The organism is Streptomyces hawaiiensis, assembly GCF_004803895.1.
GTDB lineage: Bacteria > Actinomycetota > Actinomycetes > Streptomycetales > Streptomycetaceae > Streptomyces > Streptomyces hawaiiensis.
In genome coordinates this window covers 2,164,567-2,221,621 of the sequence record NZ_CP021978.1, presented here as the reverse complement: position 1 = coordinate 2,221,621, position 57,055 = coordinate 2,164,567, and the positions used below count along the sequence as shown (strand labels likewise).

The window sequence follows — 57,055 nt, the reverse complement described above, 5'->3', positions numbered from 1 at the left end:
GTGGCGGACCCACGCTAGGGGGGTTCATGAGACGAAGAGCGAGATCGATCCTCGCCGTCGGCGCGCTCCTGATCGGCGGAGCGAGCTTCGCACCCATCGCCCAGGCACAACCGGGGCGTTCGACCGCGTCCGACCCGGACGAGGTCAAGGTCTTCCGCGCCGAGGTCACCCAGCAGCAGGTACCCCTGCTGCTGGCGGCCGGCCAGGACGGCCACGAACTGAGTGAGCGGGTGCCCGAGAAGGGCACCGCGACCGTCGAGGTCTATCTGACGGACCAGCAGGCGAAGAAGCTGGAGAAGCAGGGCGTCCGCCTCACCGAGCACGAGCTCTCCAGTCGGGCCGAGGCCCGGGCGAAGGCCGCCGCCCAGGGCGTGTTCCGCCCGTACAGCGGCAAGGGGGGCCTGCGGGAGGAGCTTCTGCGGACCGCGCGGGAGAACCCGGACCTCACCAAGGTCGTCTCCATCGGCAAGACCATCGAGGGCCAGGACATCCTCGCGCTGAAGCTCACCAAGGGCGCGAAGAAGACGAAGGACGGCTCCAAGCCCTCCGTTCTCTACATGTCCAACCAGCACGCGCGCGAGTGGATCACGCCGGAGATGACCCGGCGCCTGATGCACCACTACCTGGACGGCTACAAGAAGGACCGGCGCGTCAAGAAGATCGTCGACTCCACCGAACTGTGGTTCCTGCTGTCGGCCAACCCCGACGGCTACGACTTCACCTTCGCCGACCCCGACAACCGCCAGTGGCGCAAGAACCTGCGGGACGTCAACGGCGACGGCACCATCACCACCGGCGACGGCGTCGACCTCAACCGCAACTTCGCCTACAAGTGGGGCTACGACGACGAGGGCTCGTCCCCCAACCCCACCAGCCAGACCTACCGCGGCGCGGGCCCCAACTCCGAGCCCGAGACCCAGGCTCTGGACGCCTTCCAGAAGCGGATCGGTTTCACGTACGGCATCAACTACCACTCGGCCGCCGAGCTCCTCCTCTACGGAGTCGGCTGGCAGGTGGCCACACACACCCCGGACGACGTCCTGTACGAGGCGCTCGCCGGTACGCCCGAGAACTCCGCGGTCCCCGGCTACCACCCGCAGCTCTCCTCCGAGCTGTACACCACCAACGGTGAGGCGGACGGCCACGCGGCGAACGTCAACGGCCTGGCGATGTTCACCCCCGAGATGTCGACCTGCCAGAGCGCCTCGGACCTCGACCCGAACGACGAGTGGAAGGCGTCCGACTGCCAGTCGGTCTTCACCTTCCCGGACGACGAGAAGCTGATCCAGCAGGAGTTCACGAAGAACGTCCCGTTCGCGCTCTCCGTCGCCGAGTCCGCCGCCCACCCCGACCGGCCTTCCTCGTCGGTCGGCCTGAAGGCCGCGGACTTCACCCCGGCCGCGTTCGGCACGTCGTACTCCCGCGGCGCCGACCAGGAGGTCTCCGTCGTCGTACGGAAGGCGGTGCGCGACAAGGAACTCAAGTACCGCGTCAACGGCGGCCGCACCCTGGACATGGCGCTCAAGCCCTGGAAGGGCGGCGAGACCTACGGCGGTGAGGACAACCTCTACTTCGACGAGTACCGGGCCAAGGTCAAGGACGGCGAGCCGGGCGACAAGGTCGAGGTGTGGTTCACCGGCGAGACGAAGAACGGCAAGAAGGTCTCCAGCGAGCGCTTCACCTACACCGTCGCCGAGCGGCCCCGGGCGAACACCCTCGTGGTGGCCGAGGAGGGCGCTGCCGCCACACACGCGCAGACGTACGTCGACGCGCTCAAGGCGAGCGGCCGCAAGGCGGTCGTCTGGGACGTCGCCAAGCAGGGCGCGCCGGACGCGCTGGGCGTGCTGAGCCACTTCGACACCGTCGTCCACCACACGGGCGCGAGCATCCCGGGCGTGGCCACCCAGCTCCAGCTGCGGGCCTTCCTCAACGAGGGCGGCCGGCTCATCGAGGCCGGTGAGCAGGCCGGCGGCAACGTCGACCTCGGCGGCGGCGCGCTGTCGAACGACTTCAGCCAGTACTACCTGGGCGCCTACACCCGCACCGCCACCCCCGGGGCCACCGGCTTCACCGGCTCCGGCGAGCTGGGCGGCGTCACCAGCCCGCTGAGCGCGGCGCCCGGCAACCCGCTCGACAGGGCGGGCACCTACAGCGTCACCTCCGACGAACTGCCCGCCGACCGGTTCCCGCAGTTCGCCGGCAAGGGCGCCGGGCAGTTCGCCGGCACGGTCAACCCGTACGGCCCGTACGCGGGCTCCTCGATGGCCGCCGCCGTCCACACCGACGACGCCTACAAGCGCCTCACCCGCACCGTGGACCTCACCGGTACCGCGGCGGCCGACCAGCCCACCCTGCGCACCCAGCTGCTGTGGGACACGGAGTCCGGTTACGACCACGCCATCGTCGAGGCCCACACCACGGGCGCCGACGACTGGACGACCCTTCCCGAGGCGGGCGGCGCCACCAGGAACGCCGTGCCGACGGAGTGCCAGGGCGGGTTCTACGTCAACGGGCACCCCTGGCTGAAGCACTACCTGACCGTGGCGGACGACGGCTGCACCGCGACCGGCACCACCGGCACGTGGAACAGCCTCACCGGCGCATCCAACGGCTGGCAGCAGATGAACTTCGACCTGAGCGCCTACGCCGGCAAGACGGTCGAGGTCTCGATCAGCTACGTCACCGACCCGGGCAGCGGCGGGCACGGCGTCCTCGCCGACGACGCCTCGCTCGTCGTCGGCGGCACGGCGAAGGAGACCGAGGGCTTCGAGACCTCACTCGGCGCCTGGAAGGTCGCCGGACCACCCGGGGGCAGCCCGGCCGTCCTCAAGGACTGGGCACGCACCGGCGCCCTGTTCCAGACGTACGGCGCGGTCACCACGGACGACACCGTGCTGCTGGGCTTCGGTCTGGAGCACGTCACCGCGGCGGCCGACCGGGCCGCACTGATGAGGAAGGCACTCGCTTCCCTGGACGGGTGACATCCCTGGTCAACGGGGAACTCGCCCGGTAGCGAAATCGAATGATCCTTCTCTCGGCCGTGGGCGGTCCGTACCCCTACTGGCGGGTACGGACCGCCCTGCCGTGTATGGGGCATCTGGATGTCACCAGCGGTGCTTCAGAGAGGTAGGGTCGTAGGCGGTCGGGGACATCCCAAACAGAGCTCGCCGGCACCTCATGGCCGGCGTACCAACGAGGAGATCGGTTCGTGACGATCCGCGTAGGCATCAACGGCTTCGGTCGTATCGGTCGCAACTACTTCCGCGCGCTGCTGGAGCAGGGTGCAGACATCGAGATCGTGGCTGTCAACGACCTGGGTGACACCGCGACCACCGCCCACCTGCTGAAGTACGACACCATTCTGGGCCGCCTCAAGCAGGAGGTCACGCACACCGCCGACACGATCACGGTCGACGGCAAGACCATCAAGGTGCTCGCCGAGCGCAACCCCGCCGACATCCCGTGGGGCGAGCTGGGCGTCGACATCGTCATCGAGTCGACCGGCATCTTCACCAAGAAGGCCGACGCCGAGAAGCACATCGCCGGTGGCGCGAAGAAGGTCCTCATCTCGGCTCCGGCCAAGGACGAGGACGTCACCATCGTGATGGGCGTCAACCAGGACACGTACGACCCGGCGAGCCACCACGTCATCTCCAACGCCTCCTGCACCACCAACTGTGTGGCGCCGATGGCGAAGGTGCTCGACGAGAACTTCGGCATCGTCAAGGGCCTGATGACGACGGTCCACGCGTACACCAACGACCAGCGGATCCTGGACTTCCCGCACAAGGACCTGCGTCGCGCGCGTGCCGCCGCCGAGAACATCATTCCGACCACCACGGGCGCCGCCAAGGCCACCGCGCTGGTCCTGCCGCAGCTCAAGGGCAAGCTGGACGGCATGGCCATGCGCGTCCCGGTCCCGACCGGCTCCGTCACCGACCTGGTGATCGAGCTCTCCCGCGAGGTCACGAAGGAAGAGGTCAACGCCGCCTTCCAGAAGGCCGCCGAGGGCGAGCTCAAGGGCATCCTCGAGTACACCGAGGACCCGATCGTCTCCTCCGACATCGTGAACGCGCCGGCGTCCTGCACCTTCGACTCCTCCCTGACCATGGTCCAGGAGGGCAAGAGCGTGAAGGTCATCGGCTGGTACGACAACGAGTGGGGCTACTCCAACCGCCTCGTGGACCTTACGGTCTTCGTCGGCAACCAGCTCTGATCAACCGAGCAGGCACGTCCATGTGAGTGCAGGGCTCGGGCGGCGCGAGGACGCGCCGTCCGAGCCCTGACGCACGTACAGATCAGAGCTGTTCGATCACGAGCGCTTACGAGCGATCACGAGCTCTTTCAGGAGTCCCCTCATGAAGACGATCGACGAACTCCTCACCGAAGGGGTCGCGGGCAAGCGGGTCTTCGTCCGCGCCGACCTGAACGTGCCGCTGGACGGCACGCGCATCACCGACGACGGCCGCATCCGCGCGGTGCTGCCCACGGTCAAGGCCCTCGCCGACGCGGGCGCCCGGGTCGTCGTCGCCTCCCACCTCGGCCGCCCCAAGGGCGCCCCGGACCCGAATTTCTCCCTCGCCCCTGCCGCCGCGCGCCTCGGTGAACTCCTCGGCTCGGACGTGGCCTTCGCGACCGACACGGTCGACGAGTCCGCCCGCGCCACCGTCTCCGGCCTCGCCGACGGCCAGGTCGCGGTCGTCGAGAACCTGCGCTTCAACGCCGGTGAGACGAGCAAGGACGACGCCGAGCGCGGCGCCTTCGCCGACCGGCTCGCCGCCCTCGCGGACGTCTACGTCGGCGACGGTTTCGGCGCGGTGCACCGCAAGCACGCGTCCGTCTACGACCTCCCGGCCCGGCTGCCGCACTACGCCGGCCACCTCATCGCCACCGAGGTCGGCGTCCTGCGGAAGCTCACCGACGACGTCAAGCGGCCCTACGCCGTCGTCCTGGGCGGCGCCAAGGTGTCCGACAAGCTCGCCGTCATCGACCAGCTGCTCGCCAAGGCCGACCGTCTGCTCATCGGCGGCGGCATGGTCTTCACCTTCCTCAAGGCCAAGGGCCACGAGATCGGCACGTCCCTGGTCCAGGAAGACCAGCTCCCGGTCGTCCGGGAGTACATCGAGCGCGCCGAGAAGAACGGCGTCGAACTGGTCCTGCCCGTGGACGTCGTGGTCGCGCCGGAGTTCCCGGACCTCAAGACCAAGTCTCCGGCCCGGCCCACCACCGTCGCCGCGGACGCCATGCCGGCCGGCCAGATGGGGCTGGACATCGGCCCCGAATCCCGCAAGCTGTACGCCTCGAAGATCGTCGACGCCGCCACCGTCTTCTGGAACGGCCCCATGGGCGTCTTCGAGCACCCCGATTTCGCCGAGGGCACCAAGGCGGTCGCCCAGTCTCTCCTCGACTCCCAGGCCTTCACGGTGGTCGGCGGTGGCGACTCCGCCGCGGCCGTCCGCATCCTGGGCTTCGACGAGAACGCATTCGGCCACATCTCGACCGGTGGCGGCGCCTCCCTCGAATACCTCGAGGGCAAGACGCTCCCCGGCCTCGCCGCACTGGAGGACTGACCCCTTATGGCTCCATCCAATCTTTCCGGGCGCACGCCGCTGATGGCGGGCAACTGGAAGATGAACCTCAACCACCTCGAGGCCATCGCCCACGTGCAGAAGCTCGCCTTCGCCCTGGCCGACAAGGACTACGAGGCCGTCGAGGTCGCCGTCCTGCCGCCCTTTACCGACCTGCGCTCCGTGCAGACCCTGGTCGACGGCGACAAGCTCAAGATCAAGTACGGCGCCCAGGACATCTCCGCGCACGACAGCGGTGCCTTCACGGGCGAGATCTCCGGCCCCATGCTGGCCAAGCTGAAGTGCACGTACGTCGCCATCGGCCACAGCGAGCGCCGCCAGTACCACGCCGAGACCGACGAGCTGGTGAACGCGAAGGTCAAGGCCGCCTACAAGCACGGCCTGACCCCGATCCTGTGCGTCGGCGAGGAGCTGGAGGTCCGCGAGGCGGGCAACCACGTCTCCCACACCCTCGCCCAGGTCGAGGGCGGTCTGAAGGACCTCCCCGCCGAGCAGGCCGAGACCGTCGTGATCGCCTACGAGCCCGTCTGGGCCATCGGCACCGGCAAGGTCTGCGGCGCCGAGGACGCCCAGGAGGTCTGCGCGGCGATCCGCGGCAAGATCGCCGAGCTGTACTCGCAGGACCTGGCCGACAAGATCCGCATCCAGTACGGCGGCTCGGTCAAGGCCGGCAACGTAGCGGAGATCATGTCCCAGGCCGACATCGACGGGGCCCTGGTCGGCGGCGCCTCCCTGGACGCCGACGAGTTCGTCAAGATCGTGCGCTTCCGTGACCAGTGAGTAGGCCGTAGCGGCGATCCGTCGTACCCTTGCGGGGTCCAGCTCTGTGCTGGGCCCCGCGTCGTCCATCCGCATCCGAGGAAGTTGGTCCAGCCGTGGTTCTGGGGTTCTCCATCGCCCTGATCGTCTTCAGCCTGCTGCTGATGCTGCTGGTGCTGATGCACAAGGGGAAGGGCGGCGGTCTCTCCGACATGTTCGGTGGCGGCATGCAGTCCTCCGTCGGCGGCTCCTCGGTCGCCGAGCGCAACCTCGACCGGATCACCGTCGTGATCGGTCTGGGATGGTTCGCGTGCATCATCGTGCTCGGCATCCTGATGAAGGTGAACAACTGACCGAGCCGCAATCCGCACGGAACTCGTACGTAAGGCCCCATGTTCGGTACGCGCAGCTGAGCGCCGCCTATCATGGGGCTTGCGTCTAGGTGTGAGGGTTGTAACTCCAATCACTGGACGCGCGTTGGGCCTTACGTAGACTGAGGCGCTCGCAGCGAAGCGGAACGCCGACTCGCTTCGCGGCACCATCACGCAGGGAGTTACAACCGTGGCAAGTGGCAACGCGATCCGGGGAAGCCGGGTCGGGGCGGGGCCGATGGGCGAGGCCGAGCGCGGCGAGTCCGCGCCGCGGCTGCGCATCTCCTTCTGGTGCTCCAACGGACACGAGACCCAGCCGAGCTTCGCCAGCGACGCGCAGGTGCCCGATACCTGGGACTGTCCCCGCTGCGGATTCCCGGCCGGCCAGGACCGGGACAACCCCCCGGACCCGCCGCGCACCGAGCCCTACAAGACGCACCTGGCGTATGTACGGGAGCGGCGCAGCGACGCGGACGGCGAGGCGATCCTCGCCGAGGCGCTCGCCAAACTGCGGGGCGAGATCTAGAAGTCGAGACCGGCCGGGCACCAGCAGGTGCCCGGACGGAGCTGCTTTCCCGCCTTCGGCGCCGACCGGTTGTCAGTGGTGCCCTCTACGGTTTGTGCATCGGACGAACCATGAGGGGGAGCGGTGGCGACGGTCGAGGCGCTGAGCATGCGCGCGCCCTCGTGGCGCGGGGGCTTCGGGCGGCTGTGGAGCGCCGCCGTGCTGTCCAGCTTCGGCGACGCACTGCGGACTGCCGCGCTTCCCCTGCTGGCCGTCACCCTGACCGACGATCCGCTGCTCATCGCCTCCGTCACCGCCTGCGGCTATCTGCCCTGGATCGTCTTCGGCCTGCTCGGCGGGGCCGTCGCCGACCGCGTGGACCAGCGGCGGGCCATGTGGATGGTGGACGTATCACGTGCGCTGCTGGTCGCCGCCTTCGCGGTGGCCGTCGCGCTCGGACACGCCTCGATCGGCCTGCTCATCGTGCTCGCCGTCGCCCTCACCACCCTCCAGACCCTCTTCGACAACGCTGCCACGGCACTGCTGCCCGCCCTCGTCGAGCGGGACGCGCTCGGCAGCGCCAACGCCCGGCTGATGACCGGCCAGCGCATCGCCGGCGGCCTGCTCGGCGGCCCCGTTGTGCCGCTGCTGCTGGCAACCGGGACGGCCGTGCCGTTCGCGGCCGACGCCGTGACCTTCCTCGTGGCCGCCGTACTGATCGCCTCCCTGCCGGCCGCCGGGCCCGACCGGAAGCCGAGACCGGCGGGCAGCACATTGCGCCGGGAGATCGCGGAGGGACTGCGCACCCTGTGGCGCGACCGCGCCCTGCGCGCCCTGTGTGCCGCCACGGCCCTGTGCAACATCGGCATGGGCACCCAGCTCGCCATGCTGGTCGTCCTCGTCACCGACTGGCTCGGTGCGGGCCCCGCGGGATACGCGGCGGCGGGCACCGCCTTCACCCTGGGCAGCCTGGCCGGGGGAGTGGTGAACGGCCGGCTGGTGGCACGCCTCGGCCGGCTCCGGTCGGTGCTGCTCGCCGGTTCGGTGCAGACCGCGCTCCTGGTCGTCATGGGCACCGTACGCAGCCTGGCCGTGCTGGTGGGCGCGCTGGCCGTCTTCGGACTCATGGGCATGGTGTGGAACGTCAACACCACGACCCTCATGCAGGAGCGCAGCCCCGCCGGACTCCTGGGCCGGGTCAGTTCGGCCTTCCGGACCCTGGCCTTCGCCGGAGTGCCCCTCGGCGCCCTGCTGGGCGGCGCCGTCGCCGCCGCCTGGGGGCCGAACACCCCACCCCTGCTCACGGCCGCCTTCTTCGTCCTCGCCGTCATCGCGCTGATACCCGTGCTCACGGTGAACGTATCTGTGGTCGGGCCGCAGGACGGCGCCACGACAGCCGACGTCCCGCGCTGATCAACTAGGTTGGGACCGGCAGCGGGGCAAGGTACGCAGGCAGGACAGGAAAGAAGGTCGAAGTCCCAGATGAACGCAGACGGCCGTACCAGGCTCAACCAGAGGCCCGAGTGGACGGCACTGGCCAAGCACCGCGAGGAGCTGGGCGAAGTCCGGCTGCGCGAGCTGTTCGCCGCCGACTCCGGCCGCGGCACCGCGTACACCCTCCGGGTCGGCGATCTGTACGTCGACTACTCCAAGCACCTCGTCACCGACGACACCCTGCGGCTGCTGCGCGAACTGGCCGCCGCCACCGACGTCTTCGGGCTCCGGGACGCCATGTTCCGCGGCGAGAAGATCAACACCACCGAGAACCGGGCCGTGCTGCACAGCGCGCTGCGCGCCTCGCGGGACGCGGTGATCGAGGTCGACGGCGAGAACGTGGTGCCGGACGTGCACGCCGTGCTCGACAGGATGGCGGACTTCGCGGACCGTGTGCGTTCGGGCGCGTGGGCGGGCCACACCGGCAAGCGGATCCGGAACATCGTCAACGTCGGCATCGGCGGCTCCGACCTCGGCCCCGCGATGGCGTACGAGGTGCTGCGCGCCTTCACCGACCGCTCGCTGACGGTGCGTTTCGTGTCGAACGTGGACGGCGCCGACCTGCACGAGGCGATCCGGGACCTGGACCCGGCGGAGACGCTGTTCGTCATCGCCTCCAAGACCTTCACCACCATCGAGACGGTCACCAACGCCACGTCCGCGCGCTCCTGGCTGCTGGCCGCGCTCGGTGACGAGTCCGCCGTCGCCAAGCACTTCGTCGCGCTCTCGACCAACGCCGAGAAGGTCGCCGCGTTCGGCATCGACACGGCCAACATGTTCGAGTTCTGGGACTGGGTCGGCGGCCGCTACTCCTACGACTCCGCGATCGGCCTGGCCCTGATGATCGCCATCGGCCCGGACCGCTTCCGCGAGATGCTCGACGGGTTCCGCATCGTCGACGATCACTTCCGGACCGCGCCGGCCGAGTCCAACGTGCCGCTGCTCATGGGCCTGCTGGGCATCTGGTACGGCAACTTCCACGACGCCCAGTCGCACGCGGTGCTGCCCTACAGCCACTACCTGTCGAAGTTCACCGCCTACCTCCAGCAGCTCGACATGGAGTCCAACGGCAAGTCGGTGGACCGTGACGGGCACGGCGTGGAGTGGCAGACCGGGCCCGTCGTGTGGGGCACGCCGGGCACCAACGGGCAGCACGCCTACTACCAGCTCATCCACCAGGGCACGAAGCTCATCCCGGCGGACTTCATCGGCTTCGCGAGGCCGGTCGGCGAGCTGAGCGAGCAGCTGAAGGCGCAGCACGACCTGTTGATGGCCAACTTCTTCGCCCAGACGCAGGCGCTCGCCTTCGGCAAGACACCCGAGGAGGTGCGGGCCGAGGGCGTTCCGGAGGAACTGGTGCCGCACAAGACGTTCCAGGGCGACCACCCGACGACCACGATCCTCGCGCCCGAGCTGACACCGTCCGTCCTCGGTCAGCTGGTCGCCCTCTACGAGCACAAGGTGTTCGTGCAGGGTGCGGTGTGGAACATCGACTCCTTCGACCAGTGGGGCGTCGAACTCGGCAAGGTCCTCGCCAAGCGCGTCGAGCCCGCGCTGACCGAGGGCGCCGAGGTCGAGGGCCTGGACGCCTCCACCAAGGCGCTGGTCGCCACGTACCGGGAGCTGCGCGGCCGGCAGTGACGAGCGCCGGACGGGAAGCCGGGCGGGAAGGCGGGCGGCAGCGCACCGTCCGCTTCCCGTAGACTCCCGGTCGATCATCACGGCGAGTGCTCGGGGGAGCGCGAAGTGGCACGCACACGCGGAAGTTGGACCGGCGGCGCACTGACGGCCCGGTCGCTGCTCAAACCCCAGGACGTGGCGCGGGCGGTGTTCCACCCCGCGTGGATTCCGCAGCCGCTCGATCCGTCGGTGGAGCGGCTGAAGAGGTTCCGCGTCGTGGCCGGGGCGGTCGCGTCCCTCGGGGTCTACACCTTCATCGAGGGCGGCTTCGACTTCACAGAGCTGCTGGAGAACGCGATGACGGCCTCCGTCGTCCTGCTCTTCCTCACCCCGCTGACGGTCGGGGCGATGCTCTGGGTCTGGCGGCGCGGCGGCACCGTACGGCAGTTGCGGGTGCCGCTCCTCAACTCCCTCAAGCTGCTCCTGCTGTTCGTCGGCTGTGTCGCTGCGCTGCTGGTGCTGGTGCGGACGACGAACGCGGCCGGCAGCGTGGTGATGATCCTGGCGGTCGGCCTGACGATGATGTGGATGCTCATCTTCACGGCCTACGGAGCGGTGCGGGTCTCCGGCAACTTCTTCGGCACGGCCGCCGTGCACCGCGGTCTGCCGCCGCTGCTCGCCGTGGTGACCAGCTGGCTGATGGCCGTTCCGGACCTCGTCACCGGTGATCTGCACGGGCTCAGCCTCACCCTGGGGATCGTCTTCATCCTGGGAGCGCCGCTGACGGTCACCGCCCTCGCGCTGCTGGAGATGGGGCGGCTGAAGCGGCGGTACGGGATCCGGCTGAAGGCCCATCCGGCGACGCAGGCACCGGCACCCGGGCCGGTTCCGCCGATGCCTCCGGCGGGGGCGCCGTACCTGCCACCGCAGGGGAACCCGTACGGCCATCCCTACGCGCCGGGCGGGCAGCACCCGTACGCCCCGCACCCGCAGCACCCGTATGCCCCGCACCCGCAGCCGCCGTACCACCCGCAGGTCCCCAACGGCGGTTGATCGGCGTCGAGGTCAGGCCACCGCGCTCAGCGTGTCCGCGAGGCGCCGTCGGGCGGACCGGGCCGCGGGGACGGCCGCCAGCGCGGCGGCGCAGAGGACGGCTGCCGCCCCGAGCGGCACCATCAGGATGGCGGAGGGGCCCTGGGCGATGCCCGCGCCGACGCCGCTGGACCGACCCTGGGCGTCGATCAGCCAGTGGGCGAGCGGCAGCCCCAGGGCAGCGGCGGCGAGGACGGCCGCCAGCGCCGTGAGGCCGGTGGCCGTGACGGTGATCGCAGTGATCTGCCGGGGGGACAGGCCGATGGCCTTCAGGGCCAGCAGGTCCCGTTCGCTCTCGCGGACGGTGCCGCCGATCGCGGTCAGCAGCTCGATGAGCCCGATGAGGGCGAGCACGGCGATCAGCCCGGCCACGACCGCGCGCAGCGGGGACAGCCCGTCCGCCGGGTTGGCCACCGTGTGCACGTCCAGGTGACCGCGCCCGGCCGTGGCGATCCGGTCGGCGACCTCCCGCGGGTCGGCGCCGGGGTCCAGGCGCAGCTCGTAGAGGGTCGGGCGCAGCCCCGGGTCGTTCGCGCGGAGGGTGTCGAGGGACGTGGAGATGACCCGGCCGGCGTTCTCCGGCTCGATGCTGCGGCCCACGATGTGCAGGATCAGCGGCTGGTCGCCGACGGTCATCCGGACCCAGTCGCCGACCCGCGCGTCGAGCAGATCGAGCAGCCCCTGCCCGGCCACGGCCTCGTCGGCACCGCGGGCGGGCCGGCCCTCGGCGAGGGTGTGGGGGTAGGGGTCCCGGTGGGTGCCGAGACCGCGCAGCGCGATGGTCGCCGTCTGGCTCGGACCCAGGGCGGCCGTCTCGACGCCCGGGTAGGCGGCGGCCACCTCCGGGTCGCGTTCCAGCAGCGTGCGGATCTGCTCCTCGCTCCGTCCGGCGTCGGCACGGACGCTGAGCGACGTGGGCAGGCCGACCTGCTCGGGCTCGCTGTGGAAGCGGTCGATGGTGCTCCAGGCGCTCATCGCGACGACGATCAGCAGCAGCGGCAGGGTGAGGCGGGCGACGGTGGCCAGGGAGCGGGGGCGGCGGGTGAACGCCTTGTGCCAGCCCAGCACCAGCGCGGGCGCGATCCGTACGCCGAGGGCCCGGCGCGCCAGGCCGGACAGCCGTCCGCCCGAGGTCGCGGCGGGTCTCGGCACCGGCACCGGCGGCACGCGTCCGGCCCGCCAGGCGGCCAGCCCGGTGGTGGCGCCGATGAACAGCACCGCGCCCACCGGGACCACGAGCAGTGCCACGGTGTGCCCGGGCAGCCCCTGCCACACCCCGACCGCGTCCCCGAGCCGCCCCGGGATCCGGCTGCCCAGGGCCTCGGCGAGACCGGCGGCGGCCAGGGCGCCCAGCAGTGCGTAGGCGAGGTGCTGGAGCAGGAAGATCCGGACCACCTGGCCGGGGGTGAAGCCGATGGCCTTCAGGACGGAGAGGTCGCGCAGGTGTCCGCGGATGCGGGTGGCGATCGCCCCGTGCACGGCGAGCCCGGCCGCGACCAGCGCGCCCAGCCCGAACAGGCCCAGCACCTGACCGAGCAGCCGGTTGTCGCCCTGGGCCTCGGCCCGGGCTTGCTGCCAGGTGGAGACCTCGTCGATCGCCCCGGTTCCCAGCACGGTCACGGCACGCTGGACGACGTAGGAGGTGTCGCCCGGGTCCGTCAGCCGCAGCCCTGTCACCTGGCCGCCCGGGTCCGGCACGGCCGACGGCAGGGCCCATACCAGGCCCGGTTGCTCACCGGGCCGGTAGCGCGGCTCTGCGCTGTCGGCGAGGCCCACGACGGTCAGCTCGCGGGCGGTGCCGGGCACGGTGAGGGTGTCGCCGGGCTCGGCCAGCAGGGCGCGGGCGAGGCGGCTCTCCAGGACCACGCCGTTCGGTGTCGCGGGGTCCAGCCAGTGGCCGGAGACGACCGGCGGGCGGCCGGTGGAGGGCCGCTCGACAGTGGCGCGCAGTTCGACGGAGGCGCGGCTGCCGCGGGAGGAGACCGTGGTGGAGGCGGTGGGGTAGGTACCGGTGACGGAGGCGACGCCGTCCAGCCCGGCCAGTTTCCCGGTGTCGGCCGACCTTTCGGTGTGCAGCCACACATGCGCGCCGTGCGACTGCGTGAAGACACGCTGCCAGGGGTTGGTCGCGTAGCCGAACAGGGCCGTGGCCAGCAGCAGGGAGGCGACGATGCCCGCGGTGGCGAGGACGAGGAACAGCGCCTCGCCGCGGTGCGTGCGCAGATCGGAGTGCGCCCAGCGCAGGGTGGCTCGCACGGGCCTCAGCCTCTCGGCCCGGGCGCGGGGCAGCCGTCGTACACCCTCATGTCAGTCCTTGAGCTCCAGCACACCGGATATGCCGGCGCGGCGCGGCGCAGTGGTGCCGCCGTCGAGTTCCGCGTCGTCGGCGATCCGGCCGTCGAAGAAGCTGATGACCCGGTCCGCGGCGCTCGCCAGCCGGGCGTCATGCGTGACCAGCACGATCGTCTGGCCGCGCTGGTGGAAGCGGGACAGCAGCCGCATCACCTCGCGGGTGCCCTTGCTGTCGAGGCTGCCCGCGGGCTCGTCGGCCAGCAGCAGCGGCGGGTGGTTGACCAGGGCCCGGGCCAGGGCGACGCGCTGCTGCTCGCCGCCGGACAGCTCGCCCGGCATGCTGCGCTCCTTGCCCGTCAGGCCCAGCTCGGCCAGCAGCGCCGCGCGCTCGGCGCGTGCCTGTTTCGGCGGGGTCCCGGCGAGCAGCGCGGGCAGCTCCACGTTGTCGGCGACGGACAGGTTCGAGACGAGGTTGAAGAACTGGAAGACGATCCCGATCCGCTTTCTGCGCTCCACCGCCCAGCGGGCCTCGCCGTAGGTGTCGGTGGACTCGCCGTCGAGCCAGATGTGGCCGGCGTCCGGTCTCTGGAGCCCGCCGAGCAGATGCAGCAGCGTCGACTTGCCGGCGCCGGACGGGCCGGTGATCGCCACGAACTCGCCCTGCCGTACGCACAGGTCGACCCCGCGCACGGCATGCGCCGGGGCGCCCTCGCCGTGGTGCGTCTTCACCAGCCCCTCGGCGCGCAGCACGGGAGCGGGACGGTCGTCGCTCACTCCAGCTCCTCCAGCTCTTCCTGGCACCGTTCCAGCCAGTCGAGGTCGGCCTGCAGGTGCAGCATCGCGCCCTCGATCAGCAGCTGGGCGATGCGGTTGTCGCGGTCTTCGGCGGCGGCCAGCTTCGACAGCTGCCGCATGGTGTTCAGATACTGGCGCCGCTGCTGGTTGATCAGGGTGATCTGTTCGGCGAGACCGGTCTGCGGAGCGAGCGCCAGTTTCATGAAGAAATCGTCCCGCACCCGCGGCTCGTCCTCGGGCTCCTCGAACCAGGCGCGCAGCGCCTCCCGCCCGGCGTCGGTGAGGTGGTAGACCTTTTTGTTGGGCCGGCTGGACTGCGCCACGTCCTCGCCCTCGATCAGTCCCGACTTCTCGAGGCGGCCGAGGGTCACATAGATCTGGCCGACGTTCGGCTGAGGGTACGCGGAGCCCAGCAGTTGCTCAAGGTCCTGCTTGAGCTCGTAGCCGTGGGCGGGCCCGCGGGCGAGGAGGGCCAGGAGGGGCAGGCGCACGCGTGCAGTCCTCCTGTCCGGTCCAATGTGCTCCAGGCCCTAGTATCGCCCATACCTAACAGGTATACATGGCCTCTGATTCCGGGCAAGGGTGCCCAGCGCCGGTGTACAGGGAGGAACCTATGCGGTGGATCCATGCCGCGGGTAGGGGCCTTCTCGTTCTCGTCGTGGTTCTGACCGGCTACGTCGCCGCCGGAGCGCAGGCGGGCGAGCCCTCGGAGGGCGGCCGCGGCCCCCTCACCCTGGCCACCGCCGGAGACCTCACCGGCTACCTGGGTCCTCTGCTGGAGGGCTGGAATCGTACCCATCCCGGCGAGAAAGTCACCCTCGTCGAGTTGCCGGACTCGGCCGACGAGACCCAGGCGCAGATGGTCACCGACCTGCGCGACGGCGACCGCAGCCGGTTCGACGTGCTCAACATCGACGTCAACTGGACCCCGGAGTTCGCCGCGGCGGGCTGGATCAGGCCCCTGCCCAGGGACCGCTTCCCCTTGAAGACCTTCCTTCAGCCGGTCGTGGACACGGCGACCTACGACGGGCAGCTCTACGCCGTCCCCTACGTCACCAACGCCGGCCTGCTCCTCTACCGCAAGGACGTCCTCGCGAAGGAGGGCGTCGAGCCGCCGCGCACCTGGGCGGAGCTGGAGCGGTACGCGAAGACCATCGCCCCGAAGCACGGCCTGGACGGCTACGCCGGACAGTTCCTGCCGTACGAGGGCCTCACCGTGAACGCGGCCGAGGCCGTCTACTCGGCGGGCGGCTCGATCCTCGGCGACGAGGGCGAGCGCGTCACCGTCGACTCGGCGGCGGCCCGTGAGGGCATCGGGTTCCTGGCGCGCGGAGTGCGCGAGGGCTGGATCGCCAGGGAAGCGCTGACGTACAAGGAGGAGGAGTCCAAGCAGGCCTTCCAGGACGGCCGGCTGCTCTTCCTGCGGAACTGGCCGTACGCCTACGTCGGTGCCTCCGCCCCCGGTTCGAAGGTCGCCGGGAAGGTCGGCGCCGTTCCGCTTCCCGGGCCCGACGGGCCGGGTACGAGCGTCCTGGGCGGCTCCAACCTGGCTGTCAGCGCGCACACGCGGCACCCCGACTCGGCGGCCCGCCTGATCGCGTACCTGACCAGTGAGCGCGTCCAGCGCCAGGTCCTCACCCGGGGCGCGCTGCCGCCCGTCCGGGCCGGCCTCTACGAGGACCCCGCGCTCATCCGCAGGTTCCCGTACCTGCCGACCCTGCGGACGAGTGTGCTCGCGGCCGAGCCGCGTCCCAAGAGCCCGCGCTACGACCAGGTCAGCCTGGTCGTGCAGGCGGTCGTGCACGACGCGATGGCGGGGCACCAGACGCCCGCCGCGGCGGTGCGGCGGCTGGCGCGAGAGCTCGCGCTCATCTCGCGTCGCTAGCGCGCTCGGCAGCCCCCTGCTACTTACTTGTTAGGTAACGCCGGGGTCTCATCTTGCTTTATTGCACCCGATAAGTCCCGGTATGGCGCCTCAACCTGTCGGTAGCTTCTGCCTTTTCATTGACACCCTCTCGACACGCCTACTTAACATGCATGCATAACCGCTGCCCTCCTCAGAGACAGGTCGATGGGTTGAACAGGCACCACTGGTGGCGTGACGCAGTGATCTATCAGGTGTACGTCCGCAGCTTCCTCGACAGCACCGGCGACGGCATCGGCGACCTCGCCGGCGTCCGGGCCGGACTGCCGTACCTCAAGAAGCTCGGCGTCGACGGGATCTGGCTGAGCCCCTTCTATCCCTCGCCGCAGCACGACCACGGCTACGACGTGGCCGACTACTGCGACGTCGACCCGCTCTTCGGCGACCTCGGAGAGTTCGACCAGCTGGTCGGGGCCGCGCGGCGGCTCGGCATCAAGGTGCTGCTCGACATCGTCCCGAACCACTGCTCCAGCGAGCACCCCTGGTTCCGCGAGGCGCTCGCCGCGCCCGCCGGCTCTCCGGCCCGGGCCCGCTTCCACTTCGCCGACGGCCGCGGCCCGGACGGCGCCGAGCCGCCCAACAACTGGCACTCCATGTTCGGCGGCCCCGCCTGGAGCCGGGTGACCGAACCGGACGGGACGCCCGGCCAGTGGTACCTGCACATGTTCGCGCCCGAGCAGCCCGACTGGAACTGGCGCGACCCCGAGACCGGCGCCGAGTTCGACCGGGTCCTGCGCTTCTGGCTGGACCGGGGCATCGACGGCTTCCGCATCGACGTCGCCGCCGGCCTCTTCAAGCACCCCGAGCTGCCCGACTCCGACGACCCGGAGGCCGACGCCCGCACCCGCGACTCGGTCAACCCGCTCGCCTGGAACCAGCCCGAGGTGCACGACGTGTGGCGCCGCTGGCGCTCCATATGCGAGGAGTACACCGAGCGGGACGGCTGCGAACGCCTCCTCGTCGGCGAGGTGTCCGTCCCGACCGCCCGCGAGCACGCGCAGTACGTCCGCCCCGACGAGCTGCACCAGGCCTTCTTCTTCGACCTGCTCAGCGCCTCCTGGGACGCCGACGCCTTCCAGAAGGTCATCTCGGAGGCCATGCAGGACATCGCCGGGACCGGCTCGACCGTCACCTGGGTCCTCAACAACCACGACCAGGTCCGCACCGTCACCCGCTACGGCGAACCCGCCACCGAGGGCCACGGTCTCGGAGCCGCCCGTGCCCGCGCCGCCGCGCTGCTGATGCTGGCGCTGCCCGGAGCCGCCTACATCTACCAGGGCGAGGAGCTCGGACTGCCCGAGGTCGTGGACCTGCCCGACGACGTGCTCACCGACCCGATCTTCCGCCGCACCGGCAGCCGGGCCCGCATCCGCGACGGCTGCCGGGTGCCGCTGCCCTGGTCGGGCCAGGCCTCACCGTTCGGCTTCACCCCGGGAGTGGAGAGCGCCAAGCCGTGGCTGCCGCAGCCGGAGTACTTCGCCGAGTACGCCACCGACCGCGCCCTCGCCGACACCCGCTCCTTCTGGCACCTGTACCGCGACGGCCTGCAACTGCGAGCCCAGCTACCCCAGTTGGGCGAGGGCACGCTGCGCTGGCTGGACGCCCCGCCCGGCGTCCTGGCCTTCGAACGCGGCGACGACCTGGTCTGCGCCGTCAACTTCGGTACCGCCCCCACCCCCGCGCCGGTCTCCGGCTCCCCCCTGCTCGCCAGCGGCCCCTGCCCGCTCGGAGTGCTCTCCGGCTCGACGGCCGCCTGGTGGATCCGTACCTGAACCTCCGCAAGCCAACTCCCCCGAAGGGACATCAACGATGATGCGACGACGTACCACCCTGCTCACCGGCTGCACCGCCCTCGTCCTGGCGCTCGGCGCGACCGCCTGCGGCGGCGGACCCGTCTCCGCCGGCGGCGGCGACAAGGCGCTCAGCGGCCAGTCGATCACCGTGGCCGGGGTCTGGTCCGGCACCGAGCAGAAGAACTTCCAGAAGGTGCTGGACGCCTTCACCGAGAAGACCGGCGCCAAGACGCAGTTCACGTCCACCGGCGACAACGTCTCCACCGTCGTCGGGAGCAAGATCGAGGGTGGCAACGCCCCCGACGTCGTGATGGTCCCGCAGGTCGGCGTGCTCAAGCAGTTCGCGCAGAAGGGCTGGCTCAAGCCGCTGTCGAAGAAGACCGAGCAGGCCGTTGACGCCGGCTACGCCCCCGTGTGGAAGAAGTACGGCAGCGTCGACGGCACCCTCTACGGCCTGTACTTCAAGGCCGCCCACAAGTCGACCGTCTGGTACAGCCCCGACGCCCTCGAACAGGCCGGCGTCAAGCCCCCGAAGAGCTACGACGAGATGCTCAAGGCCGGGCAGACCGTGTCCGACTCCGGCCTCGCCGCGTTCTCTGTGGCCGGACAGGACGGCTGGACCCTCACCGACTGGTTCGAGAACGTCTACCTCTCCCAGGCCGGACCCGAGAAGTACGACGCTCTCGCCGCCCACGAACTGAAGTGGACCGACGCGTCCGTCGTCGACGCCCTCACCACCCTCGGCAAGCTCTTCAAGGACAAGCAGCTCATCGCCGGCGGACAGAAGGGCGCCCTGAACACCGACTTCCCCGGCTCCGTCGAGAAGGTGTTCGGCCCGGAGCCCGAGGCCGGCATGGTCTACGAGGGTGACTTCGTCGCCGGTGTCGCCAAGGACCAGTTCGGCAAGAAGGTCGGCCAGGACGCGAACTTCTTCCCGTTCCCGGCGGTCGGCGGCGGAGAGGCACCGGTCGTCAGCGGCGGTGACGCCGCCGTCGTCCTCAAGGACGGCAAGAACCAGAAGGCCGCCCAGGCCCTCCTGGAGTACCTCGCGACCCCCGAGGCCTCCGCCGTGTGGGCCGAGGCGGGCGGCTTCCTCTCCCCGAACAAGAAGCTCGACCTCGCCTCCTACGGCGACGACGTCACCCGCGCCACCGCCAAGTCCCTCGTCGACGCCGGCGACTCCGTCCGCTTCGACATGTCCGACCAGGCCCCGGCGGCCTTCGGCGGCACGAAGGGCACCGGCGAGTGGAAGCTGCTCCAGGACTTCCTGCGCGACCCCTCCGACCCGAAGGGCACCGCGGCGAAGCTGGAGGCCGCGGCGGCCAAGGCGTACCAGGACTGATACGCCATGACAGCGACCCTCGTGAAAGAGACGAGCTCCCCACCGCCCGGCCCGGTGGCCGACCGCACCCGGCGACTGCGCCGGCGCGGGAAGATCATTGCCCTGCTGTTCGTGCTGCCCGCGCTGCTGCTGCTCGGCGCGCTCGTCGTCTACCCCGTGCTGTTCAGCATCGGCCGCAGCTTCTTCGACGCCTCCGGCACGAGCTTCGTCGGCGGCGACAACTACACCGAGATGTTCCGCGACCCGGCGACCCTCAAGGCCGTCCGCAACACCGCCATCTGGGTCGTCATCGCCCCGGCCCTGCTCACCGGCCTCGGGCTGATCCTCGCCGTGCTGGTGGAGAAGGTCCGCTGGGCCACGGCCTTCAAGCTGCTCCTCTTCATGCCGATGGCGGTCTCCTTCCTCGCCGCCGGCATCATCTTCCGCCTCGCCTACGACGAGGACCCCGACAAGGGCGTGCTCAACGCCGCGGTGGTCTCCGTCCACGACGCCTTCAAGGCGCAGTCCTCCTATCCGACGGCCCGGGCGCGTGACGGGCAGAGCCTGACCAAGGACAAGGACGGCTCGTACCGCACGAGCACGAGCGTGTCGCCCGGGGACGCGGTGGCGCTGGGCCTCGTCGGCGTGCGGCCCGGCGACCTGCCGGGCGGTGCCGAGCCCGCGTACACGGCGGCGGGACAGAAGGCCGCCGCCGACGAACTGCGCGGCGTCGTCTACCTGGACTTCACGCCCGGCGGGGGAGGGGAACAGGGCAAGGTCGACCGGCGGGAGAGCGGACTGCCCGAGATGAAGGTCGAGGCGGTCCGCGACGGCAAGCAGATCGCCTCGACCGCCACGGCCGCCGACGGCTCCTTCCGCTTCGAGGGACTCGAACCCGGCTCCTACGAGGTGAGACTGCCGTCGTCCAACTTCGCCCAGCCCTACGAGGGTGTCTCCTGGCTCGGGCCGGCGCTGGTCACCCCGGCGATCATCGGCGCCTACCTGTGGATCTGGACCGGCTTCGCCATGGTGCTGATCGGCGCGGGACTGTCGACGCTGCCGCGGGACGCCCTGGAGGCGGCACGGATGGACGGCGCGAACGAGTGGCAGATCTTCCGCCGGATCACGGTGCCGCTGCTGGCACCCGTCCTGTCGGTCGTGTTCATCACCCTCGTCATCAACGTGATGAAGGTCTTCGACCTCGTCTACATCATCGCGCCCGGGCCCGTGCAGGAGGACGCGACCGTGCTCGCGACGCAGATGTGGCTGGTGTCGTTCGGCGGCGGCAACAACCAGGGGCTCGGCAGCGCGCTGGGCGTGCTGCTCCTGCTGCTGGTCGTCCCGGCCATGGTGTTCAACGTCCGCCGCTTCCGAAGGAGCCAGCGATGAACGTGATTCGGCGCGGGTTGGGCAACGGGGCCGTCCAGGCCTTCCTCGTGGTGACCGGCCTGGTGTGGATGACGCCCCTGGCCGGGCTGTTCCTCTCCTCGCTGCGGTCCGCCGAGGACACGGCGAAGGGCGGCTGGTGGACGGTGTTCTCCAGCCCCGGGCAGCTGTCCTTCGACAACTACTCGTCGCTGCTGGGGAACGCCGGGATCACGCAGGCGTTCTGGAACACGGTGCTGATCTCGGTGCCGACGACGGTGCTGGTCGTGGTCGTCGCGGCGCTCGCTGGCTATGCCTTCGCGTGGCTGGACTTCCCCGGGCGGGAGGCGATCTTCCTGGTCGTGGTCGCGCTGCTGGTGGTGCCCGTGCAGATCGGTCTGCTGCCGGTCGCCAAACTCTTCGGGCAGCTGGGCCTGTTCGGCACGATCCCCGGTGTCGTGCTCTTCCACGTGGCCTACGGTCTTCCCTTCGCGGTGTTCCTGCTGCGGAACTACTTCGCCGAGATGCCGAAGGAGATGCTGGAGGCGGCGCGGATGGACGGCGGCAGCGAATGGCGCATCTTCACGCGGCTCATCCTGCCCGTGGGGCGGCCCGCGATCGCCTCCCTGGCCATCTTCCAGTTCCTGTGGGTGTGGAACGACATGCTGGTGGCATTGCTGTTCGCGGACAGTGCGTCGCAGCCGCTGACGGTGGAACTGCAGTCCCAGATACGGCAGTTCGGAAGCAACATCGACGTCCTGGCACCCGGGGCGTTCGTGTCCCTGGTCGTCCCTGTCGTCGTGTTCTTCGCGTTCCAGAAGCACTTCGTGCAGGGAGTCATGGCCGGGTCGGTGAAGTAAGCACTGCCGATGCACGACCAGGGGGCTCCGCCCCCTGGACCCCCGCCTATGCCCACCCGCCATCCGAAACTGCCCTTGATGGGGGCAACTCGCGAGTCCAGCCTCCTGGCTGACTGCTTCGGATGGTGGGTGGGCGAAGGCACGAGGGTCCAGGGGGCAAAGCCCCCTGGTCGCCTAAGCCGAAGCCGGCGGGTACAAGGAACGGGGCAGTTGGGAAGCCGCCGGCCCGTCCAGCAGCCACAGTGTCCGGCTGCGGCCGTACGCCCCGGCCGCCGGGGCCTGGATCTCGCCCGCTCCCGAGAGGGCGATCGCCGCGGCCTGTGCCTTGTCCTCACCGGCAGCCAGGAGCCACACCTCCCGGGCCGAACGGATCGCAGGCAACGTCAGCGTCACCCGGGTCGGCGGCGGCTTGGGCGCGCCGTGGACCCCGACGACCGTACGGTCGGTCTCACGCACCGCCGGCAACTCCGGGAACAGCGACGCGACATGCGTGTCCGGTCCGACGCCCAGCATCAGCACGTCGAACGTGGGCACGGGACCGTGGTTCTCCGGGCTCGCCGCCCGCGCCAGTTCCTCCGCGTACGCGGCCGCCGCCGCGTCCACGTCGGTGCCGTGGGGCCCGTCCGACGCGGGCATCGCGTGCACCCGCTTCGGATCGAGCGGCACCGAGTCGAGGAGAGCCTCCCTCGCCTGGGTGACGTTGCGCTCCGGGTCGCCCTCGGGCAGGAACCGCTCGTCGCCCCACCAGAGGTCGAGCCGGCTCCAGTCGATCGCGTCCCGGGCGGGCGCCGCGGCGAGGGCGGCCAGCAGGCCGTTGCCGTTGCGGCCGCCCGTCAGGACCACGGACGCCGAGCCCCTGGAGGCCTGCGCGTCCACGATCTTGGTGATCAGCCGGGCCGCCGCGGCCTGCGCCATCAGCTCCTTGTCGCGGTGCACGACCAGCTGCGGTGCCGTACTCACTTCGTCGTCGCCTTCCGTACCGGTTCCAGCTCGGGCGGTTCCCGCCTCACCGGTGCCTGCGCCGTCGCTTCCGCAGCGGGTGCTTTCGCAGCCGTTTCAACGGGAGCGGGGAGGGCGAGTCCTGCTCGCCCCTCACTTTTGGGCACCGACAGCACCGACGACGAGGACTTCAGCCGGTCCACCCCGTACCGCAGCGCCGACGCGTACGTGTCGTCCGGGTCCAGCCGCCGCAGTTCCTCCGCCATCAGCTCGGCGGTTTCCCGGCGCTTGAGCGCCACCGCCCGGTCCGGCTGGCCCTCGATGGAGAGCGTCGCGAGGGAGCCGTCGGCGCGGTCCAGCTTGATCGGGCCGCAGTTGGTGTCCATCCGGACGGCCGTCAGACCGGGGCCGCTGGACAGCGAGCGCTTCACGGGAACGTCCAGCCGGTCCGCGAGCCACATCGCCAGCAGCTCGCAGCTCGGGTTGAACTCCTCGCCCTCCACCTCGACGGCCCGCACCTCGCAGGCGACCTGGTCCAGGGCCGCCGCCAGCATGGAGCGCCAGGGCGTGATGCGGGTCCAGGACAGGTCCGTGTCACCGGGGGTGTAGGTCCCGGACCGGGTGGCCAGGTCCCGCACCGGCTGCTCGGAGGCGTACGTGTCGGTGACGCGGCGCTGCGCGAGGGCACCCAGGGGGTCCTTCGCCGGGTCGAGCGGCGCGTTCACCGGCCACCACACCACCACCGGGGCGTCCGGCAGCAGCAGCGGCAGCACCACCGACTGGGCGTGGTCGGCGACCTCGCCGTACAGACGGAGCACCACCGTCTCGCCGGAGCCGGCGTCCGCCCCGACCCGGACCTCCGCGTCGAGGCGGGACTGCGTACGGTCGCGCGGTGAGCGAGAGACACGCTTGATGACCACGAGCGTGCGCGAGGGATGCTCGTGCGCGGCGTCGCTCGCGGCCCTCAGCGCGTCGTAGGCGTTCTCCTCGTCCGTCACGATGACCAGCGTGAGCACCATGCCGACCGCCGGGGTGCCGATCGCCCGGCGGCCCTGCACCAGCGCCTTGTTGACCTTGCTGGCCGTGGTGTCCGTCAGGTCTATCTTCATGGCCGGCGCCAGCTCCGTCCGTGTCGCTCGAGCATTTCGTCCGCCTCGACGGGCCCCCAGGTACCGGCCTGGTACTGGGCGGGTTTGCCGTTCCTGTCCCAGTACTCCTCGATCGGGTCGAGGATCTCCCAGGACAGCTCGACCTCCTCGGTGCGCGGGAAGAGGTTCGAGTCACCGAGCAGAACGTCCAGGATCAGACGCTCGTACGCCTCCGGGCTCGACTCCGTGAAGGACTCGCCGTAGGCGAAGTCCATCGACACGTCCCGGATCTCCATCGAGGTGCCCGGCACCTTCGAGCCAAAGCGGACCGTGACACCCTCGTCCGGCTGGACGCGGATGACGATCGCGTTGGAGCCCAGCTCCTCGGTGGCCGTGGAGTCGAAGGGGGAGTGCGGGGCCCGCTGGAAGACGACCGCGATCTCCGTCACGCGGCGGCCCAGGCGCTTGCCGGTGCGCAGGTAGAAGGGGACGCCCGCCCAGCGGCGGTTGTCGATCTCCAGCTTGATCGCGGCGTAGGTGTCGGTCTTCGACGAGGCGTTGATGCCGTCCTCGTCGAGATAGCCGATCACCTTCGCGCCGCCCTGCCAGCCGGCCGAGTACTGGCCGCGCACGGTGTCCCGGCCCATGTCCTTGGGCAGCTTCACGGCGCCGAGGACCTTGGTCTTCTCGGCGGCCAGCGCGTCCGCGTCGAAGGAGGCGGGTTCCTCCATGGCCGTCAGGGCCATCAGCTGGAGCAGGTGGTTCTGGATGACGTCACGGGCGGCGCCGATGCCGTCGTAGTAGCCGGCCCGGCCGCCGATGCCGATGTCCTCGGCCATGGTGATCTGCACATGGTCCACGAAGGACCGGTTCCAGATCGGTTCGAACATCGTGTTGGCGAAGCGCAGCGCCAGGATGTTCTGGACGGTCTCCTTGCCCAGGTAGTGGTCGATGCGGAAGACCTGGTCCGGGGCGAAGACCTCGTGGACGACCTTGTTGAGCTCCTCGGCCGAGGCGAGGTTGTGGCCGAACGGCTTCTCGATGACCGCGCGCCGCCAGGAGCCGCCCGTCTGGTCGGCCAGCTGGTGCTTCTTCAGCTGCTGGATGACCACCGGGAAGGCCGACGGCGGCACGGACAGGTAGAAGGCGAAGTTGCCGCCCGTGCCCTGTGCCTTGTCCAGCTCCTCGATCGTGGAGCGCAGACGCTCGAACGCGTCGTCGTCGTCGAAGGTGCCCTGCACGAAGCGCATGCCCTGGATGAGCTGCTGCCAGACCTCCTCGCGGAAGGGCGTGCGGGCGTGCTCCTTGACCGCGTCGTGGACCTCCTGCGCGAAGTCCTCGTGCGCCCACTCGCGGCGGGCGAAGCCCACCAGCGAGAAGCCCGGCGGCAGCAGACCCCGGTTGGCGAGGTCGTACACGGCGGGCATGAGCTTCTTCCGTGACAGGTCGCCCGTGACGCCGAAGATGACCAGGCCCGACGGCCCCGCGATACGCGGGAGCCGTCGGTCCGCGGGGTCACGCAGCGGGTTGCTGCTCGACACCTGTTCAGCCCTCCGACGGGGCGAGGCGCTTGAGCTCGGCCTCGGTCGACTTCAGCAGGTCGGTCCAGGACGCCTCGAACTTCTCGACGCCCTCCTCCTCCAGCAGCCGGACCACGTCGTCGTACTTGATCCCGAGCTTCTCGACCGCGTCGAGGTCGGCGCGGGCCTGCTCGTACGTGCCGGCGACGGCGTTGCCGCGGATCTCGCCCTGCTCCTCCGTGGCGAACAGCGTCGCCTCCGGCATGGTGTTCACCGTGTTGGGAGCGACCAGCTCGTCGACGTACAGGGTGGCCTTGTACGCCTTGTCCTTCACACCGGTCGACGCCCACAGCGGACGCTGCTTGTTGGCGCCCGCCTTCTCCAGCGCGGTCCAGCGCTCGGAGGAGAAGACCTCCTCGTACGCCTGGTAGGCCAGGCGCGCGTTGGCGACGCCGGCCTTGCCGCGGGCGGCCTTGGCCTCGTCGGTGCCGAGCGCGTCGATCCGCTTGTCGATCTCGGTGTCCACGCGGGAGACGAAGAACGACGCCACGGAGTGGATCTGCGACAGGTCCAGGCCGCGCTCCTTGGCCTTCTCCAGGCCGGTCAGGAACGCGTCCATGACCAGTCGGTAGCGCTCCAGCGAGAAGATCAGCGTGACGTTGACGCTGATGCCCAGGCCGATGGTCTCGGCGATGGCCGGGATGCCCGCCTCGGTCGCCGGGATCTTGATGAGCGTGTTGGGCCGGTCCACCAGCCAGGCGAGCTGCTTGGCCTCGGCGACGGTCGCCCGCGTGTTGTGCGCCAGGCGCGGGTCGACCTCGATCGAGACCCGGCCGTCCTGGCCACCGGTGGCGTCGAAGACCGGGCGCAGGATGTCGGCGGCGTCACGGACGTCCGCCGTCGTGATCATGCGGATGGCCTCTTCGACGGTGACCTTGCGGGCGGCGAGGTCGGTCAGCTGCGTGTCGTAGCCGTCGCCCTGCGAGATCGCCTTCTGGAAGATCGACGGGTTGGTGGTGACGCCCACGACGTGCTGCTGGTCGATCAGCTCGGCGAGGTTGCCGGACGTGATCCGCTTGCGCGACAGGTCGTCCAGCCAGATCGCCACGCCTTCCTCGGAGAGGCGCTTGAGTGCGTCTGTCATGGAAATTCCATCTCCTACGTGTCGTATATGAGCGTCAGCGCTGAGCTGCGGCGATCGATTCCCGCGCGGCGGCGGCCACGTTCTCGGGAGTGAAGCCGAACTCGCGGAAGAGGACCTTGCCGTCGGCCGAAGCACCGAAGTGCTCCAGGGAAACGATGCGGCCGGCGTCCCCCACGTACTTGTGCCACGTGAGACCGATACCGGCCTCCACCGCGACACGAGCCCGCACGGACGGCGGCAGGACGCTGTCCCGGTACCCCTGGTCCTGCTGCTCGAACCACTCCACCGACGGCATGGACACCACGCGGGTGGGCACGCCGGCGCCCTGGAGCTGCTCGCGCGCCTCGACAGCGACGTGCACCTCCGAGCCGGTGGCGATCAGGATGACCTCGGGCTCGCCGCCGTCGGCCTCGAACAGGACGTAACCGCCCTTCGCGGCATCGTCGTTGGGCTCGTAGGTCGGCACACCCTGACGGGTCAGCGCCAGACCGTGCGGCTGGCCCTTGCCGAACTCCTTCGTCCAGCGCCCCAGGATCTCCCGCCAGGCGATCGCGGTCTCGTTGGCGTCCGCCGGGCGCACGACGTTCAGGCCCGGGATCGCCCGCAGCGACGCCAGGTGCTCGACCGGCTGGTGCGTCGGGCCGTCCTCACCCAGGCCGATGGAGTCGTGCGTCCACACGTACGTCACCGGCAGGTGCATCAGCGCCGACAGCCGCACCGCGTTGCGCATGTAGTCGGAGAAGACCAGGAAGGTGCCGCCGTAGATCCGGGTGTTGCCGTGCAGCGCGATGCCGTTCATCTCGGCGGCCATCGCGTGCTCGCGGATACCGAAGTGGATCGTGCGGCCGTACGGGTCCGCCTCCGGCAGCGGGTTGTCCGCCGGGAGGAAGGAGCTGGTCTTGTCGATCGTGGTGTTGTTGGAGCCGGCCAGGTCGGCCGAGCCGCCCCACAGCTCGGGGATGACCCCGCCGAGCGCCTGGAGGACCTTGCCGGAGGCGGCACGCGTGGCCACACCCTTGCCGACCTCGAAGACCGGGATCTTCTCCTCCCAGCCGGTGGGCAGCTCACCCTTGGCGACGCGGTCGTACTCCGCGGCGCGCTCGGGGTTGTTGTCCCGCCACTGCTGGTACGCCTTCTCCCACACCGCGCGGGCCGCCTGGCCCCGCTCCAGCGCCCTGCGGGTGTGCGTGATGACCTCGTCGGAGACCTCGAAGGACTGCTCCGGATCAAAGCCCATGACCCGCTTGGTCGCCGCGACCTCGTCCTCGCCCAGCGCCGAGCCGTGCGCGGCCTCGGTGTTCTGCGCCTTCGGGGCCGGCCAGGCGATGATCGAGCGCATCGCGATGAACGACGGCCGGTCCGTGACGGCCTTGGCCTTCTGGATCGCCTCGAAGATCGCGGCCGGATCCAGGTCGCCGTTGGCCTGCGGCTGCACCCGCTGCACATGCCAGCCGTACGCCTCGTACCGCTTGGCGGTGTCCTCGGAGACGGCCGTCTCGGTGTCGCCCTCGATCGAGATGTGATTGTCGTCCCACAGCAGGACCAGGTTGCCCAGCTTCTGGTGACCCGCCAGCGACGAGGCCTCGGCGGAGATGCCCTCCTGCAGGCAGCCGTCACCGGCGATGCAGTAGACGAAGTGGTCGAACGGGGACTCGCCCTCGGCGGCCTCCGGGTCGAACAGACCGCGCTCGTAGCGCGCGGCCATCGCCATGCCCACCGCGTTGGCGACACCCTGGCCGAGCGGGCCGGTGGTCGTCTCCACACCGGTGGTGTGCCCGTACTCGGGGTGGCCGGGAGTCTTCGAACCCCAGGTGCGGAAGGACTTCAGATCGTCCAGCTCCAGGCCGAAACCGGCCAGGTACAGCTGGGTGTAGAGGGTCAGGGACGAGTGGCCGGCGGACAGCACGAAGCGGTCCCGCCCGACCCAGTCGGCGTCCGCCGGGTCGTGCCGCATCACCTTCTGGAAGAGGGTGTAGGCGGCAGGCGCCAGGCTCATCGCCGTACCCGGATGGCCGTTACCGACCTTCTGTACGGCATCGGCGGCCAGGACACGCGCGGTGTCGACGGCCCGCTGGTCCAACTCGGTCCACTCGAGGTCTGTGGTGGTCGGCTTGGTGCTCACCCTGGGTCAGGGCTCCTCTCCACATGTCGGAAGCCGGTGTATCGGGGCGCCCACCGGCCGCAGTCGAGCCTACCCCCGTGGGACGTGCGTTTTTTCGAGTCACTCCAGAGTGCCGGGGCTGATCCCGATCCGCCTCCTGACTGGGCCGTACCGCATTCGACAGGTGAATACGGAGCCGCTCATCCGGGTGCTCAATCGAGCTTCGGGGCGCCCTTCGGAAGGTGCCTGCCAACACGACCCGACCCCCGCGAATGTCCGAGTCTGGGCAACGTCTAAAGTGGCGTGGTACGCGCGAGCCTTTACCGGGACTTCACAGGGTGGGGCTTGCTGGGATGTCTCTGTAGGGGTGTGCGTGACGGCCGTTGAATCCCGTCCAGCGGGGATGATCGGGGCGGACCAGAGCCCGGCCCACCGGCCGCTCCGGGCCCGTGTCATGGCGTTCGTGGCTCTCACCAAGCCGCGGATCATCGAGCTGCTGCTGATCACGACGGTGCCGGTGATGTTCCTGGCGCAGCAGGGCGTGCCCGACCTGACGCTGGTGCTGCTGACGTGCCTCGGCGGCTACCTGTCCGCGGGCGGCGCCAACGCGCTCAACATGTACATCGACCGGGACATCGACGCGCTCATGGACCGCACCTCGCAGCGTCCGCTGGTCACCGGCATGGTCAGCCCGCGCGAGTGTCTCGCCTTCGGCATCACCCTGGCGATCACGTCCACCCTGCTCTTCGGCCTCGCCGTGAACTGGCTGAGCGCCTGGCTCTCCCTCGGCGCGCTCCTGTTCTACGTGGTCGTCTACACGATGATCCTCAAGCGCCGTACCTCGCAGAACATCGTGTGGGGCGGCATCGCCGGCTGTCTGCCGGTGCTGATCGGCTGGTCCTCGGTCACGAACTCCATGTCGTGGGCGCCGATCATCCTGTTCCTCGTCATGTTCTTCTGGACGCCGCCGCACTACTGGCCGCTGTCCATGAAGGTGAAGGAGGACTACGCGCGCGTGGGCGTGCCGATGCTGCCGGTGGTCGCGTCCAACAAGGTGGTCGCCAAGCAGATCGTGATCTACAGCTGGGTCATGGTCGCCGTCTCGCTCCTGCTGCAGCCGCTGGGCTACACCGGCTGGTTCTACACGTCGGTCGCGTTGCTGACGGGAGGCTTCTGGCTCTGGGAGGCGCATGGCCTGCAGAACCGCGCGAAGGCGGAGGCGACGGGCGCGAAGCTGAAGGAGATGCGCCTGTTCCACTGGTCGATCACCTACGTCTCGCTGCTGTTCGTGGCGGTCGCGGTCGATCCGTTCCTGCGCTGACGTACGTCACACCGCCCTGCCCTCGCGAGTCGATCTACTCGTGAGTAGCATCCTGGCCATGGCAGACACGCAGCAGGTTGACCCGAAGGCCGAGCGCAAGGCGGCCCGGCTGGCCAAGCAGATCTCCTCCTTCTCGCAGGCCCACGGCGGCGCCGAGGGACAGGTCGCCCACCTCGGCGAGCGCGGGGCCCGCATCGTCCTGGTCGGCGAGGACGGCAACTGGGGCGACCTGGTCGCCCCGTCCTTCGAGATCGCCGAGAAGGCCGTGGAGAAGTCGGGCATCACCCGCCACGAGTCCTTCGACGGCGAATTCGCGGCGAAGGTCAAGACGGGCCGCTACGAGTGGTCGCGTATGGCGGGGATCCAGGTGGGCGGCCCCAAGAACGACTGACCCCGCACCCCCTCCGGTGCCGGGGGCCGCGACCTCGAACCCGGTTCACCCGTTAGGACCCTTAAGAACAACAGGGTCCACCCCGGGGAGCCCGGATGATCGAAACGCCGTCCCTAGTGGACCAGTACTGCCACGGAGTACTCCGCACAGAGCTGGGCCTCGGCACCTTCGAGGCCCACCTCAGCCGCACCGAGGGCCCACCCGCTCCCGGCACCACGCTCTTCGACACCCAGACAGGCTTCGCCGTCAGGCGCTGGTGCCCACCCCTGCTCGGCCTCGAACCGCACTGCGCGCCCGCCCGCTACCTGGCCCGACGCCGGGAACTGGGTGTCCTCGAGTCCGGCCGCCGGCTCCTGCGCGGCAGCGGCATCACCACGTACCTGGTCGACACCGGCCTCCCCGGCGATCTGACGGAACCCGGCGAGCTGGCCTCCGCCGGGGCCGCCGAGGCCCGCGAGATCGTGCGCCTGGAACTCCTGGCCGAGCAGGTCGCCGACACCTCCGGAACCGTCGAGTCCTTCCTCGCCAACCTCGCCGAGTCGGTGCACGCGGCCGCCGCGCACGCCGTCGCCTTCACCTCGGTCGCGGGTGTACGGCACGGCCTCGCGCTCGCGCCGGAGCCGCCGGGGCCGGGGGAGGTGCGGGGGGCCGTCGGCCGCTGGCTCGCCGGGCGCGGGGTCGGCGGGGAGCTGAGCGACCCGGTGCTGCTACGGCATCTGCTGTGGAGCGCGGTCGCCTCGGGCCTGCCGCTCCAGCTGCACGCGGGGCTGGGCGCGCCGGGGCTGCGGATCGACCGTACGGACCCGGTGCTGCTGACGGACTTCGTGCGGGCCACCGCCGGGCTCGGCACGGACCTCGTCCTGCTGCACGGCTACCCGTACCACCGGCACGCCGCCCATCTCGCCGGTGTCTTCCCTCATGTCCACGTCGACTGCGGCGCCGCCCTGGTCCGCACGGGCGCCCGGGCCGCGACCGTCCTCGCGGAGATCCTGGAGCTGGCCCCGTTCGGCAAGGTCCTCTTCTCCACCGGCGCGCAGGGCCTGCCCGAACTGCACGTGGTGGGCGCCCGCCTGTTCCGCGAGGCCCTGGGGCGGGTGCTCGGCACCTGGGTCGCGGAAGGGGCGTGGTCCCTGGCCGACGCGCAGCGGGTCGCGGGCATGCTGGCGTCGGCGAACGCGCGCAGGGTGTACGGGCTCGGCTGAGACGTCGCCCGACCAGATCTCGGTCGGGCCGGCCCTAGGCCTTGGTCAGGGTGGCTTCGTGGGTCGCGGGGCCGGGCAGGTCGGTCACGGCCTCCGGCCGCTCGCGCAGCGACAGCACCACCCGCAGCACCCAGATCCACATCACGGCCGAGCCCAGCATGTGCAGGCCGACCAAAAGCTCGGGCAGGTCCGTGAAGTACTGCACGTAGCCGATGACGCCCTGCGCGAGCAGGATCAGGAACAGCTCGCGGGTGCGGTTCAGCGGATCCTTGGGCGCGCCGACCGCCTTGAGGACGAACCACAGGGCGAACGTCAGCGTCACCACGATCCACGCCAGCACGGCGTGCAGCTTGCTCACCGTCTCCCAGTCGAACGGCATCCGCTCGACCTCGCTGGAGTCGCCCGCGTGCGGGCCCGAGCCGGTGACGACCGTGCCGACCAGGATGAGCAGGACGGCCGCTGCGGCCAGGAACCACACCAGCTGCTGCACGGCCTTGCCGACCAGCGGGCGGGGTGCCGCGTCGCCCTCACGGGTGCGCTGCCACATCACCGTGGCCACCGCGATGAGCGCGGACGTCGCCACGAAGTGCGCCGCGACCGTGTACGGGTTGAGACCGACCAGCACCACGATGCCGCCGAGCACCGCGTTGCTCATGACGATCCAGAACTGCGCCCAGCCCAGCCGGGTCAGGCCGCGCCGGTAGGGCTTCTGCGCGCGCGCGGCGATGATGGCCCAGCCGACCGCGGCGCACAGCACGTACGCCAGCATGCGGTTGCCGAACTCGATGGCGCCGTGGACGCCCATCGCGCTGGTGGCGGTGAGCGAGTCGTCGGTGCACTTGGGCCAGGTCGGGCAGCCCAGGCCCGAGCCGGTCAGCCGTACGGCGCCGCCGGTGACGACGATGATCACCGCCATCACCAGCGCGGAGAGGGCGGCGCGCTGGACCGTCCGGGGTTCGGGGGTCCAGCGCTCGGCGATGAAGGCGAGCGGGTTGCGCAGGGCGGCCTTGGCGTCGGCGCGAGTCACGTTTGGCACGCCGTCCATCGTAGGCCGCCGCTTGTGCACGCTTTCACGAGGGTCGGTCACAGGGCCCCTTCCCTACTCCCAGCGGAAGAACTTCCCGGCCGCCGCCAGCCCCACGACCGCCCAGACGGCAAGGATCCCCAGATCGGCCCAGGGCATCCCGGCGCCGTGCTGGAGGACGTCTCGCAGCCCGTCGGACAGCGCCGAGATCGGCAGCACACCGAGCACGTCCTGGGCGCCGGCGGGGAACTTGTCGAGCGGCACGATGACCCCGCCGCCGACGAGCAGCAGCAGGAACACCAGGTTGGCCGCGGCCAGCGTCGCCTCGGCCTTCAGCGTCCCCGCCATCAGCAGACCCAGGCCCGAGAAGGCCGCCGTGCCGAGGATCAGGAGCAGCAGGACGGCGACCGGGTTGCCCTGCGGTGACCAGCCGAGCGCGAAGGCGATCACCGTCAGCAGGACCACCTGGAGCACCTCGGTGACCAGGACGGACAGCGTCTTCGCCGTCATCAGCCCCCAGCGCGGCAGAGGCGAGGAGGCCAGCCGCTTCAGCACGCCGTAGCGGCGCTCGAAGCCGGTCGCGATGGCCTGACCGGTGAACGCGGTCGACATCACCGCGAGCGCGAGGATGCCGGGGGCGAGGAAGTCGACCGCCTCGCCGGCGCCCGTGTCGACGATGTCCACGGTGCTGAACAGCACCAGGAGCAGGGTCGGGATGACGACGGTCAGCAGCAGCTGCTCACCGTTGCGCAGCAGCATCTTCGTCTCAAGAGCGGCCTGGGCCGCGATCATGCGGGGGAGGGGCGCCGCGCCGGGCTTCGGCGTGTACATCCCCGTGCCGGTGGCGGTCACGAGCGCAACTCCTTGCCAGTCAGCTCCAAAAACACGTCTTCGAGGGTGTGCCGCTCCACCGAGATCTTCTCTGGCATCACGCCGTGCTGGGCGCACCAGGAGGTGACCGTCGCCAGGAGCTGCGGGTCGACCTTGCCGGTGACCCGGTAGGAGCCGGGCGTCAGCTCGGCGGCCGAGGAGTCGGCGGGCAGGGCTTTGAGCAGCGAGCCGACGTCCAGGCCCGGCCGGCCCGAGAAGCGGAGCGTGTTCTCCGCGCCGCCCCGGCACAGCTCCTCCGGGGATCCCTGGGCGATGACCCGGCCCGCGTCGATGATCGCGACGTCGTCGGCGAGCTGCTCGGCCTCGTCCATGTAGTGGGTGGTGAGGATCACCGAGACACCGTCCGCGCGCAGGTCCCGGACGAGGTCCCAGGTGGCGCGGCGGGCCTGCGGGTCGAGCCCGGCGGTCGGCTCGTCGAGGAAGACCAGCTCCGGTCGCCCGACCACGGCCATGGCCAGCGCGAGCCGCTGCTGCTGCCCGCCGGAGAGCCGCCGGTACGTCGTACGGCCGCACGAGCCGAGCCCCAGCCGCTCGATCAGCGTGTCCACGTCGAGGGGGTGCGCGTGCAGCCTGGCCACGTGGCGGAGCATCTCGTCGGCCCGGGAGCCCGAGTAGACGCCGCCGGACTGGAGCATCACGCCGATGCGGGGCCGCAGGTCACCGGAGTGTCTCACCGGGTCGAGGCCCAGGACGCGCACCGTGCCGGAGTCCGGCTTCCGGTACCCCTCGCAGGTCTCGACCGTGGTCGTCTTGCCCGCCCCGTTGGGGCCGAGCACGGCGGTCACACCCACCCGGGCCACCAGGTCGAGCCCGTCCACCGCGGTCTTCGTGCCGTACCGCTTCACCAGGGCCTGGACCTGGACCACGGGCTCGCTTCGCATGGGTCCAGAGTCTAGGTTCGTGCGCCGGGGCTCAGAGCGGCGGGTGCGGGAACTCCTCCTCACGGGGCCGGTGGACCGCCAGCCACCGCTCGGCGTAGGCCACCGCGTCCGCCACCGGGAACAGCCGCGCCTCGGCCGCGCCCACCTTGCCGCGGACGACGGGCCGGTCCCGTTCGAAGTCGTAGCCCAGCTCGTCGAAACGGTCCGAGCTGATCGACACCTCGGTCACGGTCTCCCAGCCCTCGGGGCCCGGCCGGCCCACGGCGACGCGCGGGGACGGTATCCGGTACTCGGCGAGGTGGAAGCTCGTGCAGGAGGCGTAGCCGGCACCGAGCAGCAGCACCCGGGCGCCCATCGCCTCCAGCTTCGCCAGCGGGCTGCGCTCACCGAGCCGGCAGTCGGGCGCGTGCCCGTCGAGCACCTCCGCCGCCTGCGGGCCGAGCGCCGCGAACGAGGTCTGCGGATGCGCGCTGCGCAGGGCGCCGGGCCAGGTGCGCACGGTCTCCGGGACGACGCCGACCCCGCGGGCGGGCGTGATCCGCGGGTCGTAGGCGGGCATGGTGGCCCGGATGGCCGCCCACCATTGCGGGGGTACGGGCGGCTTGCTCCACAGGGCCGGGTCGGAGAGGTCGCCGGTCTGGGTGGGGACCACGAGCGTGCCCATCTGGCCGAGCGCGTCGAGCAATCCTCGCACCACCGCGACGGCACCGCCGTTGACCCAGCCGAGGGAGCTGAGCGAGGAGTGCACGAGGAGGGTCTCGCCGGGGCGTACACCGAGCTCGGCGAGCTGTGTCCGGAGCGTCTCGCGGGTGACAAGAGGGCCGGTCGGAGGGGGTGTGGGCATGGTTTTGGAGTGTCCCCGAAGCGGCTGCCGCATGCCACCGCTTTGATCGATCAGAGATCGTTTCCGCAGGTCAGATTAGGTTTACCTAAGTGACGCAGGGCACCGTGGCCCGCGGCATGCGCGGCTTGCCCGGTCCGGAAGAATTACGCAACAATGGCGTTGTGAAAAACGTCGGCGAGGCACCTCACGAGGAGCTGGCGACCGGGGAGCGGTCCACCCGCAACCGGGTCGCGCGGTCCATCCTGGACCACGGCCCCTCCACCGTCGCCGAGCTCGCCGAGCGGCTGGGCCTCACCCAGGCGGCCGTGCGCCGACACCTCGACGCCCTCGCGGGCGACGGTGTCGTGGAGGCGCGCGAGCAGCGGGTGTACGGCGCGCGGACCCGCGGCCGGCCGGCCAAGGTGTTCGCCCTGACGGACTGCGGCCGGGACGCCTTCGACCAGTCCTACGACAAGCTCGCGACGGACGCCCTGCGCTGGATCGCCGACCGCGAGGGCGGCAACGAGGCGATCGCCGCCTTCGCCCGCGCCAGGATCGCGGCGCAGGCCGGCGCCTACCGCCAGGCGGTCGAGACCGCCGCGCCCGAGAAGCGGACCGAAGCGCTGGCCAAGGCCCTGAGTGCCGACGGGTACGCTGCTACGGCGCGCAGCGCGCCCCACCCGCAGCAGGGTGAGCAGCTCTGTCAGCACCACTGCCCGGTCGCCCACGTCGCCGAGCAGTTCCCGCAACTGTGCGAGGCGGAGACGGAATTTTTCGCCGAGCTGCTCGGTACGCACGTACAGCGGCTCGCCACCATCGCGCACGGCGACGGCGTCTGCACGACGTTCATCCCCAAGATTTCCCATAACGCATCTGCAAGCACGGCCGGGAGGAACCCCGCATGACTCTCCCCACGGAGACTGCCCACCCCGAGCTGGAGGGCCTGGGCAACTACGAATACGGCTGGGCCGACTCCGACACGGCCGGCGCCTCTGCCAAGCGCGGCATCAACGAGGACGTCGTCCGGGACATCTCCTCCAAGAAGAACGAGCCGGAGTGGATGACCAAGCTCCGCCTCAAGGGCCTGCGCCTGTTCGAGAAGAAGCCCATGCCGAACTGGGGCTCGGACCTCTCGGGCATCGACTTCGACAACATCAAGTACTTCGTGCGCTCCACGGAGAAGCAGGCGGAGTCCTGGGAGGACCTGCCCGAGGACATCAAGAACACGTACGACAAGCTCGGCATCCCCGAGGCGGAGAAGCAGCGCCTCGTGGCCGGTGTCGCCGCGCAGTACGAGTCGGAGGTCGTCTACCACCAGATCCGTGAGGACCTGGAGGAGCAGGGCGTCATCTTCCTCGACACCGACACCGCGCTGAAGCAGCACCCGGAGCTCTTCAAGGAGTACTTCGGGACCGTCATCCCCGTCGGCGACAACAAGTTCGCGTCGCTGAACTCCGCCGTGTGGTCGGGCGGCTCCTTCATCTACGTGCCGCCGGGCGTGCACGTCGAGATCCCGCTCCAGGCCTACTTCCGTATCAACACGGAGAACATGGGCCAGTTCGAGCGGACCCTGATCATCGTCGACGAGGGTGCCTACGTGCACTACGTCGAGGGCTGCACCGCCCCGATCTACAAGTCGGACTCGCTGCACTCCGCGGTCGTCGAGATCATCGTCAAGAAGAACGCCCGCTGCCGTTACACGACCATCCAGAACTGGTCGAACAACGTCTACAACCTGGTCACCAAGCGCGCCGTCGCCTACGAGGGCGCGACCATGGAGTGGATCGACGGCAACATCGGCTCCAAGGTGACGATGAAGTACCCGGCCGTCTACCTCATGGGCGAGCACGCCAAGGGCGAGACCCTGTCCATCGCCTTCGCCGGCGAGGGCCAGCACCAGGACGCCGGCTCCAAGATGGTCCACATGGCGCCGAACACCTCGTCCAACATCGTGTCGAAGTCCGTCGCCCGCGGTGGCGGCCGTACCTCGTACCGCGGTCTGGTCGAGATCGGCGAGGGTGCGCACGGCTCGAAGTCCAACGTGCTCTGTGACGCGCTGCTCGTCGACACCATCTCCCGCTCGGACACCTACCCCTACGTCGACGTCCGCGAGGACGACGTGTCCATGGGGCACGAGGCGACCGTCTCCAAGGTCTCCGAGGACCAGCTCTTCTACCTGATGAGCCGCGGCCTCTCCGAGTTCGAGGCGATGGCGATGATCGTGCGCGGCTTCGTCGAGCCCATCGCCAAGGAACTCCCCATGGAGTACGCGCTGGAGCTCAACCGGCTGATCGAGCTGCAGATGGAGGGCGCGGTCGGCTGACCGCCCCCTCGACAGCAGACGTCCCACTCAGGAAAGAGAGCACTACGACAGCCATGGCTGAGGCCCAGAATATCCCCGTGGGATCCACCACCGCGGGCTCGATCGCGGTCGCCGCGGAGTCGACCGTCGCCACGCGTATGAGCGCGCCCCCCTCCTTCGACGTGGCGGACTTCCCCGTCCCGCACGGCCGTGAGGAGGAGTGGCGATTCACCCCGCTGGAGCGCCTGCGCGGCCTGCACGACGGCACCGCCGTCGCCACCGGCAACGGGCTCAAGGTCGAGGTCCAGGCCCCCGAGGGCGTCACCGTCGAGGCCGTCGGCCGCGACGACGCGCGGCTCGGCAAGGCCGGTACCCCGGCGGACCGCGTCGCCGCCCAGGCCTACTCGGCCTTCGAGAAGGCCTCGGTCGTGACCGTCCCCAAGGAGACCGTCCTCACCGAGCCCATCCGCATCGCGGTGCACGGCGAGGGCGGCACCGCCTTCGGCCACCAGGTGATCGAGCTGGGCGCCTTCGCCGAGGCCATCGTGGTCATCGACCACACCGGTGACGCCGTGCTCGCCGCCAACGTCGACTACCTCCTGGGCGACGGCGCCAAGCTCACCGTCGTCTCCGTCCAGGACTGGGACGACAAGGCCGTCCACATCGCCCAGCACAACGCGCTCGTCGGCCGCGACGCCTCCTTCAAGTCCGTCGTCGTCACCTTCGGCGGCGACGTCGTGCGGCTGCACCCGCGCGTGCGGTACGCCGGCCCCGGCGGCGAGGCCGAGCTGTTCGGCCTGTACCTCACCGACGCGGGCCAGCACCAGGAGCACCGCCTCCTGGTCGACCACAACGTCCCGCACTGCAAGTCGAACGTCGTCTACAAGGGCGCGCTCCAGGGCGACGGCGCGCACGCGGTGTGGATCGGCGACGTGCTCATCGAGGCCAAGGCCGAGGGCACGGACACGTACGAGATGAACCGCAACCTGGTCCTCACGGACGGGGCGCGCGTGGACTCCGTACCGAACCTCGAGATCGAGACCGGCGAGATCGTCGGCGCCGGCCACGCCTCGGCGACCGGTCGCTTCGACGACGAGCAGCTCTTCTACCTCATGGCCCGCGGCATCCCGGAGCAGGAGGCCCGCCGGCTGGTGGTCCGCGGCTTCTTCGCCGAGCTGGTCCAGCAGATCGGCCTCCCCGACATCGAGGAGCGCCTGATCGCCAAGATCGAGGAGGAGCTGGAGGCGGCGGTCGCATGACCTTCGTACGCGCCTGTGGACTGGGCGAGCTGGAGGAGGACACCCCGAAGCGGGTGGAACTCGACGGCACACCCGTGTCCATCGTGCAGACCGAGGGCGAGGTGTTCGCGATCCACGACATCTGCTCGCACGCGAACGTCTCCCTGGCGGAGGGCGAGGTCGACGACTGCCACATCGAGTGCTGGCTGCACGGCTCGCGCTTCGACCTCCGTTCCGGCAAGCCCGACGCCCTTCCGGCGACGCGCCCCGTCCCCGTATACCCCGTAAAGATCGATGGGGACGACGTGCTCGTCTCCCTCACCCAGGAGTCCTGAGGCACCCATGGCAACGCTTGAAATCCGAGACCTGCACGTCACCGTCGAGGCCGACAACGCCACGAAGGAGATCCTCAAGGGCGTCGACCTCACCGTGAAGCAGGGCGAGACGCACGCCATCATGGGCCCCAACGGCTCGGGCAAGTCGACCCTCGCCTACTCCCTCGCCGGTCACCCGAAGTACACGATCACCGGCGGCACCGTCACCCTCGACGGTGAGGACGTCCTGGAGATGTCCGTCGACGAGCGCGCCCGCGCCGGCCTCTTCCTCGCCATGCAGTACCCGGTCGAGGTCCCGGGCGTGTCCGTGTCGAACTTCCTGCGCACCTCCGCCACCGCCATCCGCGGCGAGGCCCCCAAGCTGCGCACCTGGGTGAAGGAGGTCAAGGAGGCCATGCAGCGCCTCAACATCGACCCGTCCTTCGCCGAGCGCAACGTCAACGAGGGCTTCTCCGGCGGTGAGAAGAAGCGCCACGAGATCCTCCAGCTGGAGCTGCTCAAGCCGAAGGTCGCGGTCCTCGACGAGACCGACTCCGGCCTGGACGTCGACGCCCTGCGCGTCGTGTCGGAGGGCGTGAACCGCGTCCGCGAGACGGGCGAGGTCGGCACCCTGCTGATCACGCACTACACGCGCATCCTCCGCTACATCAAGCCCGACCACGTGCACGTCTTCTCCGGCGGCCGGATCGTCGAGTCCGGCGGCGCCGAGCTCGCCGACAAGCTGGAGAACGAGGGCTACGAGGTATACACGAAGGGTGGCGCATCCGCGTGACATTGCTGCCGGGCCTCCTCGACACAGAGGCGATCCGCAAGGACTTCCCCATCCTGGACCGCCAGGTCCACGACGGTAAGAAGCTCGTGTACCTGGACAACGCGGCGACCAGCCAGAAGCCGCGCCAGGTGCTGGACGCACTCAGCGAGTACTACGAGCGCTACAACGCCAACGTCCACCGCGGTGTGCATGTGCTCGCCGAGGAGGCCACGGCGCTGTACGAGGGCGCGCGCGACAAGGTCGCGGAGTTCATCAACGCGCCCTCGCGCAACGAGGTGATCTTCACCAAGAACGCCTCGGAGTCGCTCAACCTCGTGGCGAACATGCTGGGCTGGGCCGACGAGCCCTACCGCGTGGACTCCGACACCGAGATCGTCATCACGGAGATGGAGCACCACTCCAACATCGTGCCGTGGCAGCTGCTCGCGCAGCGCACGGGCGCGAAGCTGAAGTGGTTCGGCCTCACCGACGACGGCCGCCTGGACCTGTCCAACATCGACGAGGTCATCAACGAGAAGACGAAGATCGTCTCCTTCGTGCTGGTCTCCAACATCCTGGGCACCCAGAACCCGGTCGAGGCGATAGTGCGCCGCGCCCAGGAGGTCGGTGCGCTGGTGTGCATCGACGCCTCCCAGGCCGCGCCGCACATGCCGCTGGACGTGCAGGCCCTCCAAGCCGACTTCGTGGCCTTCACCGGCCACAAGATGTGTGGCCCGACGGGCATCGGCGTTCTGTGGGGACGGCAGGAACTCCTTGAGGACCTGCCCCCCTTCCTCGGCGGCGGCGAGATGATCGAGACGGTGTCGATGCACTCGTCGACCTACGCCCCGGCGCCCCACAAGTTCGAGGCGGGCACGCCCCCGGTCGCCCAGGCGGTCGGTCTCGGCGCGGCGATCGACTACCTCAACTCGATCGGCATGGACAAGATCCTCGCCCATGAGCACGCGCTCACCGAGTACGCGGTGAAGCGGCTGCTGGAGGTACCCGACCTGCGCATCATCGGCCCGACCACGGCCGAGGAGCGGGGCGCGGCGATCTCCTTCACGCTCGGCGACATCCACCCGCACGACGTGGGCCAGGTCCTCGACGAGCAGGGCATCGCGGTCCGGGTCGGCCACCACTGCGCCCGGCCGGTCTGCCTCCGCTACGGAATTCCTGCGACCACGCGAGCGTCGTTCTATCTGTACTCCACGCCGGCCGAGATCGACGCACTGGTCGACGGCCTGGAGCACGTACGGAACTTCTTCGGCTGAGGGGCGTGCTGAACGGTGAAACTGGACTCCATGTACCAGGAAGTCATCCTGGACCACTACAAGAACCCGCACGGGCGGGGCTTGCGGGATGGCGACGCCGAGGTGCACCACGTCAACCCGACGTGCGGTGACGAGATCACACTGCGCGTGAAGTACGACGGCACCACGATCGAGGACGTCTCGTACGAGGGCCAGGGCTGTTCGATCAGCCAGGCGAGCGCGTCCGTACTGAACGAACTCCTCGTCGGCAAGGACCTCTCCGACGCGCGGAAGATCCAGGAGACCTTCCTGGAGCTGATGCAGTCCAAGGGGAAGCTCGAACCCGACGACGCGATGGAGGACATCCTGGAGGACGCGGTCGCGTTCGCCGGGGTGTCCAAGTACCCGGCCCGGGTGAAGTGCGCCCTGCTGAGCTGGATGGCCTGGAAGGACGCGACGGCCCAGGTACTGGGCGGAGCCGACGCCGAGAAGGAGACGACGGCATGAGCGAGACCGTTGAGATGAAGCCGGCCTCGGAGGAAGAGGTCCGTGAGGCGCTGTACGACGTCGTCGACCCCGAGCTGGGCATCGACGTCGTCAACCTCGGCCTGATCTACGGCATCCACATCGACGACGCGAACATCGCGACGCTCGACATGACCCTGACCTCGGCGGCCTGTCCGCTGACGGACGTCATCGAGGACCAGGCGAAGTCCGCCACGGACGGCCTCGTGAACGAGCTGCGCATCAACTGGGTCTGGATGCCGCCGTGGGGCCCCGACAAGATCACGGACGACGGGCGTGAGCAGCTCCGCGCTCTCGGCTTCAACGTCTGAGATCCACTGACGCACATGAGGGCGGCACCCTTCCGGGTGCCGCCCTCACGCATGCTCAGTCCAGCCCGGACACGATCTGGAACGACGTGTCCGAGTGGTACTGGTGACTGTGCTCGTAGGGGTCCAGGCGGAGCTGGAAGTTGCGGTGCCGCAGGAAGCGCCCCGGGTAGTTGACCGACTCCAGCGTGAGCGTTCCCGAAGGGGACCAGAAGCGGGGGCAGAACGTGGCGTCCTTGCGGAACAGGGACGAGCCGTCGTCGCTGTTCGCGACCAGGACGAAGCTGCGGTGGCGGAGGTACCGGCCGTCCGCGGTGGTGAAGGAGTAGCAGGAGGAGTCGGAGAGGCCGCTGACGCGCTTGAAGGTGGCGTCCTCGCGCTGCTCGGGGCCGGAACCGATCTGGTCGAGGCGCACAGAGCCGTCGCGCACCCGCCAGTAGCGGTCGGGGAAGCTGACCGAGCGTATGGATATGCCGTGGGAGGACGGGGGCTTCGGGCGCTTCGAAGGAGCGGGGGACGCCTTCGGTGGCTTCGGGGCCTTCGTCTGGGGCTCCGGACTCGGGGCGGCCGTGGGAGCGCTGCTGGTCGGGGTGGGGGACGGGTGGGCGCGGTCCGCGCCGGGCTTCTCGGTGCCGTCCTCGGACGGGGTCGCGAAGGAGATTAGGCCGCCGGGGGCCGAACTGCTGAGGGTGGTCGGCTCCGCCGCCCGGTGTTCCGGCTCGCCGGACTCGCTCTCCATCACTGTGATGGCCGTGACGCACGCGGTGATCGTGGCCAGGGCCAGCGTGCCCGCCAGCCACAGCCGTCGCGTCCCCGGTGCCCGGGTGGTGTCCGGGGCCCAGCCGCTCTCCCAGGGGCGGTCCTGGGGCGGCCGGGACTTGTCTTGTGACATGCGCTGTTCCTCCGGCGGGGCACCCTTGACGGCGGCGCAGTTGTGGTGGCCCGGTGTGTGATCGGTGGACACCGTAGTGGACTCGTGGGGCGCCTGTGGCGCGTTTTATGAGAGCGGTGTGAGAGCGGTTTCTCCTTGAGATCAAGGCCCGCGACATGTACGGGTGTACATATGTTGTGTACGGTCGTACACATGGGTTATCTGCTGCTGGCCGGCGCCATAGCCGCCGAAGTGGCCGCGACCACGGCCATGAAGTACAGCGAGGGGTTCAGCAGGATCGGGCCCTCGCTGCTCACGCTTTTCGGCTACGTCCTCTCTTTCGGGCTGCTCGCGCAGACCCTGAAGACCGTGTCGGTCGGCACGGCCTACGCCATCTGGGCCGGGGTCGGCACCGCCGCCATCGCCACGATCGGGATCGTGTTCCTGGGGGAGGGCATGACCGTCGCCAAGGCCGCCGGGATCGCGCTGATCATCATCGGGGTCGTGGTGCTGAACCTGGGAGGTGCTCACTGATGCCCCGGCGCCACGACCCCGAGCGGCGGCAGCGGATCATCGACGCGGCGATCCGGGTCGTCGGCTCGAAGGGCATCGCCGGACTGAGCCACCGCACCGTCGCCGCCGAGGCGGATGTGCCGCTCGGCTCCACGACGTACCACTTCACCACCCTCGACGAGCTGCTGGTCGCCGCACTGCGGCAGACCAACGAGGGCTTCGCCAAGATGGTCGCCTCGTGCGGCGGCCTGGAGGATCCCCGGGCCGATCTGGCCGCCGAACTCGCCGGGTGGATCGGGCAGTGGCTCACCGGTGACCGTACGGGTGTGGAGCTGGAGTACGAGCTGTACCTGGCCGCCCTGCGCCGGCCCGCCCTGCGGCCCGTCGCCGCCGAGTGGGCCGAGGGGGTCGCCGAGCTGCTGTCCCCCCGGACGGATCCCGTCACCGCCCGGGCGCTGGTGGCGGTCGTCGACGGCATCTGCCTCCAGGTCCTGCTGACGGGGGCACCGTACGACGAGGGGTACGCGCGGGAGGTGCTGGGGCGGGTGCTCGCGGGGGCGGCGGCTGGATGAGCCGGTGCGCGGGGGCGCACCGGGGGCGTCTGTGGGCGGGTCGTCCGTGGGTCGAGGGTGTCGGTATGGGGAGGAGCGTCTGTGGGCGGGGCGTTCCGGGCGGGGCGTCAGTCGAGGGGAGCGGCCATGGGAGGGCGTGCGTGGGCGGGGGCCCTGCCGGCCCCTGCCCGGCGGGGCCTCCGTGGGGGAGGCGTGTGGTGGGGTGTCCGTAGGGCGGGGATGTCGGTAGGGGAGGGGCGGCCGCGGGCGGGGCCCTGGCGGGGGTCTGCCCGGCCGGGGCGTCGTGGGGGCTCCGCCCATCGGCGGAGCTGTTGGTGGGGGAGGCGTGCGTGGGCGGAGCGTCCGTAGGCCGGGGCGCCGGTATGGGAGGGGCGACCGTCGGGCGGGGGCTGTCCCCCGGAGGCGTGCGTGGGTGAGGTGTCCGTAGGCCGGGGCGCCGGCATGGGGAGGGGGGACCGTCGGGCGGGGGTTGTCCCCCGGAGGCGTGCGTGGGTGGGGTGTCCGTGCTGCTGAGGGGCGTCTTCGACGGGGGGATACCGCCCGTCCCGTGAGACGCCCCCACACCGGTTCGCATCCATCGGCGTCCGCCGGTTAGGTTGCCCTCATGACCGACACGACTGCTCCTCGCACCACCGGCGCCGTGGCCGCCGGCCTCGCCACGATCGCCGCCGACGGCACCGTTCTCGACACCTGGTTCCCCGCGCCCGAGCTGGCCGACCAGCCCGGCCCGTCCGGCACCGAGCGGCTGTCCGCCGAGCGTGCCGCGGAGCTGCTCGGTGGTGGCGCGACCGCGGCGATCGGCCCGGACGCCCGCCGGGGCGTCGAGGTGGTCGCGGTCCGCACGGTCATCGCCTCGCTCGACGAGAAGCCGATCGACGCGCACGATACCTACCTGCGTCTGCACCTGCTCTCCCACCGCCTGGTCAAGCCGCACGGCCAGAGCCTGGACGGCATCTTCGGCTTCCTCTCCAACGTCGCCTGGACTTCGCTCGGCCCGGTCGCCGTCGACGACCTCGAGAAGGTGCGGCTGAACGCCCGCGCCGAGGGCCTGCACCTCCAGGTGACCTCCGTCGACAAGTTCCCGCGCATGACGGACTACGTGGCCCCCAAGGGCGTCCGCATCGCCGACGCCGACCGGGTGCGCCTCGGCGCCCACCTCGCCGAGGGCACCACGGTCATGCACGAGGGCTTCGTCAACTTCAACGCCGGCACGCTCGGCACCTCGATGGTCGAGGGCCGCATCTCCGCCGGTGTCGTGATCGGCGACGGCTCGGACATCGGCGGCGGCGCCTCCACGATGGGCACCCTCTCCGGCGGCGGCAACGTCATCATCTCCATCGGTGAGCGCTGCCTGATCGGTGCCGAGGCGGGCGTGGGCATCGCGCTCGGCGACGAGTGCGTCGTCGAGGCCGGCCTCTACGTCACCGCCGGCACCCGCGTCACCATGCCCGACGGCCAGATCATCAAGGCCCGCGAGCTGTCCGGCGCCTCCAACATCCTCTTCCGCCGCAACTCGGTCACCGGCACGGTCGAGGCCCGGCCGAACAACGCGGTGTGGGGCGGGCTGAACGAGATCCTCCACAGCCACAACTGACGGTCCCGCGATGATCCCGTACGGATGACCCGGCGTGACCTCGCGGTGGTTTTGGCAGATGAACGGGTGGACGCAGTGTCCGATCAGACGCCGAACGACGAAACGAGGACCGGGTCATGAGGAACGAGCGGGGGCGGGCCGGGCTCCGGCTGGCCGGGGTGGTCGCGGCGCTGGCGGTGTGCTGGCTGCCGGCGGGCGCCGCGCACGCCGACGAGACCAACACGGGCTCGCACAACGGCCACCGGGTCGGTCTGGTCAACGTCAACGTCGGTCAGATCGACGACCCGGCGGAGGACGTGCTGGAGCACACGCTGCTGTTCGGTGACGGGTACGCCTGGAACTGAGCCGGCAGACAAGACGGGACGGCCCGCACCGCAGGTGACTGCGGTGCGGGCCGTCCCATTCTCGTTGCCGGCCGGTGGCATAGCGGCGCGCCCCCGCACGCGTCACAGGGAGTACGGGGGCCGGACACAGGGTTTCGCCCCGGGGGAGAGCGAAGGTGACGATGGATGCCGAAGCGCAGGAGAGTTTCCGGGAGTTCGTGGCGAACCGGTCGTCCGCGCTACTGAAGACCGCCGTCCTGCTCAGCGGCGGCGACCGGCACGCGGGCGAGGACCTGCTCCAGAACGCGCTGATCAAGGCGGCGGGTCGCTGGCACCGCATCGACGAGCCCGAGGCGTACGTCCGGCAGGTCCTCTACCGGCAGCAGGTCAGCCGCTGGCGGCTGAAGTGGCCGAGGCGTGAACTGAGCGTCGCCGAACCGCCGGAGACCGGCACCGAGCCGGACGCCTCCGGCGCCGCCGAGCTGCGTCTGGTGATGCGCGGCGCGCTGGCCCGGCTGACCGCCCGGCAGCGCACCGTGCTCGTGCTGCGCTACTTCGAGGATCTGCCCGAGGGCGACGTGGCCCGCATCCTGGGCTGCTCCGTCGGCACCGTACGGTCCGCCACCCATCGTTCCCTCGCCCGGCTGCGCGCCCTCGCGCCCGAGCTGGCCGCCCTCGGCCCGGCCGCCGCCGAACAGCGGCCCTCCCCCGACTACTCGCCCGTGGAGGTGCGTCAGTGAACGTCGACGAACTCGTGCGTGACGCACTGCGCGACCAGGCCGAGGGGCAGCCGCCCGCAGGTCCCGGCTTCGCTGAGCGGGTGCTGTCGGTCCGGCGGCGCCGTCGCAGCCGACGGCTCGCGACCGTCGCCGCGGCGGCAGCAGCCGTGATCGCCGTCGTCGTGGCCGTGCCCGTCCTGGACTCCGGCAAGCAGGACGTACGCCCCTCGGGCGGGGTCGAGCAGACCGGCATCACCCCCCACCCGGACCAGTCGCCGCCGCGCGACATGATCGCGGCCGGGCGGGTCGCGCTGGCCGCGTACTTCATCGGAACGGTCGTCGAGCAGTCCGCCGACCGTGCCGTTTCGCAGCGCACGTACTGGCTGCTGAACCCGAAGACGAAGAAGTACGCGAAGGACGACCGGTGGTCGTACGTCGCGATCGCCCCCGGAATGACGACCGCCGCCGTGCTGGAGCGGAACCTGCCCGTACCGCGCATCGGGCTGCTCGACCTGGCGAGCGGACAGGTCAAGCGGTGGATCCCGGTCGACCGGCCGGTGGCTGGAGTGGAGTTCTCCACCGACGGCAGGAAGCTCGTCGCGACGACGTACAGCAAGAATCCCGACCGCCGGGTGAAGGTCGACGGGGCGGAGGGCTGGGAGGCCCCGTTCACGCAGTCGGACCGGACCGGGTTCCATGTCATCGACGTGGCGTCCGGGAGCAGCTCCTGGACCGGGGTGGAGATCGGCGGCGGTGCGCACAACCCCGAGACGTTCATCAACTCCCGTCAGGACTTCGCCTTCACCCGCGACAGCCGTCTCGTCTGGTCCGGGATGCCCACCGAACCCGGCGAGAAGTTCTACGACTTCACCGGCCGGGAAGTCGCCCCGCCGGCGCTGGAGCGGTACCGCGACTGGTCCGTCGACGCGGGGGTGTCACCGGACGGGCAGCTCGTCGCCGGCCCGTTCGCGGGGCGGAACTGGAAGACGTCGTCCTTCGTCCTCGACGCCCGCACCGGGAAGCAGCGCGAGGTACGTGGGCAGCAGCTGCTCGCCTGGGCGGACGGGAACTCGCTCGTCGCCTGGGACATCGGGCCGGACGGGAACGAGTTCCACCAGCGGCTGGTGCTGGTGACCATCGGCGGCCAGAAGACCACCCCGCTCAGCGACTTCCGGTCTCCCAAGGACAACAGCAAGGGGCGGTGGGAGCCGGTGTTCGCGGAGCGGTGATCAGGTCCCGGCGAGGTCCGCGTGGAGCGACAGCAGGCTGGCGGTCGTGGCCGGGCCGGCGGCCCGGAGCGGGGCGCGGACCGGCCCTGCGGGGAGGGCCAGGGCGCTCAGGAGTGCCTTGACCGTGACGGAGCCCGGCAGGCCCGCCGACATGATCGCCTCGATGAGGGGGGTGGCCTGCTGCTGGAGGCGGGCCGCCCGGGCCGTGTCGCCCGCGTCGAACGCGTCCAGGACCGCTCGGAGATGGTTCGGGGTCACGTTCGCGACCGTACTGACGTAACCCGTGCCGCCCACGGCGTACAGCGCGAGGTTGTGTTCGTCGCATCCCGCGTAGTACGCCAGGGCCGTGCGGGCCAGTACCTTCTGGGCGCCCAGGAAGTCGTAGGAGCAGTCCTTGACCGCGACGATCCTGGGATGGTCGGCGAGGCGGAGGATCGTCTCCGGCTCGACGCGGGAGCCGGTGCGGGCCGGGATGTCGTAGAGCATGAGCGGGAGTCCGGAGGCGTCCGCGACCTCTCGGAAGTGGGCCTCGATCGCGTCCTGCGGGGGGCGGCTGTAGTACGGAGACACCACCAACAGGCCGTCCGCTCCCGCCTTTTCGGCTTCCCGGGCCAGTTCGGTGGTGTGGCGGGTGTCGGGCGTGCCGATGCCGGTGACGACCTTCGCCCGGTCGCCCACCGCCTCCCGGACGGCAGCGACGAGGGCCGACTTCTCGGCGTCCGTGGTGGTGGGGGACTCGCCCGTCGTGCCGGAGAGGACCAAGCCGTCGCAGCCGTTCGCCACCAGGTGGGTGGCGAGGTGCTGGGCGCCGTCGAGGTCCACGGCCCCCGACGGGGTGAGGGGAGTGATCATGGCACAGAGGGTGCGGCCGAAGGGTGTCGTCATGCGGGTAGTGTCGGCAGCCCCTTCGTGTAGCTCCACTTAATTTTGCTACCGAGTAGCGTTAAGTTCTGCTTGGGTTTGACGGTGGGGTCGTTCTGCTCGCGCCCTGTCGCGGTGGGTGTCCGCGGGGTCGACCGTCCGTGTCGCCGGGGGCGACTCTCAGGGGTAGCGGCGGGGCCGCCCGGGTACCCGGGTGTTCCTGACTTCGAGAGGAGGCGGAACACCGTGACAGGGACCATGGATCATCGGGCCGTGCGCGACGAGCGCCACTCCGTGGGCGAGCTCGTCGGGCAGGCCACGGAGCAGCTCTCCACGCTCATGCGGCAGGAAGTGGCTCTCGCCAAGGAGGAGCTGGCCGAGAAGGGGCGGCGCGCGGGACGCGGCGGCGGGCTGCTCGGGGCGGCGGGTGCCGTCGCGTACGCCGGGTTCCTCGCCCTGGCCGGGACGGGTGCCGCCGCGCTCTCGCTGGTGCTGCCCGTATGGGCCGCCGCGCTGATCGTGACGGGGGTGCTGTTCGCGATCGCGGCCGTCCTGGCGGCTGTCGGGCGGGGCCAGCTGCGGAAGGCCGCGCCGCCCACGCCTGAGCGGACTCTCGGCAGTGTCAGGGCGGACGTGGAGGAGATCAAGGAGAGGGCGCATCGATGACGGACGCGACGAGTGGGGCGAAGGGGCCCGATGAGCTGCGGCGGCAGATCGAGCAGACGCGGAGTGAACTCGGTAACACGGTGGAGCGGCTGGCGGGGAAGGCGGATGTGAAGGGCCGTGCCCGGGCGCGGGCCGCTGATTGGCAGGACAAGGCCGGGGCGATGACGGTGCAGTTGCGGAGCAGTGCCGCGCAGGCCGGGCGCACCGTGCACGACAGGGCGACGCATGTGGGGCCTCGTCCGGTGCGGTCCGTCGTCCAGGCCGGGATGCGGCATCCGAAGCCGGTGCTGGTGGCCGGGGCGGCGGGGGCCGTGGTGGCTGTCGGGGTGCTGCGGTGGAGGCATGCGCACGGGCATCACTGAGCGACGGGGTCGCGTGTGGGGCGCGGCCCCTTCTTGACCTCAAGCTTGGTCGAGGTTGAAAGGTGGGGTGTGTTCGCGACCGGCGCTACGACTGGAGTGTTCATGAGCCGTCGAACCGAGCAGCACCCCGACCCCGCCGACCCCCGGATCGGCGCCCCGTTCTTCAGCACCTGGCGGGTGGGAACCCCCGAGCGGCAGCGGCAGGCCGTCGAGGCGATCGGGCGGACGTGGGAGCGGCGGCCCTGGCCCACCGACGATCTGCTGGGGTACCACGTGTACGCCGGGCACGACGGAGACACCCTGCTGCACTACTCGCAGTGGAGGAGCGAGCAGGCCTTCGAGGCGTTCGTGAAAGCCCACCGGCAGGAGCGCGTCGACGAGATCGACACCGCCGTGCCGGGGATCGAGCGGGTGGAGATCGGGCGGTACCGGCACTATCGCAGTGCCGGGCGGGAAGGCGCGGCGGCGCCCGTTCCGGGATGCGTCGTCATCGTCGACGTCCGCTTCGAGGGGCCCGACGAGGACCGGCAGCGCGCCTGGGTCGACGCGGTGTTCGAGGCCCTGGCGAGCGAACCGGAAGCGCGCCCCGGCGGCATCTCCGCCCACTTCCACCTCAGCACCGACGGTACCCGGGTCCTCAACTACGCCGAGTGGGAGAGTGCCCAGGCGCATATCGATGCCTTGGCGGCGCCGGGGGAAGGGGTCGGTTCCGCGACCGAGCGGTGGAAGCGTGTGCAGAACTGGCCGGGCCTGCTGCCCAGCGGCTCCGTCAGCCGCTACGACCACGTCCTCGGGCTGACGCCGTGAGGGGCGGGCCGGCCGAACCGCGCGTTCGGCCGGCCCCGACCGGCCGTCCTACGGGCGGAAGCGCAGAACCTGAGGGTCGTGGTCGCTGATCTGGTCGTGGAACTCCGCGTTGACGTGCACGCTGTCGTACTCGAAGTCGCAGTCGCGGCGGATCGACGGGCTGATCAGGATCTGGTCGAGGACCTGGCTGTTGCCCTGGTAGACGTAGGAGTAACGCTCGCTCCTGGGCAGCGACTTGATCGCCGACCAGAGTTCGCCGCGGCCCTCGAGGAGCTTCGTGGTCTGCGAGAACTCGAAGTCGTTGATGTCGCCCAGCGTGACGACGTCCGCGTTCTTCTGGGTGTCGAGGATGTCCTTGACGAAGGCGTTCACCAGGGTGGCCTGCTGGTGGCGCTGGGTCTCGGAGCCGCGGGACGGCGGCTGGTAGTGGGCGGTCAGGCCCTGGTCGCCGCCCTTGGAGTTGAAGTGGTTGGCGATCACGAAGACCGAGCGGCCGCGGAAGACGAACTCGCCGGCCAGCGGCTTGCGGCTGCTCTTCCAGGCCTCGTCGGCGGGCGCGATACGGCCGGGGCTGAGCGTCAGGTGCGCCTTGCCGCGGATCTTCGTCACGCCGGTGGCCGTCGTGGCGTCGCCGCCCGCGCGGTCCGCGAAGGAGACCCGCTCCGGGTTGAACAGGAACGCCTGGCGGATGTTGCCGCCCGGCTCGCCGCCGTCGATGCCGTCGGCCGGGTCGATCGAACGCCAGTCGTACGTCGGGCCGCCGGCCGCGACGATCGCGTCGATCAGCTTGGTCAGCGTCTGGTCGGCGGCGACCGTGCCGTCGTTCTTCGCGCCGTTGTTGTCCTGGATCTCCTCCAGGGACACGATGTCGGGCGACTTCAGGTTGTTCACGATCGCGGAGGCGTGGGCGGCGAACGTGTCGTCGGCCGGGTCGAGGTTCTCGACGTTGTAGGTGGCGACCGCGAGTTCGGAGGAGCGCTGCCTGCGGGTCGTCTCGCGCTCCAGGCCCGCGCTCTTCAGCGTGCCCAGCTCGCTCGCGACCAGGGTGTAGCCGCCGAACTGGTTGTAGTCCAGGGGGCCGGTGGTGGTCCCGGTGAGGGTGTCGCCCACGTTCGCCTTCGGGAAGTCCGCCGTCGGGCCGAGGGACTGGATCTGGAGGCGGCCCGTGTTCTGGGCGTCGTAGGAGCCGTAGATCGTGCCGCCGTGGCGGTTGCGGTTCTCGTGCGGCTTCACCGTCACCCAGAGCTCGGTGTACGGGTCGGTGGCGCCGACGACGCGTGTGTCGGTGACCCGGACGGACATGCCCTCCAGCGCCTCGTAGTGGTCCAGGGCGTACTTCGAGGGCTTGAGGGGGAGCGCGTTGACGGAGCCGCCCGCGGCCGTGTCGCCGGCGGGGGCGTAGGCGGCGGGGACCGAGCGCGAGGTGATCGCCGTGGCGGCGGGGAGCGCGTTGCCGCTGGAGACGACCGTGGTGATCGGCTTGGTGATCTCCGTCAGCGACTGGTTGCCGGAGGTCGTGCCGCCGGGGACGTACTCCGAGACCGTGCCGCTGACCGTGACGGAGTCACCGACGGCCACGCCCTTCGGGACGGAGCCGGTGAAGACGAAGACGCCCTCGCTGGTCGCCGGGTCGGCGTCGGGCTGCGGGTCCTGGATCCAGAAGCCGCGGGACGAGCCGTAGGTCCGGATGCCGGTGACGATTCCGGCCACGTCCGTGACCTGCTTGCCGGCATACGGGGATATCCGGGTGCTGCCCTGGACGTCGTGGATGCGGACCGACTCCGCGTGCGCGGGGCTGGTGAGGACGATCGTGGATGCCGCGGAACACGCGGCGGCGACGGTGAGCGCGGCGAGACGCGCGGACGACTTGCTCGGCAACGGGTTTCCCTCCGGGGACGTGACAGGGCGCCGGGACGAGGGCGGAAAGGTGTGGAATGGCTGACTGCCGCTACCTGTGGGGCGGATGCGGTGACGCGCGTAGAGCACGGTGGACGGAGGGCCTGGTGGGGCCGGCCCGGTGAACAAGTGTCCGCCAGCTTCTACGCGCGTCAATCTCCAGCCTGGTCACGCCACTTGTCAAGGTTTCGGCCATGTACGGCGGCTGACGGGGAGATGAAGCAGGCGGCATGGGTGGAAATCCGTCTAGGCTGAGCGGCTGAGTCGTAAGAGGCGCCCTAGGAGAAACAGCCGATGTCAGACAGCTCCCCCCTGCCGCCGGTGCGGCTGCACCCCGAAGCGGAGCTGGCGCGCGACGCACTGTCCACGCCGTTGCTGTCCCGGGCCGCCCGGCTCGCCCGCTGGGCCGGGCCGGACACCCGCGTCGACGCCGGGGGAGGGCTCGTGGACGAGCAGCTGCCCGCGGCCGTCGAGGCGCTCGGGCTGAGCGGGGACGACGCCGCCGCCGACGCGAGCGAGGCGTGGCGGGTCGCCGTGGACGCCGGGCTCGTCGAGGTCGTCGACGAGGAGGAGGGCACCGTCACGGCCGGTGAGGATCTGGCCCTGCTCACCGGTGGCTCGCCGCAGGACGTGCTCGCCGTCTGGCTCGCGGCGCTGGAGACCGTGCTCGCCGACGCGAGCGTGCCCGACCTGGACGGGCTCGTGGACGAGACCGGCGAGGTCGACCTCTCCGCCCTCGACTGGGACCCCGAGGACGAGGCCGCGTTCCTCGACGGCGTGCTCGGCAACCTCTACCTGCTGACCGCCGGTGAGGACACGCCCGGCGGCGCCCCGGTGCCGCTGCCGGCGCTGGCCGCCTCGGTGATCGTGCCCGGCGACATGAGCGAGCCCACCAACGACGTCCTGGAGCAGGTCTCCGACGCGATGATGCGGCTGGACGACCAGTTCCGGATGCTGGAGCCGGTGGGGCTCGTCGCGTACCAGCCCGTGGACGAGGCGCTCATGGCCGACGCCGACGAGGAGCCCGCGGCGCCTGTCGACGACACCGACGTCTCCCGGTACGGCATGGTCCGGCTCACCCCGCTCGGGCTGTACGGCATGCGCGCGCGGCTGATGGAGGCCGGGTACGAGGCGCCGGCCGTCGGGGACCTCGCGGACAAGGGGGCCGACGTGCTGCTCGACGGCACGGCGGAGTTCCCGCCCGGTGCCGCGCAGGCCGAGACCGAGCAGTGGCTCCAGCGGCGGGAATCGCTCGCCGCCGCGCGGGAGTTGCTGGCGGCCGCCCGGGGTTCCGATGCCGGGGCGCCGTTGCGGCGGTTGCGCTGCCAGCAGGCCTTGTCGCTCGTCGGGGCTTCGGCCGAGCCCGCCCTGCGGGAGGTGCTCGACGACGCCGAGCTGGGCGGGCTGGCGCGGGTGTGGCTGACCGAGCACGGGGCGGCGGACGTGCCCGCGCCGTCCGAGGAGATGGTGTACTGGCTGACCATCGACACGGTGGCCGCGCAGCTGGCCGCGGAGGGGAACTCCGAGGAGCTGCGGGCGCTGGTGGAGGGGCTCGCGCAGCAGCACGGCGGGTTTTTCGCGGCGGTGTGGCGGGTCGATCACCCGGCCACGGCTGATGTGCTGGAAGCGATGGGGCGGTTGCATCCCGACAAGAAGGTCGCGAAGGAAGCGCGGAAGGCTGCGTTCAAGGCGCGATCCCAGCAAGGGGGCTGATCCTGTGTCGCGGGTGCGGCGGCGTCGTGGCTTGTCGCGCCCGTGCGGCGGAGCCGCATAGGAGAACGTCCCGCGCCCCTTGGGGCGGTGTTCAACCGGCGTTCATGGATGAGCGGGACGGTGTTGCCACACGAGGTCCGCCACCTCCCACGGCATTCTCACCGTCACAGGAGACACCAATGTCGCTCACCCGCAGGGACTTCGCCAGGAACTCCGCCATCACCGGGGCCGGTGTCGCGCTGGCGGGCAGTGTCGGCGCCCTCGCCACCGCGCCGAACGCCCTCGCGTCCACCGACGCCGACAGCGCGGGTGACGGGGCGGCGGACGCTCATCACGGAGTCGGCTACGGGCCGCTCCTCCCCGACCCCAAGGGCGTCCTCGCCCTGCCCGCCGGCTTCACGTACCGGATCATCACCTACAGCGGCAGGACCAAGCTGGAGTCCGGCGAGTCCACGCCGTCCAACCACGACGGCACCGCCGCCTTCGACGGCCCCCGCGGCACCACCCTGCTCGTCAACAACCACGAGCTGAAGGGCCCGCGCGCCGACTGGAAGCACCCGGTGCCGCTCACCGAGGGCCTCGTCTACGACCCGGCCGCGGCCGGCGGCTGCACGGTCGTCGAGGTGCGCCCCGACGGACGCGTCGCCGAGTGGGTGGGCATCGCCGGCACCTCCACCAACTGCGCCGGCGGCGCCACACCCTGGGGCACCTGGCTCACCTGCGAGGAGAACTCCGACAAGGCCGGCGTCAACGGCATGACCAAGGACCACGGCTACGTCTTCGAGGTCGACCCCTGCGACCGGCGCGCCAACCGCGGTCCCAAGCCGCTGAAGTTCTTCGGCCGCTACGACCACGAGGCCGTCGTCATCGACCCCAAGCGCGGCCACGCCTACCTCACCGAGGACGCCTCCGACCCCAACGGCCTCTTCTTCCGCTGGACCCCGCCCAGGGGCTTCGAGTACGGCCCCGGGAAGTTCCGCGGGCTCGCCGACGACGCCGGTGTCCTCCAGGCGCCCAAGTGCTTCGACTCCGGCGGTACGTTCGTCGACGATCTGTCCCGTGCCACGAAGACCGGCACCGTCTACGGCGTCGACTGGGTGGACGTCCCCGACCGCGACGCCCGCGCCACCCCCGTGCGCAAGCAGTTCGAGGACGGCCAGGTCACCCGCGCCCGCAAGCTGGAGGGCATGTGGTGGGGCGACGGCGGCGCCTACATCGTCTCCTCCTACGCCCGTGAGGAGAGCCCCGTTCGGCACGACGGCCAGGTCTGGTTCTACGACCCCAAGCGCCGCACGCTGACGCTGAAGGTCCTGCTCGGCGTGAACCCCGACCCCTCGAAGGACGGCGCGTTCGACGGGCCCGACAACATCACCGTCTCCCCGTACGGCGGCCTCGTCATCGCCGAGGACGGGGAGGGCGTGCAGCACCTGTTCGGGGCCACCGACAGCGGACGCACGTACCCGATCGCGCGCAACGAGCTCAACAACGGCACCGAGAAGGAGCCGGAGTACAGCGAGTTCACCGGCGTCACCTTCTCGCCCGACGGCCGGACGCTGTACGCCAACATCCAGACGCCGGGCATCATGCTCGCGATCACCGGCCCCTGGAAGCGCCAGAAGCGGTAACCGCCTCAGTCCCTCGAACGAGTGGCCTTTGTTCGGCTTGCCCGGCGTATCCCCCCATCGCAATGGTGTCTGCCCTCGCGCTGGTTCTCGTTCGACGCGGGGGTGAGCTGTGGAAGCAGAGTCGCCCCTGCCCCGACCCAGCCCTGGGGATGGGACATGTCGGGGCACAGTCTTGCTCTGCCGCACACTGACATCTAACATTTCAGTTCATGGAAGCCCTCCGGCCCGTGCCGCGCACCCTGCTCAGGGACCGGGCGTACGCGGCGATCCGGGACGCCATCGTGGCCGGGGAGATCGAACCCGGCGCGGTGGTGCGGGACGCCGAGCTCGCGGAGCGGCTCGGACTGTCCCGGGCGCCGGTGCGCGAGGCGTTCTCCCGGCTGGTGGACGAGGGGCTGCTGGAGAGCAAGCCGCAGAGCTACACGCGGGTCACCCCGCTGGTGGCCGCCGACGTGCGGGACGCCGCCGCCGTGGTCGGTGCCCTGCACGAGCTCGTGACGCGGGTCGCCGTGCCCCGGCTGGGTGCCGCGGACATCGCCGCGATGCGCGCCGCCAACGCGCGGTTCGCCGCGGCCGTGGGCGCCGGGGACGTCGACGCGGCGCTGCGGGCCGACGACGAACTGCACGACGTCCTCGTCCGGGTGAGCGGCAACCGGGCGGCCGCCGCGACCGTCGCCCGCTACACCCCGCTCATCCGCCGCCTGGAGCGACGGCGCTTCGGCGAGGGCGGCAGCTGCCGTTCCGCCGGGTTGCACGAGCGGCTGATCGAGGCCTGCGCGGCCGGTGACACCGCCGAGGCGGTCCTCGTCACGGCGGAGATCTGGCGGGGGCTCGAGGAGCTCGCCGACTGAGACCGACCCCACCCAGGAAGGACGACCCGTGTCCCTTTCCTCGTACGAGCGTTACCCCCTGCTCTTCGGGCCCTCGCCCGTCCACCCCCTGGAGCGGCTCACCGCGCACCTCGGCGGTGCGTCCCTCTGGGCCAAGCGCGAGGACTGCAACTCCGGTGTCGCCTACGGCGGCAACAAGACCCGCAAGCTGGAGTACCTGGTCGCCGACGCGCTCGCCCAGGGCTGCGACACGCTCGTGTCGATCGGTGGGGTGCAGTCCAACCACACCCGCCAGGTCGCGGCCGTCGCCGCCCGGGCCGGGCTCAAGTGTGTGCTCGTGCAGGAGAGCTGGGTGGACTGGCCCGACGCGGGGTACGACAAGGTCGGCAACATCCTGATCAGCCGGCTCGCCGGGGCCGATGTGCGGCTGGTGAGGGCCGGGTTCGGCATCGGCTTCAAGGAGAGCTGGGAGCAGGCGCTCAGGGAGGTCGAGGAGGCCGGCGGGAAGCCGTACGCCATCCCGGCCGGCGCCTCCGACCATCCGCTCGGCGGGCTCGGATTCGCCGGGTGGGCGTACGAGGTCGCCGAGCAGGAGCGGGAGCTGGGGGTCTTCTTCGACACCGTCGTGGTGTGCTCGGTGACCGGGTCGACCCAGGCC

General features: G+C 70.6%; 53 protein-coding genes (1 of these 53 cut by a window edge). 38 read left to right on the top strand and 15 right to left on the bottom strand.

From position 1 onward, the window contains the following. The first annotated feature begins 26 nt into the window (after positions 1-26). The 9 genes from CEB94_RS10265 to CEB94_RS10225 all read left to right on the top strand — a co-directional run bounded on the left by CEB94_RS10265 (position 27) and on the right by CEB94_RS10225 (position 11,390). Positions 27-2,981 carry a M14 family metallopeptidase gene (locus CEB94_RS10265; RefSeq protein WP_175431889.1) on the top strand — a complete coding sequence of 985 codons (2,955 nt, stop codon included), beginning with the start codon at positions 27-29 and terminating at the stop codon, positions 2,979-2,981. 227 nt (positions 2,982-3,208) lie between these two features. Further along, positions 3,209-4,216 (top strand): type I glyceraldehyde-3-phosphate dehydrogenase, encoded by a 1,008-nt coding sequence (gene gap, locus CEB94_RS10260; protein ID WP_175431888.1) that lies wholly within the window; start codon positions 3,209-3,211, stop codon positions 4,214-4,216. 142 nt (positions 4,217-4,358) lie between these two features. After that, complete coding sequence (locus tag CEB94_RS10255; RefSeq protein WP_175431887.1) at positions 4,359-5,570, top strand: phosphoglycerate kinase; 1,212 nt, start codon at positions 4,359-4,361, stop codon at positions 5,568-5,570. Positions 5,571-5,576: 6 nt separating this feature from the next. Beyond that, entirely contained in the window at positions 5,577-6,368 is a 792-nt protein-coding gene (gene tpiA / locus CEB94_RS10250) for a triose-phosphate isomerase (protein ID WP_175431886.1), read from the top strand. Between the two features lie 95 nt (positions 6,369-6,463). Next, positions 6,464-6,700 carry a preprotein translocase subunit SecG gene (gene secG / locus CEB94_RS10245; RefSeq protein ID WP_175431885.1) on the top strand — a complete coding sequence of 79 codons (237 nt, stop codon included), beginning with the start codon at positions 6,464-6,466 and terminating at the stop codon, positions 6,698-6,700. Between the two features lie 208 nt (positions 6,701-6,908). Further along, positions 6,909-7,244 carry an RNA polymerase-binding protein RbpA gene (locus tag CEB94_RS10240; protein ID WP_003957010.1) on the top strand — a complete coding sequence of 112 codons (336 nt, stop codon included), beginning with the start codon at positions 6,909-6,911 and terminating at the stop codon, positions 7,242-7,244. A 123-nt stretch (positions 7,245-7,367) separates the two neighbouring features. Continuing rightward, a complete protein-coding gene (locus tag CEB94_RS10235; protein ID WP_246111763.1) occupies positions 7,368-8,636 on the top strand; it encodes an MFS transporter in 1,269 nt (422 codons plus the stop codon). 69 nt (positions 8,637-8,705) lie between these two features. Continuing rightward, positions 8,706-10,358, top strand: coding sequence for a glucose-6-phosphate isomerase (pgi, locus tag CEB94_RS10230; protein ID WP_175431884.1), 1,653 nt, complete (start codon positions 8,706-8,708; stop codon positions 10,356-10,358). 105 nt (positions 10,359-10,463) lie between these two features. After that, positions 10,464-11,390 carry a hypothetical protein gene (locus CEB94_RS10225; protein WP_175431883.1) on the top strand — a complete coding sequence of 309 codons (927 nt, stop codon included), beginning with the start codon at positions 10,464-10,466 and terminating at the stop codon, positions 11,388-11,390. Positions 11,391-11,402: 12 nt separating this feature from the next. Here CEB94_RS10225 and CEB94_RS10220 read toward each other — a convergent pair whose 3' ends face one another. Genes CEB94_RS10220 through CEB94_RS10210 form a run of 3 tightly spaced genes read right to left on the bottom strand, consistent with a single transcriptional unit; the run spans position 11,403 to position 15,007 of the window. Further along, positions 11,403-13,685, bottom strand: a complete 2,283-nt coding sequence (locus CEB94_RS10220) for an ABC transporter permease (protein WP_175431882.1) — start codon at positions 13,683-13,685, stop codon at positions 11,403-11,405. Positions 13,686-13,736: 51 nt separating this feature from the next. Further along, a complete protein-coding gene (locus CEB94_RS10215; RefSeq protein ID WP_175431881.1) occupies positions 13,737-14,495 on the bottom strand; it encodes an ABC transporter ATP-binding protein in 759 nt (252 codons plus the stop codon). Further along, the gene (locus CEB94_RS10210) at positions 14,492-15,007 is read right to left on the bottom strand and encodes a PadR family transcriptional regulator (protein WP_175431880.1); all 516 of its coding nucleotides are present in this window, start codon (positions 15,005-15,007) and stop codon (positions 14,492-14,494) included. Before CEB94_RS10210 ends, CEB94_RS10215 begins: the two co-directional genes overlap by 4 nt. Before the next feature lie 122 nt (positions 15,008-15,129). Here CEB94_RS10210 and CEB94_RS10205 point away from each other — a divergent pair, with 122 nt between their 5' ends. From CEB94_RS10205 to CEB94_RS10185, 5 genes are all read left to right on the top strand, one after another. Continuing rightward, positions 15,130-16,401 carry an ABC transporter substrate-binding protein gene (locus CEB94_RS10205; protein ID WP_175431879.1) on the top strand — a complete coding sequence of 424 codons (1,272 nt, stop codon included), beginning with the start codon at positions 15,130-15,132 and terminating at the stop codon, positions 16,399-16,401. 152 nt (positions 16,402-16,553) lie between these two features. Beyond that, the gene (locus CEB94_RS10200; RefSeq protein ID WP_175431878.1) at positions 16,554-18,212 is read left to right on the top strand and encodes a glycoside hydrolase family 13 protein; all 1,659 of its coding nucleotides are present in this window, start codon (positions 16,554-16,556) and stop codon (positions 18,210-18,212) included. 37 nt (positions 18,213-18,249) lie between these two features. Next, positions 18,250-19,575: an ABC transporter substrate-binding protein gene (locus tag CEB94_RS10195; RefSeq protein ID WP_175431877.1), complete on the top strand. Its 1,326-nt coding sequence runs from the start codon at positions 18,250-18,252 to the stop codon at positions 19,573-19,575. 6 nt (positions 19,576-19,581) lie between these two features. After that, the gene (locus CEB94_RS10190) at positions 19,582-20,943 is read left to right on the top strand and encodes an ABC transporter permease subunit (protein WP_175431876.1); all 1,362 of its coding nucleotides are present in this window, start codon (positions 19,582-19,584) and stop codon (positions 20,941-20,943) included. Continuing rightward, positions 20,940-21,779, top strand: a complete 840-nt coding sequence (locus CEB94_RS10185; RefSeq protein WP_175431875.1) for a carbohydrate ABC transporter permease — start codon at positions 20,940-20,942, stop codon at positions 21,777-21,779. The genes CEB94_RS10190 and CEB94_RS10185 overlap by 4 nt, the downstream gene beginning before the upstream one ends. Before the next feature lie 174 nt (positions 21,780-21,953). On the opposite strand, the gene pgl is transcribed toward CEB94_RS10185, so the two are convergent. From pgl to tkt, 5 genes are read right to left on the bottom strand one after another with little or no spacing between them, the layout of a single operon-like run. Further along, positions 21,954-22,739, bottom strand: coding sequence for a 6-phosphogluconolactonase (gene pgl, locus CEB94_RS10180; RefSeq protein WP_175431874.1), 786 nt, complete (start codon positions 22,737-22,739; stop codon positions 21,954-21,956). After that, positions 22,736-23,827: a glucose-6-phosphate dehydrogenase assembly protein OpcA gene (opcA, locus tag CEB94_RS10175; RefSeq protein ID WP_175431873.1), complete on the bottom strand. Its 1,092-nt coding sequence runs from the start codon at positions 23,825-23,827 to the stop codon at positions 22,736-22,738. The genes pgl and opcA overlap by 4 nt, the downstream gene beginning before the upstream one ends. Next, the gene (gene zwf, locus CEB94_RS10170) at positions 23,824-25,347 is read right to left on the bottom strand and encodes a glucose-6-phosphate dehydrogenase (RefSeq protein ID WP_175431872.1); all 1,524 of its coding nucleotides are present in this window, start codon (positions 25,345-25,347) and stop codon (positions 23,824-23,826) included. Before zwf ends, opcA begins: the two co-directional genes overlap by 4 nt. Positions 25,348-25,351: 4 nt before the next feature. Beyond that, entirely contained in the window at positions 25,352-26,470 is a 1,119-nt protein-coding gene (gene tal / locus CEB94_RS10165) for a transaldolase (RefSeq protein ID WP_175431871.1), read from the bottom strand. Positions 26,471-26,504: 34 nt separating this feature from the next. Then, positions 26,505-28,592: a transketolase gene (gene tkt / locus CEB94_RS10160; protein WP_175431870.1), complete on the bottom strand. Its 2,088-nt coding sequence runs from the start codon at positions 28,590-28,592 to the stop codon at positions 26,505-26,507. 382 nt (positions 28,593-28,974) lie between these two features. Between tkt and CEB94_RS10155 the strand changes: the two genes are divergently transcribed. The 3 genes from CEB94_RS10155 (at position 28,975) to CEB94_RS10145 (ending at position 31,485) form a co-directional block, all read left to right on the top strand. Beyond that, positions 28,975-29,892 (top strand): heme o synthase, encoded by a 918-nt coding sequence (locus CEB94_RS10155; RefSeq protein ID WP_175436956.1) that lies wholly within the window; start codon positions 28,975-28,977, stop codon positions 29,890-29,892. A gap of 58 nt (positions 29,893-29,950) precedes the next feature. Further along, a complete protein-coding gene (locus tag CEB94_RS10150; RefSeq protein ID WP_175431869.1) occupies positions 29,951-30,283 on the top strand; it encodes a hypothetical protein in 333 nt (110 codons plus the stop codon). Positions 30,284-30,378: 95 nt separating this feature from the next. After that, positions 30,379-31,485: an amidohydrolase family protein gene (locus tag CEB94_RS10145; RefSeq protein WP_175431868.1), complete on the top strand. Its 1,107-nt coding sequence runs from the start codon at positions 30,379-30,381 to the stop codon at positions 31,483-31,485. 34 nt (positions 31,486-31,519) lie between these two features. Here CEB94_RS10145 and CEB94_RS10140 read toward each other — a convergent pair whose 3' ends face one another. From CEB94_RS10140 to CEB94_RS10125, 4 genes are read right to left on the bottom strand one after another with little or no spacing between them, the layout of a single operon-like run. Next, positions 31,520-32,530 (bottom strand): COX15/CtaA family protein, encoded by a 1,011-nt coding sequence (locus CEB94_RS10140; protein WP_175431867.1) that lies wholly within the window; start codon positions 32,528-32,530, stop codon positions 31,520-31,522. A 54-nt stretch (positions 32,531-32,584) separates the two neighbouring features. Beyond that, positions 32,585-33,340 (bottom strand): ABC transporter permease, encoded by a 756-nt coding sequence (locus tag CEB94_RS10135; protein ID WP_175436955.1) that lies wholly within the window; start codon positions 33,338-33,340, stop codon positions 32,585-32,587. Positions 33,341-33,357: 17 nt separating this feature from the next. Next, positions 33,358-34,281, bottom strand: coding sequence for an ABC transporter ATP-binding protein (locus tag CEB94_RS10130; RefSeq protein WP_175431866.1), 924 nt, complete (start codon positions 34,279-34,281; stop codon positions 33,358-33,360). A gap of 31 nt (positions 34,282-34,312) precedes the next feature. Further along, positions 34,313-35,125, bottom strand: coding sequence for an AAC(3) family N-acetyltransferase (locus tag CEB94_RS10125; protein WP_175431865.1), 813 nt, complete (start codon positions 35,123-35,125; stop codon positions 34,313-34,315). 161 nt (positions 35,126-35,286) lie between these two features. Between CEB94_RS10125 and CEB94_RS10120 the strand changes: the two genes are divergently transcribed. From CEB94_RS10120 to CEB94_RS10085, 8 genes are read left to right on the top strand one after another with little or no spacing between them, the layout of a single operon-like run. Continuing rightward, positions 35,287-36,009 (top strand): helix-turn-helix transcriptional regulator, encoded by a 723-nt coding sequence (locus CEB94_RS10120; RefSeq protein WP_175431864.1) that lies wholly within the window; start codon positions 35,287-35,289, stop codon positions 36,007-36,009. Continuing rightward, positions 36,006-37,427: a Fe-S cluster assembly protein SufB gene (sufB, locus tag CEB94_RS10115; RefSeq protein WP_175431863.1), complete on the top strand. Its 1,422-nt coding sequence runs from the start codon at positions 36,006-36,008 to the stop codon at positions 37,425-37,427. The genes CEB94_RS10120 and sufB overlap by 4 nt, the downstream gene beginning before the upstream one ends. Before the next feature lie 53 nt (positions 37,428-37,480). Further along, positions 37,481-38,665, top strand: a complete 1,185-nt coding sequence (sufD, locus tag CEB94_RS10110) for a Fe-S cluster assembly protein SufD (protein ID WP_175431862.1) — start codon at positions 37,481-37,483, stop codon at positions 38,663-38,665. Next, a complete protein-coding gene (locus CEB94_RS10105) occupies positions 38,662-38,979 on the top strand; it encodes a non-heme iron oxygenase ferredoxin subunit (protein WP_142164656.1) in 318 nt (105 codons plus the stop codon). Before sufD ends, CEB94_RS10105 begins: the two co-directional genes overlap by 4 nt. Before the next feature lie 7 nt (positions 38,980-38,986). Continuing rightward, positions 38,987-39,751, top strand: a complete 765-nt coding sequence (gene sufC, locus CEB94_RS10100) for a Fe-S cluster assembly ATPase SufC (protein WP_175431861.1) — start codon at positions 38,987-38,989, stop codon at positions 39,749-39,751. Further along, positions 39,748-41,004: a cysteine desulfurase gene (locus tag CEB94_RS10095; protein WP_175431860.1), complete on the top strand. Its 1,257-nt coding sequence runs from the start codon at positions 39,748-39,750 to the stop codon at positions 41,002-41,004. The genes sufC and CEB94_RS10095 overlap by 4 nt, the downstream gene beginning before the upstream one ends. A gap of 15 nt (positions 41,005-41,019) precedes the next feature. Then, positions 41,020-41,490, top strand: a complete 471-nt coding sequence (gene sufU / locus CEB94_RS10090) for a Fe-S cluster assembly sulfur transfer protein SufU (RefSeq protein WP_031143574.1) — start codon at positions 41,020-41,022, stop codon at positions 41,488-41,490. Beyond that, positions 41,487-41,819 carry a metal-sulfur cluster assembly factor gene (locus tag CEB94_RS10085; protein WP_102911749.1) on the top strand — a complete coding sequence of 111 codons (333 nt, stop codon included), beginning with the start codon at positions 41,487-41,489 and terminating at the stop codon, positions 41,817-41,819. Before sufU ends, CEB94_RS10085 begins: the two co-directional genes overlap by 4 nt. Before the next feature lie 55 nt (positions 41,820-41,874). On the opposite strand, the gene CEB94_RS10080 is transcribed toward CEB94_RS10085, so the two are convergent. Then, positions 41,875-42,708, bottom strand: coding sequence for an AbfB domain-containing protein (locus CEB94_RS10080; RefSeq protein ID WP_175431859.1), 834 nt, complete (start codon positions 42,706-42,708; stop codon positions 41,875-41,877). 192 nt (positions 42,709-42,900) lie between these two features. Between CEB94_RS10080 and CEB94_RS10075 the strand changes: the two genes are divergently transcribed. The 6 genes from CEB94_RS10075 (at position 42,901) to CEB94_RS10050 (ending at position 47,637) form a co-directional block, all read left to right on the top strand. Continuing rightward, the gene (locus CEB94_RS10075; RefSeq protein ID WP_031143568.1) at positions 42,901-43,221 is read left to right on the top strand and encodes a DMT family transporter; all 321 of its coding nucleotides are present in this window, start codon (positions 42,901-42,903) and stop codon (positions 43,219-43,221) included. Further along, positions 43,221-43,772, top strand: coding sequence for a TetR/AcrR family transcriptional regulator (locus CEB94_RS10070; protein WP_175431858.1), 552 nt, complete (start codon positions 43,221-43,223; stop codon positions 43,770-43,772). The genes CEB94_RS10075 and CEB94_RS10070 overlap by 1 nt, the downstream gene beginning before the upstream one ends. A 604-nt stretch (positions 43,773-44,376) precedes the next feature. Next, complete coding sequence (gene dapD / locus CEB94_RS10065; RefSeq protein WP_175431857.1) at positions 44,377-45,366, top strand: 2,3,4,5-tetrahydropyridine-2,6-dicarboxylate N-succinyltransferase; 990 nt, start codon at positions 44,377-44,379, stop codon at positions 45,364-45,366. A 116-nt stretch (positions 45,367-45,482) separates the two neighbouring features. After that, complete coding sequence (locus tag CEB94_RS10060; RefSeq protein WP_175431856.1) at positions 45,483-45,710, top strand: hypothetical protein; 228 nt, start codon at positions 45,483-45,485, stop codon at positions 45,708-45,710. Between the two features lie 161 nt (positions 45,711-45,871). Then, positions 45,872-46,429 carry a SigE family RNA polymerase sigma factor gene (locus CEB94_RS10055; RefSeq protein ID WP_175431855.1) on the top strand — a complete coding sequence of 186 codons (558 nt, stop codon included), beginning with the start codon at positions 45,872-45,874 and terminating at the stop codon, positions 46,427-46,429. Next, positions 46,426-47,637, top strand: coding sequence for a WD40 repeat domain-containing protein (locus CEB94_RS10050; RefSeq protein ID WP_175431854.1), 1,212 nt, complete (start codon positions 46,426-46,428; stop codon positions 47,635-47,637). The genes CEB94_RS10055 and CEB94_RS10050 overlap by 4 nt, the downstream gene beginning before the upstream one ends. Here CEB94_RS10050 and dapA read toward each other — a convergent pair whose 3' ends face one another. Next, a complete protein-coding gene (gene dapA, locus CEB94_RS10045) occupies positions 47,638-48,522 on the bottom strand; it encodes a 4-hydroxy-tetrahydrodipicolinate synthase (RefSeq protein ID WP_175431853.1) in 885 nt (294 codons plus the stop codon). Positions 48,523-48,744: 222 nt separating this feature from the next. On the opposite strand from dapA, the gene CEB94_RS10040 reads away from it, so the two are divergent. The 3 genes from CEB94_RS10040 to CEB94_RS10030 all read left to right on the top strand — a co-directional run bounded on the left by CEB94_RS10040 (position 48,745) and on the right by CEB94_RS10030 (position 50,333). Next, positions 48,745-49,164: a phage holin family protein gene (locus CEB94_RS10040; RefSeq protein ID WP_175431852.1), complete on the top strand. Its 420-nt coding sequence runs from the start codon at positions 48,745-48,747 to the stop codon at positions 49,162-49,164. Further along, positions 49,161-49,526, top strand: a complete 366-nt coding sequence (locus CEB94_RS10035) for a DUF3618 domain-containing protein (RefSeq protein WP_175431851.1) — start codon at positions 49,161-49,163, stop codon at positions 49,524-49,526. The genes CEB94_RS10040 and CEB94_RS10035 overlap by 4 nt, the downstream gene beginning before the upstream one ends. Positions 49,527-49,628: 102 nt before the next feature. After that, complete coding sequence (locus CEB94_RS10030) at positions 49,629-50,333, top strand: antibiotic biosynthesis monooxygenase (protein WP_175431850.1); 705 nt, start codon at positions 49,629-49,631, stop codon at positions 50,331-50,333. Between the two features lie 48 nt (positions 50,334-50,381). On the opposite strand, the gene CEB94_RS10025 is transcribed toward CEB94_RS10030, so the two are convergent. Next, a complete protein-coding gene (locus CEB94_RS10025) occupies positions 50,382-52,211 on the bottom strand; it encodes an endonuclease/exonuclease/phosphatase family protein (RefSeq protein ID WP_175431849.1) in 1,830 nt (609 codons plus the stop codon). A 312-nt stretch (positions 52,212-52,523) separates the two neighbouring features. Between CEB94_RS10025 and CEB94_RS10020 the strand changes: the two genes are divergently transcribed. From CEB94_RS10020 to CEB94_RS10005, 4 genes are all read left to right on the top strand, one after another. Then, positions 52,524-53,942 (top strand): hypothetical protein, encoded by a 1,419-nt coding sequence (locus CEB94_RS10020; protein ID WP_175431848.1) that lies wholly within the window; start codon positions 52,524-52,526, stop codon positions 53,940-53,942. A 179-nt stretch (positions 53,943-54,121) separates the two neighbouring features. Next, complete coding sequence (locus CEB94_RS10015; RefSeq protein ID WP_175431847.1) at positions 54,122-55,567, top strand: alkaline phosphatase PhoX; 1,446 nt, start codon at positions 54,122-54,124, stop codon at positions 55,565-55,567. Between the two features lie 209 nt (positions 55,568-55,776). Then, positions 55,777-56,418 (top strand): GntR family transcriptional regulator, encoded by a 642-nt coding sequence (locus CEB94_RS10010; protein ID WP_175431846.1) that lies wholly within the window; start codon positions 55,777-55,779, stop codon positions 56,416-56,418. Positions 56,419-56,446: 28 nt separating this feature from the next. Next, a protein-coding gene (locus CEB94_RS10005) for a 1-aminocyclopropane-1-carboxylate deaminase (protein ID WP_175431845.1) crosses the window boundary here: on the top strand, positions 56,447-57,055 show its 5' portion. Its footprint extends 408 nt past the window's final position; only the first 609 of its 1,017 coding nucleotides appear in the window; its start codon is at positions 56,447-56,449; its stop codon lies off the right edge, out of view.

Bases quoted from the DNA above. Each gene is read 5' to 3' on its own strand.
- CEB94_RS10265 (WP_175431889.1), top strand. From the start codon at position 27: ATGAGACGAAGAGCGAGATCGATCCTCGCCGTCGGCGCGCTCCTGATC.
- CEB94_RS10255 (WP_175431887.1), top strand. From the start codon at position 4,359: ATGAAGACGATCGACGAACTCCTCACCGAAGGGGTCGCGGGCAAGCGG.
- tpiA (WP_175431886.1), top strand. From the start codon at position 5,577: ATGGCTCCATCCAATCTTTCCGGGCGCACGCCGCTGATGGCGGGCAAC.
- pgi (WP_175431884.1), top strand. From the start codon at position 8,706: ATGAACGCAGACGGCCGTACCAGGCTCAACCAGAGGCCCGAGTGGACG.
- CEB94_RS10205 (WP_175431879.1), top strand. From the start codon at position 15,130: ATGCGGTGGATCCATGCCGCGGGTAGGGGCCTTCTCGTTCTCGTCGTG.
- CEB94_RS10200 (WP_175431878.1), top strand. From the start codon at position 16,554: ATGCATAACCGCTGCCCTCCTCAGAGACAGGTCGATGGGTTGAACAGG.
- CEB94_RS10195 (WP_175431877.1), top strand. From the start codon at position 18,250: ATGATGCGACGACGTACCACCCTGCTCACCGGCTGCACCGCCCTCGTC.
- CEB94_RS10190 (WP_175431876.1), top strand. From the start codon at position 19,582: ATGACAGCGACCCTCGTGAAAGAGACGAGCTCCCCACCGCCCGGCCCG.
- CEB94_RS10185 (WP_175431875.1), top strand. From the start codon at position 20,940: ATGAACGTGATTCGGCGCGGGTTGGGCAACGGGGCCGTCCAGGCCTTC.
- opcA (WP_175431873.1), bottom strand. From the start codon at position 23,827: ATGAAGATAGACCTGACGGACACCACGGCCAGCAAGGTCAACAAGGCG.
- tal (WP_175431871.1), bottom strand. From the start codon at position 26,470: ATGACAGACGCACTCAAGCGCCTCTCCGAGGAAGGCGTGGCGATCTGG.
- CEB94_RS10155 (WP_175436956.1), top strand. From the start codon at position 28,975: ATGATCGGGGCGGACCAGAGCCCGGCCCACCGGCCGCTCCGGGCCCGT.
- CEB94_RS10150 (WP_175431869.1), top strand. From the start codon at position 29,951: ATGGCAGACACGCAGCAGGTTGACCCGAAGGCCGAGCGCAAGGCGGCC.
- CEB94_RS10145 (WP_175431868.1), top strand. From the start codon at position 30,379: ATGATCGAAACGCCGTCCCTAGTGGACCAGTACTGCCACGGAGTACTC.
- CEB94_RS10140 (WP_175431867.1), bottom strand. From the start codon at position 32,530: ATGGACGGCGTGCCAAACGTGACTCGCGCCGACGCCAAGGCCGCCCTG.
- CEB94_RS10135 (WP_175436955.1), bottom strand. From the start codon at position 33,340: ATGTACACGCCGAAGCCCGGCGCGGCGCCCCTCCCCCGCATGATCGCG.
- CEB94_RS10130 (WP_175431866.1), bottom strand. From the start codon at position 34,281: ATGCGAAGCGAGCCCGTGGTCCAGGTCCAGGCCCTGGTGAAGCGGTAC.
- CEB94_RS10125 (WP_175431865.1), bottom strand. From the start codon at position 35,125: ATGCCCACACCCCCTCCGACCGGCCCTCTTGTCACCCGCGAGACGCTC.
- sufB (WP_175431863.1), top strand. From the start codon at position 36,006: ATGACTCTCCCCACGGAGACTGCCCACCCCGAGCTGGAGGGCCTGGGC.
- sufD (WP_175431862.1), top strand. From the start codon at position 37,481: ATGGCTGAGGCCCAGAATATCCCCGTGGGATCCACCACCGCGGGCTCG.
- CEB94_RS10105 (WP_142164656.1), top strand. From the start codon at position 38,662: ATGACCTTCGTACGCGCCTGTGGACTGGGCGAGCTGGAGGAGGACACC.
- sufC (WP_175431861.1), top strand. From the start codon at position 38,987: ATGGCAACGCTTGAAATCCGAGACCTGCACGTCACCGTCGAGGCCGAC.
- CEB94_RS10085 (WP_102911749.1), top strand. From the start codon at position 41,487: ATGAGCGAGACCGTTGAGATGAAGCCGGCCTCGGAGGAAGAGGTCCGT.
- CEB94_RS10080 (WP_175431859.1), bottom strand. From the start codon at position 42,708: ATGTCACAAGACAAGTCCCGGCCGCCCCAGGACCGCCCCTGGGAGAGC.
- CEB94_RS10075 (WP_031143568.1), top strand. From the start codon at position 42,901: ATGGGTTATCTGCTGCTGGCCGGCGCCATAGCCGCCGAAGTGGCCGCG.
- CEB94_RS10070 (WP_175431858.1), top strand. From the start codon at position 43,221: ATGCCCCGGCGCCACGACCCCGAGCGGCGGCAGCGGATCATCGACGCG.
- dapD (WP_175431857.1), top strand. From the start codon at position 44,377: ATGACCGACACGACTGCTCCTCGCACCACCGGCGCCGTGGCCGCCGGC.
- CEB94_RS10060 (WP_175431856.1), top strand. From the start codon at position 45,483: ATGAGGAACGAGCGGGGGCGGGCCGGGCTCCGGCTGGCCGGGGTGGTC.
- CEB94_RS10055 (WP_175431855.1), top strand. From the start codon at position 45,872: ATGGATGCCGAAGCGCAGGAGAGTTTCCGGGAGTTCGTGGCGAACCGG.
- dapA (WP_175431853.1), bottom strand. From the start codon at position 48,522: ATGACGACACCCTTCGGCCGCACCCTCTGTGCCATGATCACTCCCCTC.
- CEB94_RS10035 (WP_175431851.1), top strand. From the start codon at position 49,161: ATGACGGACGCGACGAGTGGGGCGAAGGGGCCCGATGAGCTGCGGCGG.
- CEB94_RS10030 (WP_175431850.1), top strand. From the start codon at position 49,629: ATGAGCCGTCGAACCGAGCAGCACCCCGACCCCGCCGACCCCCGGATC.
- CEB94_RS10020 (WP_175431848.1), top strand. From the start codon at position 52,524: ATGTCAGACAGCTCCCCCCTGCCGCCGGTGCGGCTGCACCCCGAAGCG.
- CEB94_RS10015 (WP_175431847.1), top strand. From the start codon at position 54,122: ATGTCGCTCACCCGCAGGGACTTCGCCAGGAACTCCGCCATCACCGGG.
- CEB94_RS10010 (WP_175431846.1), top strand. From the start codon at position 55,777: ATGGAAGCCCTCCGGCCCGTGCCGCGCACCCTGCTCAGGGACCGGGCG.